The 54266-nt window shown below is 63.9% G+C and carries 60 protein-coding genes (2 of these 60 only partly in view); 26 read left to right on the forward strand and 34 right to left on the reverse strand.

Annotated features, from left to right (window positions below; genetic code table 11):
- From ABMC89_RS00540 to ABMC89_RS00555, 4 genes are all read left to right on the forward strand, one after another.
- A protein-coding gene (locus tag ABMC89_RS00540) for a lipoprotein-releasing ABC transporter permease subunit (protein ID WP_349564110.1) crosses the window boundary here: on the forward strand, positions 1–784 show its 3' portion. The gene continues 503 nt to the left of window position 1, outside the view; 784 of the gene's 1287 nt are visible here — the last part of the coding sequence; its start codon lies beyond the left edge, outside the window; the stop codon is at positions 782–784.
- The gene (locus ABMC89_RS00545; RefSeq protein WP_349564112.1) at positions 777–1460 is read left to right on the forward strand and encodes an ABC transporter ATP-binding protein; all 684 of its coding nucleotides are present in this window, start codon (positions 777–779) and stop codon (positions 1458–1460) included. Before ABMC89_RS00540 ends, ABMC89_RS00545 begins: the two co-directional genes overlap by 8 nt.
- A gap of 99 nt (positions 1461–1559) precedes the next feature.
- Positions 1560–2306, forward strand: a complete 747-nt coding sequence (locus tag ABMC89_RS00550; protein ID WP_349564114.1) for a calcium-binding protein — start codon at positions 1560–1562, stop codon at positions 2304–2306.
- 60 nt (positions 2307–2366) lie between these two features.
- The gene (locus ABMC89_RS00555; protein WP_349564116.1) at positions 2367–3347 is read left to right on the forward strand and encodes an Ldh family oxidoreductase; all 981 of its coding nucleotides are present in this window, start codon (positions 2367–2369) and stop codon (positions 3345–3347) included.
- 13 nt (positions 3348–3360) lie between these two features.
- Here ABMC89_RS00555 and ABMC89_RS00560 read toward each other — a convergent pair whose 3' ends face one another.
- The gene (locus tag ABMC89_RS00560) at positions 3361–4038 is read right to left on the reverse strand and encodes a hypothetical protein (RefSeq protein WP_349564118.1); all 678 of its coding nucleotides are present in this window, start codon (positions 4036–4038) and stop codon (positions 3361–3363) included.
- 41 nt (positions 4039–4079) lie between these two features.
- Entirely contained in the window at positions 4080–4481 is a 402-nt protein-coding gene (locus ABMC89_RS00565) for a PaaI family thioesterase (RefSeq protein ID WP_349564120.1), read from the reverse strand.
- 140 nt (positions 4482–4621) lie between these two features.
- Here ABMC89_RS00565 and ABMC89_RS00570 point away from each other — a divergent pair, with 140 nt between their 5' ends.
- Positions 4622–5020, forward strand: coding sequence for a c-type cytochrome (locus ABMC89_RS00570; protein WP_349564122.1), 399 nt, complete (start codon positions 4622–4624; stop codon positions 5018–5020).
- Between the two features lie 113 nt (positions 5021–5133).
- Here ABMC89_RS00570 and ABMC89_RS00575 read toward each other — a convergent pair whose 3' ends face one another.
- The 4 genes from ABMC89_RS00575 to ABMC89_RS00590 form a co-directional block, all read right to left on the reverse strand.
- Entirely contained in the window at positions 5134–6096 is a 963-nt protein-coding gene (locus ABMC89_RS00575; RefSeq protein WP_349564124.1) for an MrcB family domain-containing protein, read from the reverse strand.
- A 14-nt stretch (positions 6097–6110) separates the two neighbouring features.
- Positions 6111–8072 (reverse strand): DNA topoisomerase IV subunit B, encoded by a 1962-nt coding sequence (gene parE / locus ABMC89_RS00580; protein ID WP_349564126.1) that lies wholly within the window; start codon positions 8070–8072, stop codon positions 6111–6113.
- Between the two features lie 189 nt (positions 8073–8261).
- Positions 8262–8666, reverse strand: a complete 405-nt coding sequence (locus tag ABMC89_RS00585) for a response regulator (protein WP_349564128.1) — start codon at positions 8664–8666, stop codon at positions 8262–8264.
- Entirely contained in the window at positions 8659–9792 is a 1134-nt protein-coding gene (locus tag ABMC89_RS00590; RefSeq protein ID WP_349564130.1) for a sensor histidine kinase, read from the reverse strand. Before ABMC89_RS00590 ends, ABMC89_RS00585 begins: the two co-directional genes overlap by 8 nt.
- 240 nt (positions 9793–10032) lie before the next feature.
- On the opposite strand from ABMC89_RS00590, the gene ABMC89_RS00595 reads away from it, so the two are divergent.
- Positions 10033–10713 carry a dimethylsulfonioproprionate lyase family protein gene (locus tag ABMC89_RS00595; protein WP_349564132.1) on the forward strand — a complete coding sequence of 227 codons (681 nt, stop codon included), beginning with the start codon at positions 10033–10035 and terminating at the stop codon, positions 10711–10713.
- 3 nt (positions 10714–10716) lie between these two features.
- Here the strand turns inward: ABMC89_RS00595 and ABMC89_RS00600 are convergent, their stop codons facing one another.
- The 3 genes from ABMC89_RS00600 to ABMC89_RS00610 form a co-directional block, all read right to left on the reverse strand.
- Positions 10717–11622: a DMT family transporter gene (locus ABMC89_RS00600; RefSeq protein WP_349564134.1), complete on the reverse strand. Its 906-nt coding sequence runs from the start codon at positions 11620–11622 to the stop codon at positions 10717–10719.
- 78 nt (positions 11623–11700) lie between these two features.
- Complete coding sequence (locus ABMC89_RS00605) at positions 11701–12570, reverse strand: alpha/beta fold hydrolase (protein WP_349564136.1); 870 nt, start codon at positions 12568–12570, stop codon at positions 11701–11703.
- Between the two features lie 47 nt (positions 12571–12617).
- Positions 12618–13766 (reverse strand): alpha/beta hydrolase family protein, encoded by a 1149-nt coding sequence (locus ABMC89_RS00610; RefSeq protein WP_349564138.1) that lies wholly within the window; start codon positions 13764–13766, stop codon positions 12618–12620.
- A gap of 191 nt (positions 13767–13957) precedes the next feature.
- Between ABMC89_RS00610 and ABMC89_RS00615 the strand changes: the two genes are divergently transcribed.
- Positions 13958–15325, forward strand: coding sequence for an MATE family efflux transporter (locus tag ABMC89_RS00615; RefSeq protein ID WP_439655628.1), 1368 nt, complete (start codon positions 13958–13960; stop codon positions 15323–15325).
- 90 nt (positions 15326–15415) lie between these two features.
- Here the strand turns inward: ABMC89_RS00615 and ABMC89_RS00620 are convergent, their stop codons facing one another.
- A complete protein-coding gene (locus tag ABMC89_RS00620) occupies positions 15416–15817 on the reverse strand; it encodes a hypothetical protein (protein ID WP_349564142.1) in 402 nt (133 codons plus the stop codon).
- Positions 15818–15910: 93 nt separating this feature from the next.
- Entirely contained in the window at positions 15911–17113 is a 1203-nt protein-coding gene (locus tag ABMC89_RS00625; RefSeq protein WP_349564144.1) for a pyridoxal phosphate-dependent aminotransferase, read from the reverse strand.
- Positions 17114–17208: 95 nt separating this feature from the next.
- Between ABMC89_RS00625 and ABMC89_RS00630 the strand changes: the two genes are divergently transcribed.
- The 3 genes from ABMC89_RS00630 to ABMC89_RS00640 all read left to right on the forward strand — a co-directional run bounded on the left by ABMC89_RS00630 (position 17209) and on the right by ABMC89_RS00640 (position 18521).
- Positions 17209–17616, forward strand: a complete 408-nt coding sequence (locus ABMC89_RS00630) for a helix-turn-helix domain-containing protein (RefSeq protein ID WP_349564146.1) — start codon at positions 17209–17211, stop codon at positions 17614–17616.
- Complete coding sequence (locus ABMC89_RS00635; protein ID WP_349564148.1) at positions 17609–17905, forward strand: FAD assembly factor SdhE; 297 nt, start codon at positions 17609–17611, stop codon at positions 17903–17905. Before ABMC89_RS00630 ends, ABMC89_RS00635 begins: the two co-directional genes overlap by 8 nt.
- 94 nt (positions 17906–17999) lie before the next feature.
- Complete coding sequence (locus tag ABMC89_RS00640) at positions 18000–18521, forward strand: MarR family winged helix-turn-helix transcriptional regulator (protein ID WP_349564150.1); 522 nt, start codon at positions 18000–18002, stop codon at positions 18519–18521.
- Between the two features lie 24 nt (positions 18522–18545).
- Here ABMC89_RS00640 and ABMC89_RS00645 read toward each other — a convergent pair whose 3' ends face one another.
- The 6 genes from ABMC89_RS00645 to ABMC89_RS00670 all read right to left on the reverse strand — a co-directional run bounded on the left by ABMC89_RS00645 (position 18546) and on the right by ABMC89_RS00670 (position 23537).
- Positions 18546–19016, reverse strand: a complete 471-nt coding sequence (locus ABMC89_RS00645) for a YHS domain-containing (seleno)protein (protein ID WP_349564152.1) — start codon at positions 19014–19016, stop codon at positions 18546–18548.
- A gap of 83 nt (positions 19017–19099) precedes the next feature.
- Complete coding sequence (locus ABMC89_RS00650) at positions 19100–19816, reverse strand: DUF1194 domain-containing protein (protein WP_349564154.1); 717 nt, start codon at positions 19814–19816, stop codon at positions 19100–19102.
- Positions 19813–20556 (reverse strand): DUF1194 domain-containing protein, encoded by a 744-nt coding sequence (locus tag ABMC89_RS00655; protein ID WP_349564156.1) that lies wholly within the window; start codon positions 20554–20556, stop codon positions 19813–19815. The genes ABMC89_RS00650 and ABMC89_RS00655 overlap by 4 nt, the downstream gene beginning before the upstream one ends.
- Entirely contained in the window at positions 20523–20957 is a 435-nt protein-coding gene (locus ABMC89_RS00660) for a VOC family protein (protein WP_349564158.1), read from the reverse strand. The genes ABMC89_RS00655 and ABMC89_RS00660 overlap by 34 nt, the downstream gene beginning before the upstream one ends.
- Positions 20958–21042: 85 nt before the next feature.
- Positions 21043–22446: a surface lipoprotein assembly modifier gene (locus ABMC89_RS00665; protein ID WP_349564160.1), complete on the reverse strand. Its 1404-nt coding sequence runs from the start codon at positions 22444–22446 to the stop codon at positions 21043–21045.
- The gene (locus ABMC89_RS00670) at positions 22443–23537 is read right to left on the reverse strand and encodes a class I SAM-dependent methyltransferase (protein WP_349564162.1); all 1095 of its coding nucleotides are present in this window, start codon (positions 23535–23537) and stop codon (positions 22443–22445) included. The genes ABMC89_RS00665 and ABMC89_RS00670 overlap by 4 nt, the downstream gene beginning before the upstream one ends.
- Positions 23538–23739: 202 nt before the next feature.
- On the opposite strand from ABMC89_RS00670, the gene thyX reads away from it, so the two are divergent.
- The 6 genes from thyX (at position 23740) to ABMC89_RS00700 (ending at position 28762) form a co-directional block, all read left to right on the forward strand.
- Complete coding sequence (gene thyX / locus ABMC89_RS00675; protein WP_349564164.1) at positions 23740–24645, forward strand: FAD-dependent thymidylate synthase; 906 nt, start codon at positions 23740–23742, stop codon at positions 24643–24645.
- Positions 24642–25931, forward strand: coding sequence for a hypothetical protein (locus ABMC89_RS00680; protein ID WP_349564166.1), 1290 nt, complete (start codon positions 24642–24644; stop codon positions 25929–25931). Before thyX ends, ABMC89_RS00680 begins: the two co-directional genes overlap by 4 nt.
- Positions 25932–26321: 390 nt before the next feature.
- Entirely contained in the window at positions 26322–26651 is a 330-nt protein-coding gene (locus ABMC89_RS00685) for an arsenate reductase family protein (RefSeq protein ID WP_349564168.1), read from the forward strand.
- 62 nt (positions 26652–26713) lie between these two features.
- Entirely contained in the window at positions 26714–27076 is a 363-nt protein-coding gene (locus ABMC89_RS00690; protein ID WP_349564170.1) for a putative quinol monooxygenase, read from the forward strand.
- Positions 27077–27209: 133 nt separating this feature from the next.
- The gene (locus tag ABMC89_RS00695) at positions 27210–28394 is read left to right on the forward strand and encodes a cytochrome P450 (protein WP_349564172.1); all 1185 of its coding nucleotides are present in this window, start codon (positions 27210–27212) and stop codon (positions 28392–28394) included.
- A 65-nt stretch (positions 28395–28459) separates the two neighbouring features.
- A complete protein-coding gene (locus ABMC89_RS00700; protein WP_349564174.1) occupies positions 28460–28762 on the forward strand; it encodes a hypothetical protein in 303 nt (100 codons plus the stop codon).
- Positions 28763–28801: 39 nt separating this feature from the next.
- Here ABMC89_RS00700 and ABMC89_RS00705 read toward each other — a convergent pair whose 3' ends face one another.
- On the reverse strand, positions 28802–29008 hold the full coding sequence (locus ABMC89_RS00705; protein WP_349564176.1) for a cold-shock protein: 207 nt from the start codon (positions 29006–29008) through the stop codon (positions 28802–28804).
- 183 nt (positions 29009–29191) lie between these two features.
- On the opposite strand from ABMC89_RS00705, the gene ABMC89_RS00710 reads away from it, so the two are divergent.
- Positions 29192–29512 carry an ArsC/Spx/MgsR family protein gene (locus tag ABMC89_RS00710; RefSeq protein ID WP_349568484.1) on the forward strand — a complete coding sequence of 107 codons (321 nt, stop codon included), beginning with the start codon at positions 29192–29194 and terminating at the stop codon, positions 29510–29512.
- Here ABMC89_RS00710 and ABMC89_RS00715 read toward each other — a convergent pair.
- From ABMC89_RS00715 to ABMC89_RS00740, 6 genes are all read right to left on the reverse strand, one after another.
- On the reverse strand, positions 29509–30057 hold the full coding sequence (locus ABMC89_RS00715) for a DoxX family protein (protein WP_349564177.1): 549 nt from the start codon (positions 30055–30057) through the stop codon (positions 29509–29511). The two genes, ABMC89_RS00710 and ABMC89_RS00715, sit on opposite strands and share 4 nt — an antisense overlap.
- 9 nt (positions 30058–30066) lie before the next feature.
- Positions 30067–30804 (reverse strand): HvfC/BufC family peptide modification chaperone, encoded by a 738-nt coding sequence (locus ABMC89_RS00720; RefSeq protein ID WP_349564178.1) that lies wholly within the window; start codon positions 30802–30804, stop codon positions 30067–30069.
- 4 nt (positions 30805–30808) lie between these two features.
- Positions 30809–31666 (reverse strand): MNIO family bufferin maturase, encoded by an 858-nt coding sequence (gene bufB, locus ABMC89_RS00725; RefSeq protein ID WP_349564179.1) that lies wholly within the window; start codon positions 31664–31666, stop codon positions 30809–30811.
- Positions 31667–31733: 67 nt separating this feature from the next.
- Positions 31734–32036, reverse strand: a complete 303-nt coding sequence (locus tag ABMC89_RS00730) for a BufA1 family periplasmic bufferin-type metallophore (protein WP_349564180.1) — start codon at positions 32034–32036, stop codon at positions 31734–31736.
- Positions 32037–32210: 174 nt separating this feature from the next.
- A complete protein-coding gene (gene thrS / locus ABMC89_RS00735; RefSeq protein ID WP_349564181.1) occupies positions 32211–34157 on the reverse strand; it encodes a threonine--tRNA ligase in 1947 nt (648 codons plus the stop codon).
- 83 nt (positions 34158–34240) lie between these two features.
- Positions 34241–35389: an MFS transporter gene (locus ABMC89_RS00740; RefSeq protein ID WP_349564182.1), complete on the reverse strand. Its 1149-nt coding sequence runs from the start codon at positions 35387–35389 to the stop codon at positions 34241–34243.
- Positions 35390–35498: 109 nt separating this feature from the next.
- Here ABMC89_RS00740 and ABMC89_RS00745 point away from each other — a divergent pair, with 109 nt between their 5' ends.
- From ABMC89_RS00745 to ABMC89_RS00770, 6 genes are all read left to right on the forward strand, one after another.
- Positions 35499–36779 (forward strand): MFS transporter, encoded by a 1281-nt coding sequence (locus ABMC89_RS00745; RefSeq protein WP_349564183.1) that lies wholly within the window; start codon positions 35499–35501, stop codon positions 36777–36779.
- Between the two features lie 43 nt (positions 36780–36822).
- Positions 36823–37059: a hypothetical protein gene (locus ABMC89_RS00750; RefSeq protein WP_349564184.1), complete on the forward strand. Its 237-nt coding sequence runs from the start codon at positions 36823–36825 to the stop codon at positions 37057–37059.
- Positions 37060–37630: 571 nt separating this feature from the next.
- On the forward strand, positions 37631–38371 hold the full coding sequence (locus ABMC89_RS00755) for an alpha/beta fold hydrolase (RefSeq protein WP_349564185.1): 741 nt from the start codon (positions 37631–37633) through the stop codon (positions 38369–38371).
- Complete coding sequence (locus tag ABMC89_RS00760; protein WP_349564186.1) at positions 38368–39348, forward strand: alpha/beta hydrolase; 981 nt, start codon at positions 38368–38370, stop codon at positions 39346–39348. Before ABMC89_RS00755 ends, ABMC89_RS00760 begins: the two co-directional genes overlap by 4 nt.
- Positions 39349–39370: 22 nt before the next feature.
- Positions 39371–39982 carry a hypothetical protein gene (locus ABMC89_RS00765; protein ID WP_349568486.1) on the forward strand — a complete coding sequence of 204 codons (612 nt, stop codon included), beginning with the start codon at positions 39371–39373 and terminating at the stop codon, positions 39980–39982.
- A 77-nt stretch (positions 39983–40059) separates the two neighbouring features.
- Complete coding sequence (locus ABMC89_RS00770; protein WP_349564187.1) at positions 40060–40776, forward strand: alpha/beta fold hydrolase; 717 nt, start codon at positions 40060–40062, stop codon at positions 40774–40776.
- Between the two features lie 5 nt (positions 40777–40781).
- On the opposite strand, the gene ABMC89_RS00775 is transcribed toward ABMC89_RS00770, so the two are convergent.
- Entirely contained in the window at positions 40782–41351 is a 570-nt protein-coding gene (locus tag ABMC89_RS00775; protein ID WP_349564189.1) for a DUF6151 family protein, read from the reverse strand.
- A gap of 5 nt (positions 41352–41356) precedes the next feature.
- On the reverse strand, positions 41357–42643 hold the full coding sequence (gene phaZ, locus ABMC89_RS00780) for a polyhydroxyalkanoate depolymerase (protein WP_349564191.1): 1287 nt from the start codon (positions 42641–42643) through the stop codon (positions 41357–41359).
- A 116-nt stretch (positions 42644–42759) separates the two neighbouring features.
- Between phaZ and ABMC89_RS00785 the strand changes: the two genes are divergently transcribed.
- The 3 genes from ABMC89_RS00785 (at position 42760) to phaR (ending at position 45895) form a co-directional block, all read left to right on the forward strand.
- Complete coding sequence (locus tag ABMC89_RS00785) at positions 42760–44565, forward strand: PHA/PHB synthase family protein (RefSeq protein ID WP_349564193.1); 1806 nt, start codon at positions 42760–42762, stop codon at positions 44563–44565.
- A gap of 175 nt (positions 44566–44740) precedes the next feature.
- Positions 44741–45187: a phasin family protein gene (locus ABMC89_RS00790; RefSeq protein WP_349564195.1), complete on the forward strand. Its 447-nt coding sequence runs from the start codon at positions 44741–44743 to the stop codon at positions 45185–45187.
- A 135-nt stretch (positions 45188–45322) separates the two neighbouring features.
- Positions 45323–45895 carry a polyhydroxyalkanoate synthesis repressor PhaR gene (gene phaR / locus ABMC89_RS00795; protein ID WP_349564197.1) on the forward strand — a complete coding sequence of 191 codons (573 nt, stop codon included), beginning with the start codon at positions 45323–45325 and terminating at the stop codon, positions 45893–45895.
- A gap of 8 nt (positions 45896–45903) precedes the next feature.
- Here phaR and ABMC89_RS00800 read toward each other — a convergent pair whose 3' ends face one another.
- From ABMC89_RS00800 to ABMC89_RS00835, 8 genes are all read right to left on the reverse strand, one after another.
- Positions 45904–47079, reverse strand: a complete 1176-nt coding sequence (locus ABMC89_RS00800; protein ID WP_349564199.1) for a DegT/DnrJ/EryC1/StrS family aminotransferase — start codon at positions 47077–47079, stop codon at positions 45904–45906.
- A 96-nt stretch (positions 47080–47175) separates the two neighbouring features.
- On the reverse strand, positions 47176–48480 hold the full coding sequence (locus tag ABMC89_RS00805) for an NAD(P)/FAD-dependent oxidoreductase (RefSeq protein WP_349564201.1): 1305 nt from the start codon (positions 48478–48480) through the stop codon (positions 47176–47178).
- A gap of 36 nt (positions 48481–48516) precedes the next feature.
- Positions 48517–49875, reverse strand: a complete 1359-nt coding sequence (locus ABMC89_RS00810; RefSeq protein ID WP_349564203.1) for a glutamine synthetase family protein — start codon at positions 49873–49875, stop codon at positions 48517–48519.
- On the reverse strand, positions 49875–50558 hold the full coding sequence (locus tag ABMC89_RS00815; RefSeq protein WP_349564205.1) for a type 1 glutamine amidotransferase: 684 nt from the start codon (positions 50556–50558) through the stop codon (positions 49875–49877). Before ABMC89_RS00815 ends, ABMC89_RS00810 begins: the two co-directional genes overlap by 1 nt.
- 3 nt (positions 50559–50561) lie before the next feature.
- Complete coding sequence (locus ABMC89_RS00820) at positions 50562–51896, reverse strand: glutamine synthetase family protein (RefSeq protein WP_349564207.1); 1335 nt, start codon at positions 51894–51896, stop codon at positions 50562–50564.
- An 89-nt stretch (positions 51897–51985) separates the two neighbouring features.
- The gene (locus ABMC89_RS00825) at positions 51986–52792 is read right to left on the reverse strand and encodes an ABC transporter permease (protein ID WP_349564209.1); all 807 of its coding nucleotides are present in this window, start codon (positions 52790–52792) and stop codon (positions 51986–51988) included.
- Positions 52789–53670 (reverse strand): ABC transporter permease, encoded by an 882-nt coding sequence (locus ABMC89_RS00830; RefSeq protein WP_349568488.1) that lies wholly within the window; start codon positions 53668–53670, stop codon positions 52789–52791. The genes ABMC89_RS00825 and ABMC89_RS00830 overlap by 4 nt, the downstream gene beginning before the upstream one ends.
- 81 nt (positions 53671–53751) lie before the next feature.
- On the reverse strand, positions 53752–54266 hold the 3' portion of the coding sequence (locus ABMC89_RS00835) for a transporter substrate-binding domain-containing protein (RefSeq protein ID WP_349564211.1). Its footprint extends 217 nt past the window's final position; only the last 515 of its 732 coding nucleotides appear in the window; its start codon lies beyond the right edge, outside the window; its stop codon occupies positions 53752–53754.

Consider the following 54266-nt stretch of genomic DNA (forward strand, 5'->3'; position numbering starts at 1 on the left):
GCGCGAGCTTGGCGCGCAGGTGGGCGATCTGATCAAGATCATCTCGCCGGACGGGGTCAAGACGGCCTTCGGCACCAGCCCGCGCGTCAACGCCTATGAGGTCGTCTATATCTTCACCGCCGGGCGCTACGACATCGACCGCACCCGCGCCTATCTGCCCCTGACCGAGGCGCAGTCCTATTTCAACCGCGAAGGCGCCGCGAGCGAGCTGGAAGTCATGGTCGACGATCCCGACAATGTCGACGCGATCGGGATGCGCATCCTGTCGGTGGCGGGGGACACGGGACTGATCTGGACGTGGCGCGATGCGTCTTCGGGGTTCCTCAGCGCGCTGGATATCGAGGACAACGTGATGTTCGTGATCCTGTCGATCCTCGTTCTGATCGCGGCGATGAACATCGTCTCGGGGCTGATCATGCTGGTCAAGAACAAGGGCCGCGACATCGGGATCCTGCGCACCATGGGCCTGAGCGAAGGATCGGTGCTGCGCGTGTTCTTCATCTGCGGGGCCTTCACCGGTCTGATCGGCACGGCGCTGGGCGTGGTGCTGGGCTGTCTTTTCGCGCTCTATGTCGACCAGATTTTCGGCATCGTGAACTGGTTGTCGGGCGGCAACGCCTGGGATCCGTCGATCCGTGGCATCTATTTCCTGCCCGCGAAGCTGGAACTCGGCGATGTGCTGTCGGCGGTGGCGCTGTCGCTGGGGCTGTCGTTCATCGTCACCATCTTTCCCGCCCGCCGTGCGGCGCGCATGAACCCTGTCGAGGCGCTGCGCTATGAATGATCCCGTCCTGCGCCTGAAAGGCATCACCAAGGCATATAACCACGGCACCCCCGCCGAGGTGACGGTCCTGCGCGGCATCGACCTCGAGATCGCCGCGGGCGAAGTCGTGGCACTGGTCGCGCCCTCGGGGGCGGGCAAATCCACGTTGCTGCATATCGCGGGGCTTCTGGATACGCCCGATGCGGGCACGGTCGAGATCGCGGGCGCCGACCTGACAGGCGCGCGCGACGGCCAGCGCACGGGCGTGCGGCGGCGCGATGTGGGTTTCATCTACCAGTTCCACCACCTGCTGCCCGAATTCTCGGCGCTGGAGAATATCGTGCTGCCCCAGCTTGCCAATGGCGTGCCCAAGGCACAGGCCGAGGACCGCGCCCGCGCGCTTCTTGACGAGGTGGGCGTGGCCCCCCGGGCGTCGCACCGCCCCGCGGCGCTGTCGGGCGGCGAACAGCAGCGCGTCGCCTTCTGCCGCGCACTGGCGAACGGCCCGCGCCTTCTGCTCGCGGACGAGCCGACCGGCAACCTCGATCCCGCGACCTCCGATACCGTGTTCGGCGCCTTGATGGCGCTGGTGCGCGGCACCGGCCTGTCGGCGCTGATCGCCACCCACAATCTCGAGCTTGCCGCACGGATGGACCGCCAGATCCGGCTGGACCAGGGCCTGCTGGTGCAAGGCTGAAGAGGCGTCTTCTGCCGGAAATCAACGCCCTGTTTCCATCTTCACGCCACATTCCGGGCGCATCCTGTCCGCAGGCAGAATAAGTTAACAGGCAGAACCATGTCCCCCTTGATCGTCTTGCTTCTTGCGTCCCTCGGGCCGCTCATGGTCGGCTTTCTCGATGTCAGCAGCGACCCCGAAACCGACGATGAAGAAACCGATGACACCGCCCGCGAGGACACCAGCGATCCGGTCGAGATCGTCGATGTGGTCAGTTTCATCGAAAACGCCCGTACATTCTCGGTGGAAGACGGCGAAGCCATCGGCACCCGTGGCGGCGATGGGTCGGATCTGTTCGACACGCCGCTTGACCAGCGCGTGGCCCACGACGCATCGGGCGGAGAGGACACGCTCATCGGGTCTAACGGGGCCGACACGCTCGTCGGCGGTGAAGGCAGCGATACGATTTCGGGCGGTGACGGCGACGATGCCCTGTTTGGCGGCCACAACCGCCAGACCCGCCCCGACGATGACGACGCGGATACGATCTTTGGCGAAGAGGGCGACGACACGCTCTTCCTCGGCAACGGCGATATCGGCAGCGGCGGGGCCGGCAACGATGTCTTCGCCATGGTCGCCGACGCGGACGAAACCGTGACGATCACCGATTTCGACCCCGCCGAAGACGCGCTCGCCATCGAGGTCGAAGACCCCGAGGCAGAGACCGTCACGGACCAGCAAGTGGACGAGGAAGGGTTGTCCGTCCGCCTCTCGACGGGGCTGACCCTGCGCCTGACCGGCCTTGGCGAACCGCTCTCCGAAGACAGCTTCCAATTCGTGCGGGCCGATCCGATCGCCGACGCATGATTGCTTGACCGAACCGGTTTCCGGTGCTCCTTTACGTAGATTGACGTTTGGGAAGTGCCGATGCCGCGAATATCTCTCGACACGATCGAAAAAACCGTGCGCCGCGCTCTCAGGGCGCATGGCGCCGACGAGTTTCCCGCAGCCGAAGTCGCGCGTGCGGTGCGTCAGGCCGAGGGCCTCGGGAACAAGATCTGCGGGCTCTATTACGTCGAAAGCTACTGTCAGCAATTGCTCAGCGGGCGGGTGGATGGCACCGTATCGCCCGACGTGCGGACGGTGCGGCCGGCGGCGGTGCAGGTGGACGCGGGCTTCGGTTTTGCGCAGCCCGCCTTTGCCCACGGGCTGCCGGTGGCGCTCGATGCCGCGCGGCAATACGGGGTGTCGACACTTGCCGTCATGCACGCCCATACCTGTACCGCGCTGGGCTATTTCACCGAACAAATCGCCGCTTCGGGCATGATCGGGATCGGTTTTACCAACGCCACGCCCATCGTCGCACCGCCGGGCGGCAAGACGCGGATGATCGGCACCAATCCCATGGCCTTTGCGGTGCCCGACGGGCGCGGCGGGCTGGCCATGCAGTTCGACCAGTCCACCACCACCGTGGCTTTGGGCAAGATCACCATGGCCCAGGCCGCCGGAGAGGCGATCCCGGAAGGCTGGGCGCTGGACGCGCGGGGAAATCCCACCACCAACCCGGCCAGCGCGCTGAAGGGCTCGCTCGTCTCCGTGGGCGGGCACAAGGGCTGGGGGCTGGGCCTGATGGTCGAGGTGCTTGCCGCCGCGATGACGGGATCGCTGATGTCGCACGATGTGAAGCCCCTGAAGGCTCCCGAAGGCGCGCCGCATGATCTGGGCCAGTATTACCTGATCATCGATCCCGCCGTGCAGCCGGATTTCCGCGAGCGGATGGAGGCGCTGGCATCGCTTGTGGCACAGGACGCGGGCGCCCGCCTGCCGGGCCGCAACCGCACCCTTTGCGACCCTGTCGAGGTGGCCGAAGACGTCTGGCGCACCATTCTGGCACTGTCCGAGCGCTGAGGCGCGCAGCCGCTCAGGTGCAGATGTTTTCCAGATCCACACCGTCCCACGGCAGACCGACGTCATAGGCCGGGCTCTGCGGCAGGGGGGCCACCGGCATCGCCTGACGGACCAGCGCGTGCAGCCTTTGCGTGCGGGCGCCCTGCGGGTTCAGCGCGCGGCAACAGACCAGCTCCTCGACGATGGAGCCTTGCTGTTCATACCCGAAATCGAGGAACCGCCGGTCTTCCAGCTCGAAGAGGTAGGGATCGTCGCCGGGGTTATGCTCGGACGCGGCGCGCAGCGGGGTATAGCCGGTGACGGCCCGGTTCTGCCACTGCCAGATATGCGTCAGCTCGTGGCTCAGCAGCATCGCGGCCACCAGTCCGATCCGGTCGGGATAGTCGGGCAGGTAATCCTCCAGAAACCAGTCGCGGTCGAACAGCACGCGGTTCCACAGCGCCATCGCGGCGGGCTTCGAGGTCACGATCTTTTCCTCCTCCACCGGCGGAAAGATCAGCTCGCGGCAGGTGGTGCGTGGGCGCGGTTTGCGCCGGAATGTCACCGCGCGGGTCGGTGCGCCCTCGACCAGCCGCACCGCGTCGAGGTCCAGCGTATCGCCGTGGATACCGCGTGCGAAGGCCCGCTCGCTGTCGGTCAGCGGACGGCCACAGGCGGCGAGAAACAGCAGGATCAGAAGGGCAAATCGCATGGGGCCATTAGGGGGCGATGGCCCTCGCGGTGCAAGTCAAATCAACGTGCGAAAGTGGCCGTTGCCAGTGCCACGGGCTTGCCCGACGGATCGGCGATCAGCGTGCAGCGGGCAAAGACCATGCTGCGCCCCGCGCGCGTCACCTCCGCCACCGCACGGATGCTGTCGCCACTGGCCGGACGCAGGAACTGCGTGTCCAGCGTGACCGTCCCCACCGGCACCATTTCCCCCAGGTGACCGCCGCAGGCCAGCACCATGGCCGTGTCCGCCAGCGCGCTCAGAGCCTGCCCCGACACGATCCCACCCGTGCGGTTGATGGCATCGGTGATGGGTATGCGCAGCACCGTCCGATCCGCCCCGATCTCGGTCACCTGCGGACGCAGGGCCAGCACCCAGGGCGCGAAATTCTCGTCTAGGAAGGTTTGGGCGAGGGCAGGGGTCATCGGCAGGCTCCGGTCGGTGTCGTGCCAGCCTCTGGCAATTGCGGCAGCGACGCAAGGGGAAGGCCCGGTTTGATGCAGATCATGTCGCGCGGTCGCGAAGCGCTCTAGGCTGGGGGTCTGACAAGGAAAGGAAAACGCGGATGAGATACTTTGTGTTCAGTCTGATCGCGCTCGGGGCACTCGCCGGCGCGGCCCACGCGCAGGGCGCCGGACGGGGCGCCGAAATCTACGCGCAATTCTGTGCGACCTGCCACGGGGTCAGGCACGACGGAAACGGACCGATGGCGCCCGTGCTGCTGGTGCAGCCTTCGGAGCTCAGTACGCTCGCGGCGCGCAACGGCGGTGTGTTTCCGACCCTGCGGGTGGTGCAGCGCATCGACGGCCGCGATCCGCTGGTCAGCCACGGCTCCGAGATGCCGGTCTACGGTGACTTCTTCGAGGGCGAGAACACCCCGCTGAAAACCCCCGCCGGCCAGCCGATCCTGACCAGCCGCGCGATCGTGGATATGGTCGCGTATCTGGAAGCGGTGCAGGAGTAGGGCTAGGCATCAAGTAAGATCTTTTAAGGAAATTTAAGGAAGTGCTCCGTTTCGTCCTGCCGTACGGTGCTTCTCTGAAGTATGGTCATGTATATTTTTAAGAAATAAAAATTTTATTTTTCGACACGATAACTAAAAGATATCGAATTTTTAAGCCCTTCAAGTTCGTCAGATTTTGCGAGCTTATGTATCATTCTGTGACACGTAGGGCAGAGAACAAAAAAATCTTCGGGTATATGGTACCGGCGAGTCTCTCCCTCATCTAGCTGGAAAAGGGCGGTCCGATGGTGGACGTCCAAGGGGAATTCTTCGATCGGGCCTTCAAACCCAAAATGTATTTCTGGATCTAACCCGCAGGCTTCGCATTTACTCCCGCGCGCGCGCAATACTTCTTTTCTAACTTTATTATTTCTTTCGATTCTTCTGGAAACTATGTACTTGCGTGTCTCATCCACTGTCTTCGAAAAATTATCAACATCAAGCTCAGTTGCAGAGCTAATATGTCCTTTGTCGACTAAGGCCTGATATGCGTATAGAATCTTCTCGAGATCGTCATAAAATTGATGCTTATTGATTTGGCCTGGCAGGTATTTTCGACCGAATACATGTCCAGCTTCGTACCCAGCTGGAAGGGCTTCCTCGGAACCTAATTGAATGCTGTCGCTGCTGAAGATTTTCGCGAACTCGGGAATTTTATCCGCCATGTTTAGTGCATTGCGCTTCAAAACGGCTTTTCCCCTAGATTCTCCAAATTCTCTGTAAACTGCTGTCGTTCCCTGGTTGAGCGATAAATAGATTTCGTTTGTTTGGGCGTTTATTAAATATACGACGTAAAATCCCTTAGTTGCTGAAACTGTAACAAGAGGATCAAAGAATGCTAGCCAAGGCACCGCCGCCCAGTTTCCGGCGCCGGGACTTGCTTTGGTCTGAAGGTCAAATGGAAGGAATAGGAGCCTTTTTTTGGCTTCGAGATTCAAATCTTTCCGAATGAAATTTGCAAAGTCGTTCTCGGAAAACGACTTTCCCCGTTGGTATACATATTCGGTCGCAACGCGCTCTAGGTATTCAACTAGCACTACATTTCACTCTCTCAAACATCCAACTCCTCCACGAACCGCGCGTTTTCCTGGATGTATTCGAACCGCAGCTCCGGCTTCTTGCCCATCAGGCGCTCGACCAGATCGCCGGTCTCTCCGGGGAAGTCCTCGTCCACTGTCACGCGGATCAGCTTGCGGGTGGTGGGGTCCATCGTGGTTTCCTTCAGATCCTTCGCGTCCATCTCGCCGAGGCCCTTGAAACGCTGCACGTCGATCTTGCCCTTGCCGCCCAGACCCTTTTCCAGCAGATCGTTCTTGGCCGCGTCATCGGCGACGTAAACGCGCCGGGCGCCCTGCGTCAGACGGTAGAGCGGCGGGCAGGCCAGATAGAGATGCCCCGCGTCGATCAGCGGGCGCATCTGGGTGAAGAAGAACGTCATCAGCAGCGCCGCGATATGCGCGCCGTCCACATCCGCATCGGTCATGATGATGATCTTGTCATAGCGCAGGTCGTCGAGGTTGAATTTCGTGCCCATCCCCACGCCCAATGCCTCGCAAAGATCGTTGATCTCGGCGTTGGTATTCAGCTTGCCCGACGCGGCGCCCAGCACGTTGAGGATCTTGCCCTTCAGCGGCAGCAGCGCCTGGTTCACGCGGTTGCGCGCGCCCTTGCCGGAACCACCCGCCGAATCCCCCTCGACGATGAACAACTCGGTGCCCGCGCGGTCCTTGGACGTACAGTCGGTCAGCTTGCCGGGCAGGCGCAGCTTCTTGGTGGCCGTCTTGCGCGCGGTTTCCTTCTCCTGACGCCGCCGCAACCGTTCCTCGGCACGCAGGACGAGGAAATCGAGGATCGCACCGGCGGATTTCGTATCCGCCGCCAGCCAGTTGTCGAAGTGGTCGCGCACGGCGCCCTCGGTCATCTTCTGGGCGGCTTCCGTGCTCAGACGGTCCTTGGTCTGCCCGACAAAGGCCGGATCGGCGATAAAGCACGACACCAGCGCGCAACCGCCCGACATCAGGTCCTCGCGGGTAATCTGCGCGGCTTTCTTGTTGTTGCTGAGCTCGCCGTAGGCCTTGATGCCCTTGAGGATCGCGGCCCAGAAGCCCGCGACATGGGTGCCGCCTTCGGGGGTGGGGACCGTGTTGCAGTAGGACTGGATGAACCCGTCGCGCGACGGCGTCCAGTTGATCGCCCATTCCACCTTGCCGGGCTGGCCGAACTTTTCCTTGAAATCCACCGTCCCGGCAAAGGCCGCATCGGCGTATGTGGTGGCCTTGCCCAGTGTCTCGGTCAGATAGTCGGACAGGCCGCCGGGGAAGTGGAACGTCGCCTCGCGCGGCGTCTCGCCATCGTCAATGGCGGATTTCCAGCGGATCTCCACGCCCGAGAACAGATAGGCCTTCGACCGGATCGATTTGAACAGCCGCGCGGGTTTGAACCGGTGGGTGCCGAAAATCTGTTCATCCGCGTGGAACGTGACCGTGGTTCCACGCCGGTTGGGGGCCGCGCCCACCTTTTCCACCGGCCCCAGCGGCACCCCGCGCGAGAATCGCTGCTCGTAGAGCTCCTTGTTGCGCGCGACCTGAACGACCATCGAATCCGACAAAGCGTTGACCACGGAGGCGCCCACGCCGTGCAGGCCCCCCGATGTCTGGTAGGCCTTCCCCGAGAATTTGCCCCCCGCGTGCAGCGTACACAGGATCACCTCCAGCGCGCTCTTGTCGGGGAATTTGGGGTGCGGATCAATCGGGATACCGCGCCCGTTGTCGCGCACCGTCAGGCTGAAATCTTCGTGCAGTTCCACCTCGATACGGTTCGCGTGGCCTGCGACGGCCTCGTCCATCGAGTTGTCCAGAACCTCGGCGACGAGGTGGTGCAGCGCCCGCTCGTCGGTGCCGCCGATATACATGCCGGGGCGTTTGCGGACAGGTTCCAGCCCTTCCAGCACCTCGATGGAAGACGCGTCGTAGTCGGTCGGTTCGCTGTCGTGACCGGAGAGGAGATCGGACATGGGTTACGCCTGTTGTTGCTTTTGATTGGCGGCCATTTTTACAGGCGTGGGCCGCAGGGGCAATCGCCGCCTGCGGTTATCCACATCTAAAACGCCGATTGCCGGAGTAATCTTGGATGTTTGCCGGAAACAGGCGGTTTGCACTGCTCGGTTCGGCCCCGGTCGCAGCTCTCAGGGTCGAAGGGCGGGTCAGGCGGCGCCGAGCATGTCGTCTATCTTCCGCGTGCAATTGGCCACCATCTTCACGACCGAAAGCAGATCATTGGGCTTGCAGATATATTCATCCGCCCCCTCGGCGTAGGCCTGCGAAACATCGTCGGGATGCTCTGACGATGAATACATGAACACCAGCGGCGGCGGGCTGGGAAATTTCTCGCGGGCGGCGCGCAGGACGTGAAAGCCGTTGTAGCCCGGCATGTTGATGTCCAGAAACAAGGCGTCGAAAGGGACGTCGTCCAACGCCTCGACAGCGGCGAGGGCGTTGTCGACTTCGCTGAGGGATACGGTGCTGTCCGCAAGTTTGCCGAAGGCCCGTTTCAGGATCATGCGGTCGACCATGCTGTCGTCTATAATCAGGATGCGCTTTTCAGCCATGACGGGCCTCTGCTTTCTGTTGGAGGTGCGTTTGGGGAAGAACAATCCGTATCGTGGCACCGCTGCCTGCGCGGGCGTCCCCGGCGATGTCCACGGTGCCGCCGTGGGCCGCGACAATCCGCGCGACCAGTGCCAGGCCAAGACCCGAGCCGGCGATGTTGCTGCTGTTCGACTGCCGCACGAGCGGCTGAAACACATCCTCCCTACGGTCGGCGGGAAAGCCGGGGCCGGTATCGCTGACCTCAATCTCAATCGGACCGTCCTTGCGCAGCCGCGCGCGGACGGAAATCGCCGCACCCGCCGGACCGCTCCCGTATTTCAGCGCATTGTCGAAGAGGTTGAAAAAGACCGACACCATCTGTTCGCGATTGGCATGGAGCGAAAGCGCGGGCGGCGCCACACGCACGGCAAGGCTGCCAAGGTCCAGCATGGCCCGCGCTTCCGCGATCAGCTGGTGCAGGGGCACGGACACGCGATCCTCCTCGGGGGCGGTTTCGATCATGTGCAGGTTTTCCAGCCCGCCAAGCAGGGCCAGAAGGCTGTTGGCAGACTCGTGGATCTGGGTCGCAAAGCCAGAAGCCTCACTGCACGCCGAGATGTTTTCAACCGCCTCCACGATCATTTCCGACAGCAGGCAATGCTGGCGGATCGGTCCGCGCAGATCATGGGCGACAAAGCGGCCGAAGCGGCGCAGCGCCAGATTCTCGCTCTCCAGTTCCAGCTGGCTCTCGCGCAGGGCAACCTGGGCGGATATATCCTCCGAGGCGGCGATGATCATGCCGTCCAGCTCTCCGCCGCTGATCGGGCTGACCCGCACGGCCCAGTGTTTCGGTGTGCCCGACGCCGTGGGGCATTCGGCCTCGAACTCCACCGTCACGCCGCCGCTGGCGGCCCGGACGGCATTTTGCAACGTCTCCCGGTACTGTTCGGGCCAGAGCGACCACCACGGCGTGCCCTCCAGTGGCGCGAAATCGTCGATCTCCATGATCGCCTTGCCGTTCTCGCTCATGAATTGCAGCGCCCCGTCCGGGTCCAGCAGCTTGATGCACTGGGGCGACTGCCCCAGCATCGCCTTGGCAACATCACCGTCGATCCGTTCTTCGATCAGGTTTTGAACAGCGGCCATGCGCACTCCAGTCTTGGCATCCACCAGAACCGGAAATAGGCACCGCCCGGGATTAAGATACCGTGAAAATGCCGCATGAATTCTTGAAACCGGCAGAAGAGTATCGTCAACTTTCAACGACCGGATCCAGATTGCGCAGAGCCGGGCGAATTGGCGGCGCGCGCGCTTGCAACGCATCTGCACGGGCTTTCTTTCGTGCAAATTCGCGATTAGATGACAGCAGCGCAGATGGAGTGAGCCATGACCGAAACGCTTCCCGAAACGGCTGAACGTCTGACAGTGAACACAGCGCCCAACTGGCGCTACATGCTTCAGGAATACGACGAGCTGTACCGCTACCTCCCCGCAGGCGGCAGTGACAAGATCGCGGGCCACCAGCGTCGCGTCCGCGAAGCCATCGCGCGTCTGCTCAAACGCAACGCCGACGTGCGCCTGCAGCCGCGTGCGGTCAAACCGGTGACGGCCCATCTGCGCCGCGCGCTGGACGAGGGGCGCACGGCCAGCCTCGCCCCCGCCGTGCGCGCGCTTGACGCGGTGGCAGAAGATCTCAGCTGGCAATACGGCTACGAAAAGGTGCCAAAGGGGCTGTCGCAAAACTATGCCTACGCCGAACTCGCGGGAACGCGCGGCCCCGTCGTGGCCGAGGATATCATCCTTGGCGTGGTGCTCTTTGCGCCGGGATGTACCTATCCCGCCCATGCCCACAAGGGCATCACCGAAAGCTATGTGATCCTGTCCGGCGCGGTGTCGGAAAATCACGCGGGCGTCTATGTGCCCGGCTCGATGATCTACAACCCGCCGGAGCATCTGCACCGGATCACCGTGGGCAAGAGTGAACCCGCGCTGCTGGCCTATGCGTGGATGGGCGAGCGTGAGAACCTGCACGAGCAGAAGATGGTGTTCACCCGCACCCGCAAGTAGGCGTCAGACCGGCGTGGGCGGCGTCAGGGGTTTGCGCCGCCTGACGCTGATCAGCAGGCCCAGCGTCAGGATGCCCAGTGCCGCGATGCCGATGGGGCCGATCCCTTCGCCAAGGATCAGTGCGCCCAGCACCGCCCCCATTCCCGGCACGGCCGCAAGGATGGACGAGGTATTGGCATTCCCGATCCGCCGCGACGCATGCGCGATCAGCAACAGCCCCGCAAGGTTGGGCACGAACCCCTGATAGATGGCCTGCAACAGCAACGGCCCCGTCGGCGCATCGGCCAGCCCAGACGGCAGGAACAGCGCCCAGACCGGCAGATAGATCACCGCGTTGATGATCGTCCCGCAAAAGATGATCTGCATCGCGCCCAGTTGCCAGCGCTCCGACAGGATCACGTAGACGGAAAAGAACAGCGCCCCCACCATGAACAGCGCATCACCCACCCATACTGCATCGCCGCTGATCTGGGCCGCGTCCCACACCAGCACGACTGCGGAGGCGAGGATCATCACCGCGCCCACCGCCTGCCGCAGGCCGGGCCGGTTCCCGAAGACGGCAATCCCGATCGCGATGCCGAAGATCGGCAGCATTCCGTTCATGAAAATGCCTCCGTGCGCGGCAGGGGCAAAAAGGAACCCGCCGAAAACGCACAGGATATACAAGGGCCCGAGGATGAAGGACAAAACCGCCATCTGCCCGAGGCCCATCCCCCGCCACGGTTTGTAATAGAGGCACAAGGGCAGCGCCACGACCGCCGCCAGCCCGTAGCGCAGCGCGGCAAGGTCATAGATGGTCAGCCCCGAATTCTCCGCGATCCGGCTCACCACCAGCCAGAACGACCAGACGAAGACGATGATCCAGGCGGCGGCGTAGCCCGTGAACTGCGATGTGGGGGTGCTGGTCATCTGGACGGGTGCTCGCTTTTGCTTCGTGCTCAGCTTTAGGGGGCTGGCAGGCGAAGGACAAGCACCACCGCCCGCAGGCTAGAGCCAGTCGAGGATCGCGCGCGCCACCTCCCGTGGCTTCTGGTGGTGCAGCCAGTGGTCGGTGCCGGGGATCTCCACCCGCGTCAGATCGGGCGCGTAGTCTTCCAGCCCCTCGGTGGTCTGGGGCAGCAGCGCGGTGTCGTCGGAGCCCCAGACCAGCAGGTGCGGGCACCGGATCTGCAAGCGCTGCGGGTCGAAGTTCAGCCCCTCGATCGCCTCTCCCGGGCCACCGATCTTCAGCGGGGAGGCGCGGTACCAGTTGACCATCCCGCGCAGGCCCGCCGCATCGCGCCACGCGGCCTTGTAGCCCGCAAGCGTTTCACCCTTCAGCCAGGTCATGTCCATATGCGCCGAAAACAGGCCCATCAGCTTGGCAAAATCATCCGCCGCCAGAATATCCTCCGATCCCTCGCGGCGCAGGAAGTGGATATACTGCGATGCATCCGTCTGCGCGCCGCCCTTGGCCAGCTCGCGCTGGAAGGGGGCAGGGTGGACGCCGTTCAGGATGATCAGCTTTTCCACCAGATCGGGCCGCCCTATGGTCAGCGCATAGGCAACCGATGCGCCCCAGTCATGCCCCAACACGATAAGCGGCTCGTCCCCGATCAGCGCCACCAGATCCGAGACCAGCAGCGCGGTCTTGTACTGGTCCACTTCTGCGGGCCGCCAGCTTTGCCCGTATCCGCGCTGGTCCGGTGCAATGCAGTGGAACCGTTCGGCCAGCAGGGGCGCGAGATCGTTCCACGCGCCCGAATATTCGGGAAAGCCGTGCAGCATCAGCAGCCGTGGCGCGTCCTTGTTTCCCCAGTGGCGGACAAGGAACGCCTCTCCGTTCAGCTCGACCGTTTCTGTCCAATGTGCCGCCATCGCTTGCGTCCCTCCCGCTGTGTGTTGTCCGCCGTGCTGGCCCCTTGTCAGGGCCCAAGGGTCTCGAATGTCAGCCCCGCGGCGGTGCCCTCGGCAAAGCCCGCCATCGCGGGCGTCAGATACCGCTCCATGTCCGCGTCCTCCTGCAGGTGCCGCCCCATGAAGGCAGCGGCGAAATGCTGCGCGATATTGTTCATCACCACGCTGTCCCAGACCGGATCGGCGTAGTGCTGGAAGGGCGGCCATCCCAGCGTATCCGACATGTCCCAACTCTCCGCCGGTGCCGGATAGGGGGCAGCGGCGTTGTGGCCCGCGCGGTGAAAGCTCAGCAGATGCCGCGCGACGCCTGTGGCCCCTTCGTAGAGCCCGCGCATCGCGGCATAGCCCGACACGTCATCCTGCGTGCCCGCCATGACCAGCGTGGGCACGCGGATCCCCGCCAGCCCCTGCGCGTCCCACATATCATAGAGCCCGCCCCAGGGGCCGATGGCGATTACCGCGCGCAACCGGCTGTCGGCAAGGGCCGCGTGCGTGTCCGAGCCTGCCAGATGCCGCGCCAGCATCCCGCCCCGCGGCGCGCGTGGATAATCCAGCGCGGTGCGCGCCAGCCCCGCGCCCGCGGCGATCAACGCCCCGTAGCCGCCCATCGAATAGCCGATGATGCCGGCGCGGGTCTCGTCGATGCCCAACTTTCCGGCCTGGGCACAGAGCGCATCGATCAGCCCCATCTGGTCCAGAGGGCGGTGCAGCAGCGTGATGCCGAAATCATCCGGCGCGTCATAGGTGCTGCCCGCATGGTCGGCGGCAGCCACGACAAAGCCGCGCGCGGCAAGGCTCTCGGCCAGATGCACCATAAGGTAGCGGTTGCCGGGATAGCCGTGGCTGATCAGAACCAGCGGGAACCGCCCTCCGGCTGCGTCGGCATCGCGCACCGCGCGCCCGTGCAGCGTGGCGCGGCGCACACCGTCACGCAGCAGCGTGTCATATGTGCCGCCGGCCTGCGTACCCTCGGCAGCCGGGTACCAGCGCTCCACGGTCAGGGGGCGGTCCAGTCCCGCCTGCTGGCCGCTGCCCATATCGGGCTGATCGTGCAGCACGATCCGCTGCGTGCGCACGCCCACGGGGTAAGGGCCGCGCCGCGCGGCGAGCGCGGGCGCGTAGGGCGTGACCAGATCTATGCGATTTTCACGGCTCACGGTGCGGTCCGCGCGGTCAGAGGGGGGCTCATCTTCATGCCGCCAGCCTAGGCGCATCGCGGCGCGCGCATCAACTGGACAATCCGCTTGACGTAACGGCACACACGCGCCGGGGCGCCGGCCCCCGGCCGCGATTGTTCCGGTACAATTCCTGTCTGGTGACGGCGCACGATTGCGACTAAGGGAAGGGCATGCATCCCACCATGACCCTTCCTGCCCACGCGCGCGCGATCGCGGTGCTGGGCCTTCCGCTGATCGGCGGCCACCTCGCGCAGATGGCAATCGGCGTGACCGATACGGTCATGCTCGGCTGGTACGGCGTCGAGGCGCTGGCCGCCGTCACCCTCGCCGCCACCTATTTCTTCGTGCTCTTCATCTTCGGGTCCGGCTTTGCCTGGGCGGTGATGCCCATGGTCGCCACCTTCCAGGCCGAGCGGGACGAAGTCTCGATCCGCCGTGCCACCCGCATGGGGCTGTGGATCAGCCTCGGCTTCGGGCTCTGCGTGCTGCCCCTGCTGATCTTCTCGGCGCCGATCCTGCGCCTGATGGGGCAGGAGGAAGAGGTCGCAGCGGATGCCGCGCTGTATCTGACGGTCGCGGGCTGGGGGATCATCCCTGCGTTGTTCGTGATGGTGCTCAAAAGCTACCTCGCCGCGCTGGAGCGCACGCAGGTCGTGCTGTGGATCACCGTGCTGGCCGCGGTGGTGAACGCACTGGTCAACTACGCGCTCATCTTCGGCAACTGGGGCGCGCCGGAACTGGGGCTGCGCGGCGCGGCCCTTGCCTCGCTGTCCACCCAGATCGTGTCACTGGTGGGCGTTGTCGTCTACGCGGTGGTGGCCTTGCCGCAGCACGATCTCTTCCGCCGCCTCTGGCGCCCCGATTGGGAGATGTTCGCCCGCGTCTTCCGCCTCGGCTGGCCGATCTCGATCACCTCGCTCAGCGAGGTCGGCCTCTTCGCGGCCTCGGCGGTAATGATGGGCTGGCTCGGCACCGTGCCGCTCGCGGCCCACGGCATCGCGGTGCAGCTCGCGTCGATCACCTTCATGGTGCACCTCGGCCTCAGCAACGCGGCCACCGTGCGCGCGGGCAACGCCCTCGGGCGGCGCGACAGCGCCCATCTGGCGCGCGGGGCAGGGGTGGTCACGGCGATGTCGCTGGTCTTCTCGGTCGTCACGGTGACCTTCTTCTTTCTCTACCCCGAATTCTTCATCGGCATCTTCATTCTCGATACCGATCCGGCGCGCGCGCAGATCCTCGGCATCGGCGTCGGCATCCTGTTCATGGCAGGCCTGTTCCAGCTGGTGGACGGGGCGCAGGCCATCGGCCTAGGCGTGCTGCGCGGGGTTCAGGACACCACCGTGCCCATGGTATATGCCGCCGTCAGCTACTGGGTGATCGGCGTGCCGTGCTCCTACGTGCTCGGCTTCGTCTTGGGGTATGAGGGGATCGGAGTCTGGGCGGGGCTGGGCATCGGTCTGGGCGTCGCCGCGGTCCTGCTCAACGCGCGGTTCTGGCGCACGGTCCTGCCCGGTCTGCACCACGCGCAAGCCGCCTGAAAGGGGCGTCCCCGCGCGTCTCCATTTTGCCCTTAAACTCATTCCCGCAGCCTGCAACGACCGCCCCGGGACGCGGTTGCACGCCAGCGCTCACTCCCGCGTCAGCCGGTCCGCCTTCTTGCGCACCAGCACGCTGCGCAGATCGTGCATGGCCAGCAGCAACCGGTCGGTCACCGCTTCCAGCTGTTCGTCCGTCGCGCGCGATTGCGCCCATTGCGCGGTCAGGTTCAGATGGTCGATGGCGCGGTGGATGTCGTCGATGTCGCGCCGCGCAAGCGTCGCGGCACGGTCTTCCATCCACAGCTTGATCTCCGCCACATCCGCTTCCGACAGCACACGGTCGCCGTGCGGCTTGATCTCGCCGTTGCGCATGTTGACCACGGCGATCTGGTCCATCTCGATCCGCCGCTGACGGTTCTCGGTATCGATCCGGAACACGAAAGCGCCATTTTCACGCACGCGGAAGAAATATTCTGGAAGCGTGCCTGCCATGATCGGTCGAAGTGCCCCTGTCTCGCCTGCCCACCGGTGTAGGCCAGAGGCCCTTCGCGGAAAAGGAAAAAATTCCCCTCCCGCGCCCGGCGCCTACTTCAGATCGGTGCAGAACGCCGTAATCCGCGCGCAGGCCTCGGTCAGCGCCGCATCCGACGTGGCATAGCTGATGCGGAAGTTCGGGCTCAGCCCGAAGGCCGCGCCGAACACCACCGCGACGCCGGTTTCCTCCAGCAGCGCGGTCGCGAATGCCTCGTCGCTGTCGATGCGGGTGCCGCTCTTGGAGGTCTTGCCAATCAGCCCCGCAATCGACGGATAGACATAGAACGCCCCCTCGGGCACCGGGCAGGTCACGCCGTCGATGGCGTTCAGCGCCTCGACCACCAGATTGCGGCGCCGCACGAACATCTCGTTGTTGGGCGCGATGAACTCCTGCGTGCCGTTCAGCGCCTCCACCGCCGCCCATTGGCTGATCGTGCAGGGGTTCGAGGTGGACTGCGACTGCACCTTGCGCATCGCCCCGATCAGCTCCTTCGGGCCCGCGGCATAGCCGATGCGCCAGCCGGTCATCGCATAGGCCTTGCTGACGCCGTTGACCGTCAGCGTGCGGTCATAGAGCCGCGGCTCGACTTCGGCCGGTGTGCAGAATTCGAAATCGTCATAGGCCAGATGCTCGTACATGTCGTCGGTCATCACCCAGACATGCGGGTGGCGCAGCAGCACGTCGGTCAGCGCGCGCAGCTCCTCGCGCGAATAGCCTGCGCCGGTGGGATTCGATGGCGAGTTGAAGATCAGCCACTTTGTTTTCGGTGTGATCGCCGCTTCAAGCTGCGCGGCGGTCATCTTGAAATTCTGCTCGATCTGGCATTCCACGACCACCGGCGTGCCGCCGCCCAGCAGCACCATGTCGGGGTAGCTGACCCAATAGGGCGCGGGGATGATGACCTCGTCGCCCGGGTTCAGCGTGGCGACCAGCGCATTGTAGAGCACCTGCTTGCCACCCGAAGACACGCTGACCTGCGCCGGTTCATAGTCCAACCCGTTGTCGCGCTTGAATTTCGCGCAGATCGCCTGCTTCAGCTCGGCGATGCCGTCGACGGCGGTGTATTTGGTCTTGCCCGCCGCGATGGCGGCAATGGCGGCGTCCTTGATGTTCTGCGGCGTGTCGAAATCCGGCTCTCCGGCGCCCAGCCCGATCACGTCGCGCCCGGCGGCCTTCAGCTCCTGCGCTTTGGTGGTCACCGCGATGGTCGGGGACGGCTTCACGCGGGCGAGTGTTTCGGAAAGGAGTTTCATTTCGACCTCTATGATCTATATCTGTTCGTACGCCCTCAATACGGGGACAATCCCCACCCATACAAGCGCGATTCCGCGACCGGAGGAGACGACCCATGACCCAGACCGAACAGCAGACAGACTGGTACAGCCCCGAAGTAGCCACTTTCGGCGACCGTGTGGCCGCCGCGCGCGAGGCTGCTCAGATGGACCAAAGCGCACTGGCGCGCCGGTTGGGTGTGCGCACGGCGACCCTGCAGGGCTGGGAAAACGACACCTCCGAGCCGCGCGCCAATCGTCTTGCAACCCTCGCGGGGGTGCTGAATGTCTCGATGATGTGGCTGATCAACGGCGAGGGCGAGGGCCTCGATGCGCCTGCGGACCAGACGGTTCTGCCCGATGGCGCCGAAGACCTGCTTGCCGAACTGAACAAGATCCGCCTCGAAATGACAGCCTCCTCCAAACGCCTCGGCCAGTTGGAAAAACGGCTGCGCCAGATGATGAAAGCCCCCTTCGATGCTTGAGATGCCACAGCCGAAGCCCCCCGCAAACGAGCCGCGCGAGACCCGCGAGAAACGGCTGCGGATGCGCTCCATGCGCCGCGGGATCAAGGAGATGGACCTGATCCTGCAGGCCTACGCCGAAGACCGCGTGTCCGCCATGTCCGAGGCCGATCTCGACCTCTACGACGATCTGCTGAACGAGAACGATCACGATCTCTACCAGTGGGTCACCGGCCAGACCGCACCGGACGACCGCTACGGGGCGATGATCGGCGATATCCGCGCCCATATCGCTGCCGCGCGCACCTGACAGGCACCTCTCTCAAACCCCTTGGCATTTAACCAAATGTTCTGATTTTACAGGCAATCTCCGGCTCGCAAACAAATAAGAGTCGGAGAGTAGTATGAGCATACAGAACAGCATTGATGTGCTGGGGTCCGTGGAGCCGGGCCTGACCAGCGATCGCGGCTTCATGGTTGGCTATCTTGAGGCGCTGTCGCTGGTAGAGCGGTTGCACAGGCTGCTTCTGGACGTGATCAAGGACGAATTCGAACGCGTCGGCGTGCTGGAAATCAACGCGGTGCAGGCCCTGCTTCTGTTCAACATTGGCGATAACGAAGTCACCGCCGGTGAATTGAAAACCCGCGGCTACTATCAGGGCAGCAACGTCAGCTACAACCTCAAGAAGCTGGTCGAAATGGGCTACATGCACCACCAGCGCTGCGAGATCGATCGCCGGTCCGTGCGGGTGCGCCTGACCGAAAAGGGCCGCCAGATCCGCACCGTGGTCCAGCAGCTTTTCTCCCGTCACGCCGAAGGATTGCAGGACCGCGGCGTTCTGGGCGTGGACGGTATGGTGGACATCACCGCATCGCTCAAACGGGTCGAACGGTACTGGACCGACCAGATCCGCTATATCTACTGATCGCGGATCAGCCGCAGCGCGCGGTCAGACGCGGCCCAGCGTCTCCCATTCCGCACGCGCCAGCGCGATCATCGGCTCGGGGTCTTTGTCGAACACCCGCCCGCCCTTCGGTGCCGCGAACAGGTACAGCGCGCCGTCGTGGATGCGCCAGACCTGCGGGTCGCCGTCTGTCAAGCGGCCCATGGACATTGCGCGGGTGCAGAACCCGCCGAACCGTGGCGCGAAGCGGTCGGGTGTGGCGGCGAATGCCGCCGCGTCCTCGGGCGTCGCAAACCGCCAGATCGCGCCATTCCAATCCACCTGATGCGCGTCCGTCCCGTCGCGCGCGGCCTCCACGGTCCAGTAGGCGCGGGTGTCGTACCCGTCGATCGCCTGACCGGCGCGGTTGACGGAGACGCGGGTGGCCTCGTCCGCACGCGCGCTCAAGCCCGAGGCGCAGACACCGGCGGCAGCGGTGGCAAGGATCACGAACTGGCGGCGGGGCAGGCGGGTCATCTCAAGGCTCCGGTAGAAAGGGTGTACTGCGCCATCTCCTATCACCCTGCGCGCCCGGGCGACAGACACGCCTGAGTGACCGCTCAGCGGGCGGACAGAACCAGCACGTCCAGCTCGCGCAGAAGCTTCGCTTCCATCGCCTCCGCATAGCCGTCGTACCCCAGCGCCGTCTTGACGAAGGCCTCCGGCCCCAGAATCACCTCGGCGCTGAAATATTGCACCAGCTCGGCGATCTCCGCCTGCCGTGCGTCACCGATGGCGGCGTCGTCCGCGCCGATCACCAGCGCGTTCACGGTGATGCCCTGCGGCTCCAGCAGGGGTTTGACATGGCGCGGACGGGGGCCAAGGTTGCTCTTGCCGTCACCGGAAATATCGAGCGTGCGTTTCACGCATTGCGCGCGTTGCGCCAGATGCTGCGCACCGACGCTCATCGCCACGCCAAGGCCCGTTCCGGGCGTCGCGTCGGCCCGCCGTTCCACGGTGCCGAGTGTCTCGATCACCCGCTCCAGCGCGGCGGCGCTGTCGATGCGTGTCCACGGGACCAGCGTCAGCTGGTCCTGCGGGCCGCTCCATTCAAAGACCAGCAACTCAACCGGCGCCTCGGGCTGCTCCAGCAGGCGCGCACGGACTGCCACGCTGCCCAGAGCGCGCGCCACCCCGTCCAGCTGCAGCCGGTATTCCCGCGCATCCACGGACCCCGAGACATCCAGCGCCAGCGCCAGCGCCTGCCGGCAGTCCTGTGCCGTGGCCGCCACCGGCGCCAGCAGCAGGCAGGCCGCCATGGCCGCTGCGCGGATCACCCGGCAGTCTCCGCGTCGGTTCCCAGTGATCCGATGGCGGGTGGGGCCAGTTCGCGCTCTAGCTTGCGGCGCATCGCGCGCTCGTAATCCTCGAACCCGTCCGCCACGATCACGAAAGCGCCCGGACCAAACATCACCTCGCGGCGGTAGAACGCGATCAGGCCGACTTCGCCCTCGAAATCCGCCGCATTCACCACCAGCCCGTTCACCGTCACCCCGTCGAAGGGAAACTCGCGATAGGCATTGGCGGGCGGGAAGCCCTCGTTGCTCTGGCCGTCACCGGCCATGTCGAGCGTCTTGCGCAGGCAATCGGGCGCGCGCTCCAGCAGCTTGGCGCCGAACCCCAGCGCATAGCCCATCGCGGTGGGAAAATCGTTGTGGCTGCGCTTCGACTGCGCCACGGTTTCGGCGGCTGACAACAGCGCCGCGCGGCTGTCGATGATCCGCCAGTCGAGGATGATTTCCTGATTGTAGCGCCCCGACCACTCGTAAACAGCCAGCGCCACCGGCAGGTCCGAGGCAAAGAAGGCCTCGGTCACCTCGGGCGAGGTCAGGGCCGCCACCGTGCCCGAACGTTGCAGCGCATCCTCGCGCGCGTCGACCGAACTCGACACATCTATGGCCAGCGCCAGCGCCAGCCGGCACTCCTGTGCCGCAGCGGGCAGGGCTGCCAGTGACAGCCCCGCCCAAAGGATCGCAGAGCGGATCACCAGTGCCCCGTGTTCTCCATCGACGCCCATGGCTCCTGCGGCTCGAGGCTGTCACCGGCCTGCAACAGCTCGACCGAGACATTGTCGGGCGAGCGCACGAAGGCCATATGCCCGTCGCGCGGTGGACGGTTGATGGTCACGCCCGCATCCTGCAGCTTCTGGCACATCTCGTAGATGTTATCGACGCGGTAGGCGAGGTGCCCGAAATGGCGGCTGTCGTCGGGCAGGGCATCGTCGCCGTCCCAGTTATAGGTCAGCTCCACGTCCGCGCGCCCATCGTCCTGTCCGGGGGGGCACATGAACACCAGCGTGAACCGCCCGCCCTCGTTCTCCAGCCGGCGACGTTCCACCAGTCCCAGCATTTCGTAGAACGCTTTCGACTTTTCCAGGTCTTTGACGCGCACCATCGTGTGCAGATATTCGATTGGCATCTTGGGCTCCTTTGATCGTAATTGAACTGATCGCTACCCTAGCGCGCCGCGCGCCCCTGTCGAGCCGCCGCCGGGCCTCGCGACTTCAAAAAGCCGAGACAATCCCGATGTTCAGGCCCAGACGGTTGCTGTCGTAGACGCCGATGTTCGAATTGGTCTTGGCTCCCGTCAGGCTGACCTGCGGGGTGAAGCCGTAGTAGTCGATATCGCGGAAAGTCGCGGTCACATCGAAAGAGATCTCCACGTCGCGGCGCCCGTCCACGCTCAGCAGATGCACATCGTAATCGCGCAGGGCCGCCCCGAGGCCGATCTGCACCTGTGCGCCCATCACCTCGCGGCCCAGAAGATACCCGCCGCGCAGGCGCACAAGACTGTATTCATGCAGCGCGTTGGGCGATTTCTGGTCCGCCACGGTCAGACCCAGATGCACCCCGCTGCCGCCGCTCAGGGCCCTGTCGACGCCGAAGCTCACGCTCACGCTCTCGCTGTCCGACACCCGCTGGCCGTTCTCGACCTCTGCCACCAGACCGAAGCGCAGCTTGGTGCGCTGATCGACGAAATAGCTTTGATCCGCATGCCCGCGCAGGAAGCTGGCATAGCGCGCGCCGCCGTAGAATGTCTGCCCCAGATCGACCCCCAGCGACAGCTCGCCGCGCCGGTCCGCGCGCAGATGCTTGAACCCGTAGCCGATGCTGGCGCTGCCAAAGGCATAGTCGCGCCCGCGGGCGTCGGGCACCTGATCCTTGCTGTCCTGCGACAGCGCGTAGGTGCGATAGCTCAGGCCAAGGCGCAGGTCATGCGCGCGCCGCTCGCTTTGGGCGAACCGGTAGCGCGACTGGACCTGACCGCCGATCTCGATGCCCGACAGCGCCTGCGCTTCCGGGTTGATCTCGCGCACCGTGGGGCCGCCCCCCACCAGCCTGTCCAGCACGGAATCCGACAGAAAGCTATCGCGCGACGAGCCGTTGTTGATGTTGGAATTGGGGGCCAGCGTGAAGGACAGATGCGTCTGCCACGGGTTGCGCTGGCGGACGTATTTGAAATCGCGCGTGGCGCGGCGCGCGTGCCCGGGGGAGGGTGCGTGCTCGACCGCGCGGCGCAGCCAGAACTGCGCCCGCGTGCGCTTGCCGTCCGACGACAGCGCCTGCGCCATCACCAGTGCCGCGTTGTATTTCTGTTCTGCGCTCCCGGCCAGCCGCCACGCACTGCGCGCCGCCTCCTGTGCGGGGGCATAGCGGCCCTGCGCGCGCAGCGCGTAGGCGCGGATCAGATGGGCGTTCACATCCTGCGGGTCGCGCGTCAGCAGCGCGTCGGCAAAGGCGACGGCCCGCGCCATATCCCCGCTCTGGGCGGCCAGCTTGGCCGCCTCCTGCATCTGCGCGGGGCTCAGTTGAAGAGGGCCGGCATCTTGCGCATAGGCAAAGGGCGCCGCGACCCATGCCGCAACGCCCAAAGCAAACCCGACACGCCGGATCGTGTGATGGATCATGGCCGTACAGCAGGGTCCCGGTACACGATAAAGCCGCCGGTGTCGCGTGTCCGCTGTGTCCCTTGTGTCTCCAGCACGAAAACGCCCACGATCTCGTCCGGTGCGTCGCCCGACACGATGGCGTAGAACTTGCCTTCCTCGTAGACGTCACCGCCCGACTGGCTCTGGATATCGACGATCAGATCGCCGTTGTTGTCCAGCGCATCAGGCCCGACCTCGAAAATCGCGTCCGGGATCGAGGTTTCGTCCTCGCTGATCGTCGAGGCAATCGCGGCGGTGATGTCATTGCCGTTCAGGTCGATGACACGGCGGTTGAACACGCGCCCTTTCACACCGTCCCCACGGATGGACTCGCCATCGTTGAAATCCTCGAAATCGACATCGACCGTGACATCGGCGGTCGAATACTCCAGACCCGCGCGTCCGGCGTAATCCCGCAGACCCGCCGATTTGCCGCTGAAACGCGCCTGAAGGCTGTTGGGCAGCGACACATCGGTGTCACGCTGGTAGATGAAACCGCCAAACCCGTAGTCGATGTACGAACCGGTCCGGACGATCGCGAATTGCGTGGTCGGCACGTCGGTGACCGTGCCGTCGGCGGCGCGCACACGGTTGCGGCTGACGCCATAGATCGCGCGGTAAACGAACTGGTCCACTTCTTCGCCGGTCACCGGATCGGTCGCGGTACGGGGGCCTTCGTAGACCGCGAACTCGCCGCGGTTCAGGCTGCTGACGCGCGTGCCACGATCGTAAGGCCGGTCGCCGTCGAAGGCGATGTTGTCGACGGTAAAGGTATCGTTACGGCTGTTGTAGGTGATGCCGGTGGCATAGCCGTTACCGGCATCGATGCCGGTTTCGCTCTCCGAACGGGCCTCGGCGCGAAACAGCGACGAATCCGGCGAGGGCGAAACGGTTCCGGGGGGGATGCCGTCGCGGTTGATCCCGGTGCCTTCACCGTCACCGATGGTCTCTCCGTCCGTGGGTGTCCCCGGTGTTTCCTCTTCGGCCGTCGTGCCTTCGTCAAACGGGTTGCCGCCGCTGCACGCGGCCAATCCCGCCACCAGCACGAGGCTGAGTATCTTTGTTTTCATGGGGTCTGCCCTCGATGCCTGTCATTCGTTTTGCACGACAATCACTGCCACCGCGTCGCTTTGTCAACGCAGCAAACCCGGCCGCGCCAGAAAACGCACGCACCATGGCGAAAAAACAATACCCTATATCGCGGTTCATCTGGCACCATCCGCCAGATATAGTCAGAACCGAATCCTCGCCCCCGCTCAAAGGACACCCGCCATGCCCATCTCGCCCGAGCAACAAGCCGAAATCGACGCCCTGCGCAGCCAGACCCGCCCGACCCTGCGGGCCGTATCCGACGGGATGGAGGCGCATCTCTACACCGCGCACGAAGTGCTCAACCACGGGTTCATCCGCGTCATCGACTACATGGGCGACGACGCCGCGATCTGTCAGGCGGCGCGCGTCTCCTACGGCAAGGGCACGAAATCGGTGCAGAACGACGAGGGGCTGATCCGCTACCTGATGCGCCACTGGCACTCGACCCCCTTCGAGATGTGCGAGATCAAGCTGCACGTCAAACTGCCCGTCTTCGTGGCGCGCCAGTGGATCCGCCACCGCACCGCCAACGTCAACGAATACTCCGCCCGCTATTCGATCCTCGACCGCGAATTCTATATCCCCGCGCCCGAACACGTGAACGCGCAATCGGTCGTCAACAATCAGGGCCGTGGCGGCGTGCTGGAGGGGGAGGAGGCCGCCCGCGTCCTCGAAATCCTCAAATCCGACAGCACCCGCGCCTATGACCACTACGAGCAGATGATCTCCCAGGACGGGCAGGACGGTCTGGCGCGCGAGCTTGCCCGCATGAACCTGCCCGCCAACATCTACACGCAATGGTACTGGAAGGTGGACCTGCACAACCTCTTCCACTTCCTGCGCCTGCGCGCGGACGAACACGCCCAATACGAGATCCGCGTCTACGCCGACGCCATCTGCAAGGTCGTCGCCGACTGGGTCCCCGCCGCCTACCGCGCCTTCGAGGACTACCGTCTGGGCGGCGCGACCCTCTCGGGCAAGGCGCTGGAATGCATCCGCCGGATGCTGGCGGGCGAAGAGGTCACGCAGGAGAATAGCGGGATGAGCAAGGGGGAATGGCGGGAATTTGAGGGGGTTTTGGGGTGAGTATATATCGTAATTGGGGTTTCAAAGACAATTTGTTTGAAACCAAGGCGCTTCCAGCAAATCGGCAGGGTGCAGCCCTGATGGTAGGGAGGGATAAAGCGACGCAAAAAATAATTAAAGGTCTTAGCAGTAGTTCAAAATATGTCACTGTTGAGGGTTTGAACGGCGTCGGTAAGACGAGTGTGATTAACGTAGCGGTCTACAAATCAGCCGAAAAGCAAATCAAAGAAAATGATGGCCCCCTGTTTATTCCTTGTAGGAAGATTTTTCAGCTTGAAGCACACTCATCCGCAGATGAATTTAAGACGCGTGTATTGCTAGAGGTTGCTCAGACCTTAATTCAGGCACGAGATATTCTCCCAATTCCAAAGGGTTATACAAGGGCACCTAACAATAGAAGGCTTAATCGTTGGTTGAATTCGATTAGGGATGACGCCGGCGGTTTTTCAACTCCCATTGGCGGTTTGAGCTATCAGGGCATTCCGAATAACACCGAGGGTTTTGCGAAAAGCGGGCTTGAGAAAGCAATAGTCGATTGGGTCCAGCTGATTTTTCCAAGCGAAGCTGAGGGTGGTGTAGTATGTATAATTGATAATTTGGAGTTACTGCAAACCTCAAAGGCAGTGCGTGAAGCTCTTGAGTCAATGAGGGATGATGTTCTCGCGATACCCGGTCTCAAATGGGTTCTCTGCGGAGCCATGGGGATTGTCGAAGGAGTTGCATCGTCACCAAGAATGGCAGGATATCTTCAAAGCTCTATAAAAATTGATGATTTGGATCGAAAAGCAGCTGCTGAAATATTCAATAAAAGGGTTTCTTTTTATAAGGAAAAAAAGGAAACACGGATACCAATAACTGCTGATAATTTCGAAGAGTTATTCGCTATGCTCAGAGGGAACCTTCGTGCGGTACTTAGCGAAGCCGATAACTTCTGCATGCACGCATCCGACGTTGAAGATGATGGGCAAGAATGGAGCCCGGAGTTATTCAATGATTGGTTGAAGTCCAAGATGGAAGATGTTTACGAAGCGAGTAAAGACTTCCTTGGAAAGCGCGCCATCGAAGTTTTCCATGTTGCTTGCAGTAAAGAGTCATTTTCCCCAAGCGACTTTGAGGACTTTGGTTTTACAAGCAAAGAGGCTTTGCGATCCCATGTTAAGGAACTGGAAACAGCCGGACTTTTAGTAAGTACTCAAGACGATGGCGATAAACGAAGACGAACAGTGGAAGTGTTGCCAAAGGGTTGGCTGGTTAAGGGGTGGATCGACAGAATTCCAGCGGAATGAACTAGGTGAAGTTGGCATAGCGTAGGAGAATTCCACGCGCAGGATGGGTTTTACCCATCCTCCTGAAAACCCATCCGACCCATGCCCAATCTCCGATTGGGCAGCGCCCGAACCGCCCCCACGGGGCGGGCGCTTGACGCCCACCCCTCGGTTCGGGCGCGGTGCTCTAATATGATGTCACACTTTCTATGCCCGGCGAAGTTCTTTCGAAATCCGCGTTCGGCATTTCAAAAGGTCCGCCGGACCTTTTGATCCGGCTTTGCCGGACCATACCTCACCCCCACACGGGGCGGGCGCGGCGATCCAGATCAGGGCATCTCCCATTTCCTCGCCGGGGGGGAGGCGCTACACCGGACGCACCCCGAAGCCCACAACCCGAAAGCCCCCGCCATGATCCTCTACGGACTGCCCACCTGTTCCGCCTGCAAGACCGCCCTCAAGGCGCTCACCGACGCGGGCCACACCGTCACCTTCCGCGACGTGCGCGCCGACCGGCTGAGCGAGGCCGAATGGGCCACGCTGCTCGCCGAATTCGGCGACACCCTCGTCGACCGCTCCTCTCAGACCTACCGCAACCTCAACGCGTGGATGCGCGAATCCGAGGCCGAGGCGCAGCTGCTGGACCAGCCCGCCCTCATGGCGCGGCCCGTCCTCACCGACGGCACCACCTACACGCTGGGCTGGGACGATGCCGCGCAGGAGGTCTGGCTGGCGCGCTAACCGCCATTGCCACGCGGCATCCGCATCGACTACGCTCGGCCTCTTACAGGGGAGGGACCGCGATGAGCGACGTGATCGAATGGGTGCTGGAGCTTGAGGTTTCCGCAGGGCAGGCCGACGGCATGGCCGATCTGCTGGAGGAAATGGTCGCGGCCACCAAGGCGAACGAGCCCGGCGCGCTGCACTACGAATATTACATCAGCGACGATGGCACCCGCGTCACCTCTCTGGAACGCTACGCCGACAACGCCGCCGCGATGACCCACCTCGCCAATTTCGGCGCGCAGTTCGCCGAGCGTTTCCTTGCCACCTTCGCCCCCTTGCGGTTCAGCGTCTTCGGCCCGGCCGGGGCGGACCTGCGCGCGGGGGTGGCCGCCTTCGGGGCCGAGCATATGGCGTTCCACAAAGGCTTCGCGCGGGGCTGAGCGGCGCCATTGCCCGCGACCGTGCGGGGCGTTCAGCAAAAATAAGTGAATATTAACAAATAGTTGCGGTTACCCACGGGTAACCGCGCAGCCCGCGATTGACACGCGCCGCAAAGCGCCCAAACTCGGCCACATGTTTGATCTCGCACATCCCCCCGCAGGCTTCATCGAAAACCCCTTTCCCCATTACGACCGGCTGCTGCGCGAGGCCCCCGTCTGCCCGCAGCCCGACGGATCCTTCGTGATCTCGCGCCATGCGGACCTCAACGCGATATACCGCGACACCGATACCTTCATCTCGGACAAGCGTCAGGCCTTCGCGCCGAAATTCGGCCCCGGCAGCCCGCTTTACGAACATCACACCACCAGCCTCGTGTTCAACGACCCGCCGCTGCACACGCGCGTGCGCCGGATCATGACCTCGGCACTGACCCCCAAGGCCCTCGCGCGGATGGAGCCGGGCCTGATCGCGACCGTGGACAAGCTGCTCGACGACATGCCGGAGCGGCCCGACCTGATCGATGATTTCGCCTCGACCATCCCGATCCAGATCATCGGCAACTTGCTGGATGTGCCGATGTCCGAGCGTGCGCCGCTGCGCGACTGGTCGCTCGCCATCCTCGGCGCGCTCGAACCCACGCTGAGCGATGCGCAGCTGCAAACCGGCCACGCCGCCGTGCGCGACTTTTCGGCCTATCTGACCGATCTGATCGCGCGGCGCCGCGCCTCCCCGGGCGATCCCGAAACCGATGTCCTGACCCGTCTGATCCAGGGGGACGACAGCGGCCAGCTTACGGAGATCGAGCTGATCCAGAACTGCATCTTCATCCTGAACGCGGGCCATGAGACGACGACGAACCTGATCGGCAACGGCCTCGCTCTCCTGCACGACAACCCGTCCCAGCGCGCCCGCCTGCTGGCGAATCCCGATCTGGTCGCCCCCGCGGTCGAAGAGGTGCTGCGCGTGGCCTCGCCCAACCAGTTCGGCAACCGCGAGACCGCAAAAGCCGTGACGATCGGCGGGCACGAGATCCCGAAAGGGACAAATCTGCATCTGTGCATCGGTGCCGCCAACCGCGATCCGGAGGTGTTTGAGACGCCCGAGGCATTCGACATCACCCGCCGCCCCAACCGGCACCTCGCCTTTGCCGGCGGCCCGCATGTTTGCGTCGGCCTGACCCTCGCGCGGATGGAAGGGCGCGTCGCGCTCTCACGGTTTCTGGCGCGCTATCCGGCATACACGCTGTCCGATGACCGCGCGCAGGGCGGGCGCATCCGCTTTCGCGGGTACGCACGGCTCCCCGCAACGCTGGGGTGAAAAAGCTGGACAGGAAAATACCGCTCGGCAAAACTGAACAGGCTACAGCCACGAGGACATTCAAAATGTTTGCACGAAACGGAATTTTCGCATTGGCCTCTGCGGCCGCACTGTTGCTGCCTGTCGCGGCATCGGCCGAGGCCAAGGTATTCGCCTACGGTCACGCGGCGAATTATTGCCCCGCCGGTCTTCAGCCGGTGACAATCGACGGAACGATCTGCTGCGGCACGCCGAACCAGAGCATGACCTACCAGCAGGCAATGGCCCATCCCGCCCCGCGCAAAAGCCACGCGCAGACCATACACCGCAGGGCGCATGTCTCACAGTCGCATTGTCCTGTCGGGACGAAAGGATGTGGGTTCGACTGAGGCAGAGCCCCGGCGCGGGTCCGGGGCACGCCGCTCGGCTTACAGCAGGCTCAGATCGCTAGCCATCTGGCGCCCGTCGCGCCCCTCGGTCAGTTCATAGCTGACCTTCTGATCGTCAGCCAGGCCGGTCAGCCCCGACCTTTCGACCGCAGAGATGTGCACAAACACATCGTTTCCCCCGCCGTCGGGCGCAATAAATCCGTAGCCCTTGGTGGTATTAAACCATTTAACGGTTCCCGTTGGCATCGTTTCCGAGCCTCCTTTTCCAGTCTAGTTCCCGCCGCGAGGCAGGGTGATTGTGCGGCCGGAATGCGGACACACCGTCACGTATAAAAGCATTGTCCGGTTGGCCGAAAAATCAAGAATATCATTGAAAATTTCCGCTCAATTCCCAGAATGTGATCGATTTTTGAGGGATTTGCACAAATGATCGAAGTTTTCGGGCTGAAGAATTGCGATACCTGCCGCAAGGCGATGAAGGCGTTGCCGGAGGCGACGCTGGTCGACGTGCGCAAGGATGGCGTGCCGCAGGCGCTGCTGAAAGACGCGCTTGAGCAGTTCGGCGATCAGCTGATCAACACGCGCTCGACCACATGGCGCGGGCTCGACAGCGCGGAGCGCGAGGCACCGCCGCTGGAGTTGCTCGCGGCCCATCCCGCGTTGATGAAGCGCCCGTTGATCCGGGCAGGGGGCCGGCTGTCGCTGGGCTGGTCGCCCGAGATCGAGGCGCAGGTCAGATTTGCGGTCTAAAGTCCGCGCGCCACGGCACGGTCCAGTGACAGAGGGCCCGCGCCCTTGAACACCAGCACCAGCAGCAGAAAGATCCAGAGCGCGCGCTGGTCCAGAATCACTCCGTCGGGCAGGCGGTCGAACCACGCGCCTGTGACGGCGGGATCGGTCCAGCCACCGTGCCCGTAGAGGTCGGTCAGCGATTGCACGATGACAAAGCCGATCATGCCCAGTGCCGCGAGCCGCGTGAAAAGACCGGCAACGATCAGAGCGGGCAGGATGAATTCGGCCCAGGTTCCCGCGAGGACGACGAGCGTCTGCCACCACGCAAATTGCGAGGTGTCGTAGCTCGCGGCCTCCATCAAGCGGGGGAAAATCTGGACGTAGGCACCCGCCGATGGAGAGAAGAGGCCGGCAAACCCGTCGCCGATTTTCGTCAGCCCTGAGACCCAGAAGTAAAGCAGAAGGATCGCGGCGAACAGAAACCGCGCCAATGTGGGCAAAAGCCAATCCGCCCGATCAAGAGAGGCAGAAAGGCTGCGGTATCTGGAGAGAAGGCCGGTCATATGGATTGCCTATTCTGATGTAAAAGCATGGCTTTGCAGGGCGAGGCTAAGCGACTGCGTGAAGTCGAAATCGGGGTGCTGTTTTTCTGCACGCTCGACCGCTTCGCCAAGCGGAAGATCGTGCAGCGAGCTAAGCCAGACCGCTGATGATTCTTGCAGCAGGTGGACTTCGGGATCGTATTCGGGCCGTGTCACGAGCACGCTCTGACCTTGCGGCCGGGGCTTGGGGGCGTCGGTCGATCGGGCGCGGCGCCACAGATCAAAGAGCGGCCAGCGCGACCGGATGATCCGCGTTGCGGGCGCGAGCGTCAGCCGCACGTGGGCCAGCTGTTCCGGCGGGCGCTGGAGCACGGAGGCATCGAAGGGCCGTGCATCCGCCGCATGATACGCCTCGCGCAACGCCAGATCGAGACGGGCCACATCGCCCAGATAGCCCAGATGCCGCAGCTGCGCGACCCCGTCGAGGAACTCCGGAAACTCGGCGCCGTAGTGCATCATGAGCGGCGAGCGGGGCGGGTGCGCCCGCACATAGAGGGGCACCAGCGTATCGAAATTCTGCGCCCCCAGAAGGCCACGGACGAGGGGGAATGCCGTCTTCATCGCCTCGATCAGAGAGACGGTGACGTTGTTGCGATAGACGTCGTAGCGCCGCCCCGCCTGCGCCCCGTCGGGGCCGGACAGGCCCCGTGGTGCCGGGCGGCCGGCGTCCAGCAGCGCTGCGCGGAATTCGGATTGGGACACTGTCATGGCATCAGCGGTCCACGCCTGCCAGAGCCGCCTGCGCGCGCTCGGCCTCGGCGCGCAGAACGGGCCAGTCGGGCACATCGGTGTCCCATTCCACGAGGATTGGGCGCGGCCCGGTAAGCGCAAGCGTCTGTTCGAGCAGAGACCAGACCGGATCGACCACTGGCGCGCCGTGGCTGTCGATCAGAAGCGGCGCGCCGTGCTCGTCCGTGTCCTCGTCGTGGCCGCCCACGTGGATCTCGCCGACAGCCTCCAGCGGGAAGGCGGCGATATAGTCCTGCGGGCTGAGCCCGAGGTTTGTGGATGAAATGAAAACATTGTTCACATCCAGCAGCATACCGCAGGATGTTCTGTGGATAACCGCGGCAAGAAAGTCGGTTTCCGACAGGGTGCTTTCGTCGAAGGCGAGATAGCTGGACGGATTTTCGAGCAGCATCTGCCGACCCAGCGTATCCTGCACCTCGTTGATATGGTCGCAGACGGTCGCCAGCGTTGCATCCGTGTAGGGCAGCGGAAGCAGGTCGTTGAGGAATTCCGCACCGTGGGTAGACCACGCGAGATGTTCCGAAAAGCTCGCCGGTTTGGCCCAGTCGACCAGTTTTTTCAACCGCTTGAGGTGGTCGCGGTCCAGCGGAGCGTCGCCTCCGATGCTGAGGCCGACACCGTGAACGGAGATCGCGAATTCTGAGGAAAGCGCGCGCAGTTGAGCATGCGGTCGCCCGCCATCACCCATGTAGTTTTCCGCGTGCACCTCGATCCACGCCACCGGGCCGGGGGCCGCCAGCAGATCGGCGAAATGCCGCGGCTTGTAGCCGATACCCACAGCCTGTGGAAGATTTGACCGTTCGGACGTTTCGTCAAACATATCAATCACATTCCCGCGTAAGTTGAGGTGTGCCGGACCCGGTTATCCACAGGGTCCGGCACGAAGATCACGCGGGCAGGTCGCGGTCCAGCGCTTCCAGCGAACCGCTGCGTTCGGAACCGTCGGCCATCTGGGGCAGTTCGATCTCCTCGCAGGTGCCTGCATCAACGAGTGTCCATGCGTTGCCCTGATAATCGACGGTCGACGTGCCCGCGCAGGTCGTGCCGGGGCCGGCGGCGCAGTCGTTTTCGCCCGCCAGCGACACGCCGTAGCATTTTTCCTTGGCGGCGGCCTCTGCGTTGGTGGCGATACCGCCGAAGGATGCGGCGACAGCGCCTGCGATCGCGAGGGTTTTCATGGTTGTAGACATCGTCTCTCTCTCCCTTTGGTGTGACAATTGGTCTGTTTGTACACGCAGTTGAGCAATTGGGTCGCGCAATTTCGACTCACGGATGCGTGTTTCACGCCACTGTCAGCGCAAACGGCAACTTTCTGCGGGTTTGAAACAAAAAAGGGGGCCGAAGCCCCCTTTTCGCCGGTAATGTTACAGAAGATCGGGCGGCGTCGCCTCGACCCGCAGTGCGGCGATCACATCGTCGAGCGCCTGAACGGAGGTCTGTTTCTCGCCCAGCCTGCGGACGGAGACAGTGCGTTCCTCGACCTCGCGGTTGCCCACGGCAAGGATGACCGGCACCTTGCCGACGGAGTGTTCGCGGACCTTGTAGTTGATCTTCTCGTTGCGGGTGTCGGCCTCGGCGCGCACGCCGGCGGCGCGCAGTGCCGCGACCACATCGCGCACGTAATCGTCGGCGTCGGAGGTGATCGAGGCGACGACAACCTGACGCGGCGCGATCCAGAAGGGCAGGCGGCCTGCGTGTTCCTCGATCAGGATGCCGATGAACCGCTCGAAGCTGCCCAGCGTCGCGCGGTGCAGCATGACGGGACGGTGTTTCGCCCCATCAGCGCCGATGTAGGTACTGTCGAGCCGTTCGGGCAGCACGAAGTCGACCTGATGGGTCCCGCACTGCCAGTCCCGTCCGATGGCATCGGTCAGCACGAACTCCAGCTTGGGGCCGTAGAACGCCCCTTCGCCGGGGTTGAGCGTGGGTTCGATCCCCGCCGCGCGGGTGGCCGACAGGAGGGCGGCTTCGGCCTTGTCCCAGACCTCGTCCGATCCGGCGCGGGTTTCGGGGCGGTCGGAGAACTTCACGCTGAATTTCTCGAACCCCAGATCGCGGTATACGGCAGAGAGGAAGGCGATGAACTCGGCGGTTTCCGCCTCGATCTGGTCCTCTCGGCAGAAGATGTGGCCATCGTCCTGGGTAAATCCGCGCACGCGCATGATCCCGTGCAGCGCGCCCGAAGGCTCGTACCGGTTGCACGAGCCGAATTCGGCCATGCGCAGGGGCAGGTCGCGGTAGGATTTCAGCCCCTGGTTGAAGATCTGCACGTGACAGGGGCAGTTCATCGGCTTGAGCGCATTGACCGCCTTTTCGCGGGCGTGCTCCTCGTCGACTTCGACGATGAACATGTGCTCCTGATATTTTTCCCAGTGGCCGGAGGCTTCCCAGAGCTTGCGATCCACGACTTGCGGTGTGTTCACCTCGACGTAGCCGCCCGCGCGCTGCTTGCGGCGCATGTAGTCCTGCAGCTGGGTGTAGATCATCCAGCCGTTGGGATGCCAGAAGACCTGACCGGGGGCTTCTTCCTGCATGTGGAACAGGTCCATCTCGCGGCCGAGCTTGCGGTGGTCACGCTTGGCCGCTTCCTCCAGCATATTGAGATGCGCGCGCAGCTTTTCCTTGCCGGTGAAAGCCACGCCATAGATGCGTTGCAGCATCGCGCGGCTGCTGTCGCCGCGCCAGTAGGCACCGGCGATGGACATCAGCTTGAACGCGTCGCCGGGGACCTGACCGGTGTGTTGCAGGTGCGGGCCGCGACACAGGTCCTGCCAGTCGCCGTGCCAGTACATCCGCAGCGGCTCGTCGCCCGGGATCGCTTCGATCAGCTCGACCTTGTAGGGCTCGCCCAGATCCTCGTAGTGCTTGATGGCGCGGGAGCGGTCCCAGACCTCGGTGCGCACCGGGTCGCGTTTGTTGATGATGTCCTTCATCCGCTTTTCGATCAGCCCGAGGTCTTCGGGCGTGAAGGGTTCGGCGCGGTCGAAATCGTAGTACCAGCCGTCCTTGATGACCGGCCCGATCGTTACCTTGGTGTCGGGCCAGATTTCCTGCACGGCGCGGGCCATGATATGCGCCAGATCGTGGCGCACCAGCTCGTTGGCCTGCTCTTCGTCGGCCATGGTGTGGATCGCGATGTCGGCGTCGGCCTCGATCGGCCATGCCAGATCGTAATGCGCGCCGTCTACGGTGGCGGAAATGGCCTTCTTGGCCAGCGATTTGGAAATGTCGGCAGCGACCTCGCCCGCAGTGATGCCTGCGTCGTAGCTGCGTGAATTGCCATCGGGAAGGGTAAGGGTGATCTGGGCCATGGGGCCTCCTCGTCGGTTTGGCGCCTACGAGACGCCCGGTTGCGGGTTATGTGGCGCGTGTCTGACCGCAGCGGCGGCCTGCGTCAAGAGGGCTGGGGCCGCAAAGGTGTCAGCCGGGCCGAAATCAGGATGTGCAGAAGGGCGGCAAAGGCGCAGATCCCGCCCCCGATGCCGGTGGCGGCAAGGCCGAAGCCGCTGACGATCAGCCCGCCGAGCGCGGAGCCGAGGGCCGCGCCGACGTAGATGGCCGCAGCGTTGAGCGCCAGCACCACCGGTGCCAGCGGCCCGGCCAAGCCGATCAGGCGCAACTGCTGGCCCGCCATGAAGGACCACCCGCAGACCGCCCAGACGAAGGACAAAAGGAACAACAGGGGGGCCGCCACCGGCAGCAGCGTGAACATCGGCATCAGGATCACCTGTGACACGCACAGCGCGGTCAGGGTCTTGTACCACCCCAGCCTGTCGGCCAGCACACCGCCCAGGATGTTGCCCGCCACCGCGCCAAGTCCGAAAACCACCAGCGTCAGCGTGATGCCATCGCGGCCAAAGCCCATGGTCTCGCTCAGCAGGGGGGCGATGAAAGTGTAGAGCACGTACATCGCACCCAGAAAGGTGCCGGTAAACAGGATCGCCAGCATCATGCGCCCCTCGCGCAGCACCTCGCCCAGATCGCGCATGCTGACGGGGTCGAACCGCAGGCCCGCGGGCACCCGCGTCCAGATCAGCACGATGCAGGGCAGCGACAGTGCGACCACGCCCCAGAGCGCCCACCGCCAGCCGAAGGTGTAGGCGATCCAGCTCCCGGCGGGCACACCCAGAACCTGCGCCAGCGTCAGACCGAAGAAGACCGCCGCCAGAACCCGCGCACGCTGCGCTTGCGGAAAGAGGCCCGCCGCCACCGCCGCGGCGACGGGTGTGAAAATGCCCGCGCCCGCCGCGGCGAGCACCCGCGCCAGCGCTAGCGTCGCGTATCCCGGTGCCAGCGCCGACACCGCCGCGGCAACGGCAAAGATTGCCATGCCACCCGCCATCACGCGGCGCCGGCCCACAGATCCGGTGAGCGACACCAGCACCGGCGACAGCAGCGCGTAGGCCACGGCATAGACGGTAATCAGCTGGCCCGCCTGCGCCGTCGAGCGGCCCAGATCTTCGCCCAGGGGCTCCAGAAGTCCGATGATGACAAAGGCCCCGATCCCGATCACAAAGTTGCAGGCGGAAAGAACGGGGATCAAAAGGCGGTCTTGTGCGTTGGCATCCATGGTTTTCAATAGCATGAAACATTAACAGCACAAGATAACGCGACTGCGGGCCCGGCATTGTCCGGCGCGGACCGGGGGACATATGGCGCAGACAAACACGACACGAAAAGCATTCCGCAAGATTTCGGGCGCGGAGGCGCCGGCCGAGGATCTTCCCGAAGGCGCGCAGGAGGCCGAGGCCGCCAACGGTCTGCGCCACGCCGCGTCGCTGAGCATGACCAAGATCGCGGACGGGCTGATCGACCCCAAGCTGGTGCTGAGCTGGCTTCTGACGACGCTGGGCGCGCCTGCGGTCTATGCCGGTGCGCTGGTGCCCATCCGCGAGGCAGGGGCGCTGCTGCCGCAGATCCTCTATGCGGGGTGGGTGCAGTCGCTGGCGCAGCGGCGCTGGGCGTGGGTCATCGGCTCGGCCGGGCAGGGCGTTGCGGCGGCGGCCATCGTGCTGGCGGCGCTGACGCTTGAGGGGGCGGCGGCAGGCATCGCGGTCTGCGCCGCGCTGGCGGTGCTGGCGCTGTTCCGGGCGCTGTGTTCGGTGTCCTACAAGGACATTCTGGGCAAGACGGTGGGCGAGGCGCGGCGCGGGTCGATCACCGGTCTGGCGGGCTCTGCCTCTTCGGTGGGGGTGTTGGTCTTTGCGCTGCTGCTGATGTCGGGTGTCTTGCAGACCAAGGGGGCGGTGATCGCGGCCATCGGTCTGGCGGCGGCCCTGTGGATGCTGGCGGCGCTGCTGTTCTCGACGCTCAGCGAGGTGGACAGCGAGGGCGAGAGCGATCTGCGCGCGTCCTTCGGTGTGCTCAAGGACAACCCGGTGCTCTGGCGGTTCATCATCGTGCGCGGATTGCTGGTCTCCACCGCGCTTGCACCCCCCTATTTCGTGATCCTCGGGGGCGGCGAGGGCGAAGGCGCGCTGGGCCAGCTCGGCGCGCTGGTGCTGGCCTCGGCGGCGGCGTCCTTTCTCAGCTCCTATGTCTGGGGACGGTTTTCCGACCAGTCGAGCCGACGGGTGCTGATGATCACGGGCGTGATCGGCGCGGCGGCGATGCTGCTGGCCGTGGGGCTGGCGCAGATCGGGCTGGCACAGGCGGTCTGGGCGATGCCTTCGGCGCTGTTCGTGCTGATGATCGCCTACCACGGCGTGCGTCAGGGCCGGTCGACCTATCTGGTCGACATCTCGCCCGAGGACAAGCGGTCGGCCTATGCGGCGGTGTGCAACACGGTGATCGGCGGATTGCTCCTGCTGGCGGGTCTGGCGGGTGGCGGTGCCGCGCTGATCGGGCCGCAGGCGGTGCTGATCCTTTATGCGGCGCTGGCGGTGGCGGCGGCAGCAGTGGCCAAAGGTCTGCCCGAAGCGCAGGACGCTTGAATGACGGCGCGTCCCATGTAACGTGGGAGGGCATAGGAAAGGTATGGCCATGCCCAAGTACAACCGGAATTTTGACCTGACCCTCGGTGATATCGACTTGATCGAGGCCGCTTTGCAGGTGGTAAAACGCGACCTGTCGCTGGGCCGGGAGGGATCGCGCGCCCTGCTGCCGAAGGTAGAGGGCTCCGACCACATGCGCGAGATCGACGATCTGCTGGGGCGGCTCCACAATCAGAAGATCTTCTACCGCCCCAGCGATGCGCCCTATATCGGCGGCTAGCTGCCACAGACGGGCGGCGAAGATCGCGTAGCCCGTCAGCAGGCGGCACAACCGGCCCCGCGGAATGATGACCGGACCCGCAGCCAGAAGAAGGCGATCGCGGTCCAAAAGGTCAGCGCCGTGAAGGCGTCGCGGCGGCCCCCAGCAGCACGAGGATCGCAAAGCGCACCCCGCGTTCGAGCAGCTTCGGCCAGGCGCGTCACGGGCGCTGGAGCCAAGAGCGACTGACTGCCTGATCCGCGATTCGCTCGAAGCAGTCCGGCGCATCCGGCGGAAGAGACCCCGCAGGGGCCCTATTGACCCCGACCACATGGGGGATCCACAGGCAGGCGGCGAGGGTCTTCAGGCTGGTCAGGACGACCAGTTCGGTTGGATAGCCCATCCCGTCAGCCTGCCGCGGTCATCCTGAGGGGGCTTGCGGTCGCGAGCCACGATCTGAACGACGCGGCGGGCCGCGCCCGGCCTTCGCGGACCCCATCCGGCCCGGCGGGTATCTCGTAATTATTTTGTCTCTCCTCCGTTGAATGACGCCCCGTGCCCGCGCATGATCGCGGCAACACAGGAGGGCAGCATGGCCGATACGATTGACACGCCACAGGGTCGCAGGCTGGCCTATCACCGGACCGAGGGGCAGGGGCCCTGCGTGGTCTTTCTGGGCGGGCTGAAATCCGACATGGAAGGCACCAAGGCCGTGCATCTCGAGGCATGGGCCCGCGCGACGGGGCGGGCCTTTTTGCGGTTCGACTATTCGGGCCACGGCGAATCGTCGGGGCGGTTCGAAGATGGCTGTATCGGCGACTGGCACGAGGACACGCTGGCGGCCATCGACAGCCTGACCGACGGGCAGATCGTGCCGGTGGGATCCTCCATGGGCGGCTGGCAGGCGCTGCTTCTGGCGCGCGCGCGCCCCGAGCGGATCGCGGGCATGGTCACCATCGCAGCTGCCCCCGATTTTACCGAAAACGGGTGGTGGGCAGGCTTTGACGCGGACCAACGCGCGCGGCTGGAAAGGGAAGGCCGGGTCGAGCTGCCCTCGGACTATATGGAGCCCTACATCGTGACCAAGCGGATGATCGAGGACGGGCGCGAGCGGCTGGTGCTGCGCGCGCCGCTGGAGTTGCCGTTTCCGGTGCGCTGCCTGCAAGGCACGGCCGACACCGCCGTCAGCGTCGATGTGGCGACCGCGCTGCTGGCTCACGCACAGAGCCCCGACATGCAGCTGCTTCTGGTCAAGGACGCGGACCACCGGTTTTCGGATGGCCCCTGTCTGTCGCTGATCGAGCGGGCGGTCGAAGAGGTTCTGGACGCGTGAGCCGTGCGCGCAGATGGCCGGTGCGGATCATCCTCGCGCTGGTGCTGCTCGCAGGGGGGCTCTGGGCGTTTGGCCCCTACGAGCCTGCAGACCTGCGCACCGATTTCGACGACAGCGTGCTGGACGGCGGCGTGTCCGCCTACCTCAGCTGGCGCGAGGCGCGGGTGCCGGATATCACGCCGGGCGTCGAAAAGCGGGTGGTCTGGGCCGACGGGCCCGAAACGGCGACCGAATGGGCGGTGGTCTACCTGCACGGCTTTTCGGCCAGCTCCGAAGAAATCCGCCCTGTCCCCGACCGCGTGGCCGAGGCGCTGGGCGCGAACCTGATCTATACGCGCCTGCGCGGCCACGGGCGCGGCGGCGATGCCATGGCCGAGGGCAGCGTTGCGGCGTGGATGGACGACACCGCCGAAGCGCTGGCCATCGCGCGCCATATCTCGAACCGCACGCTGGTGATCTCGACCTCGACGGGCGGCACGCTGGCGGCGGCTGCGGCGCTTGACGGGGCGCTGGCGGAGGACGTGGCGGGCATCGTGATGGTGTCGCCCAATTTCGCGATCAACAACCCGCTGGCCCCGCTGCTGACCTGGCCCGCGGCGCGGTACTGGTTGCCCGCGCTTGCCGGAGACCGGCGCAACTTCGAGCCGCTGAACGAGGCGCAGGCGCAGTACTGGACCACCGAATACCCCGCCGCTGCGGTATTTCCGTTGGCCGCGCTGGTCCGCGCGGTGCGCCGGCTGGACCTGTCGCGCACGGATGTGCCGGTACTGTTCGTCTTTTCGGACGCGGACCGCGTGGTGGATGCGCGCGCCACGCGGGCGGTCATGGATGACTGGGGCGGCGCGGTGGCGCGCTGGACGCCGCAGTTGACCGATGCGGACGATCCGTCGCGCCATGTGATCGCGGGCAACATCGTCTCGCCCGGGCAGACGGCGGCAACGGTGACCCGCATTCTGGACTGGGCGGGGGGCCTCTGAGCTGATGCGCAGCCCCCGCAGCATGTGGAGCCTCGAGACCTTCGGCCGCGTGCGCCTGTCGCGCCATTTCTACATGCGCGACTTCTTGATGAGCGAGATCAGCGCCTTCCACGCGGTGCCCAATGTGCCCGACCGACCCGCGCTGGCCATCGAACGGGGCCGCGCGTTCTGCGAGGCGCTGCTGGATCCGCTGGAAGAAACCTTTGGCCGCGTGGCCGTGCGGTCGGGATACCGCTCGGAAGCGCTGAACAGCTATGGCAACCGGAACGGGCTGAACTGCGCGCGCAGCGACAACCCGATCGAGTGTCACATCTGGGACATCCCGCAAAAGCCTGTCGCCGGTGCCTCGGTCGTGATCCCATGGTTCGCCGACCGCTACGCCGAAGGGCGCGACTGGCGCGATCTGGCGTGGTGGATCCATGACCACCTGCCATATTCCGAGATGTGGTTTTTCCCCAGGCTCGCGGCGTTCAATCTGGTCTGGCGGCCGGACCCGCTGCGCACGATCTCGAGCTATATCGCGCCGCGCGGGATGTTGCTGCGCGCCGGCGATGATCCGGGGGAGAGTGCGCAGGCACGGGCGGCGCGCTACAGCGATTTTCCACCGTTTCGGGGCATCGCGTACCCCTCCTGAGGCTGGCCCCTTGCGCCGCCGGGAGCGAGCGGGCATTGCTAGGCCAGTTTGGTGACAGTGCAAGAAGGGGCGACGCAATGCGCGAGGCGTTGGTTATGCTTCCGGGAATGATGTGCGACGCGCGCCTCTTTGGTCCGCAGATCGCCGAGTTGTCGGCGGATACTGCCGTGATGGTCGCCCCCGTGACGCAGGGCGAGCGGATCGAGGAGATCGCCTCGTCGCTTCTGGACGTGCTGCCGAAGCGGTTTGCGCTGGCCGGTCTGTCGCTGGGCGGGATCGTCGCGATGGAGATCCTGCGCCGCGCGCCCGACCGCGTCAGCCGCATCGCGCTGATCAACACCGGACCGCTGCCCGAGACACCGGCCATTGCCGCCGACCGCGAACCGCGGATCGTCCGGGCGCGGGCGGGGCGGATGGACGAGGTGATGCAGGCGGAGTTTCCCGCGCAGTCGCTGGCCCCCGGTCCTTACCGGGGCGAGGTGCAGGAGCTGATGATGGACATGGGCCGGACGCTGGGCGCAGAGGTTTTCATCCGCCAGTCGCGCGCCATGCAACGCCGCAAGGACCAGCAGGCGACCCTGCGCAAATGCAAGGTGCCCGCATTGGTGCTATGCGGTGCCTATGACACGATCTATCCGGTAAAGCGGCACGAGTTCATGGCCGAACTGATCCCCTACGCGCGGCTGGAGGTTCTGCAGGGCTCGGGCCATTTGCCGACGCTCGAGCAGCCCGGCGAGGTGACCGATGCGCTGCGCGCGTGGATGCGCCAGCCGATGATGCTGCAACAGGTCTGAGCTGTTCAGAGCGGCAGCGCTTCGCGTTCTTTGTAGGTCGGGACATAGACGTCCGAGACGGGCTTGCCGGTCTTGACGTCGAAGAAAGGCGTTTGTTTCCAGCGCCCTGATGCAAGCGCTTTGAGCGCGCGCCAGGATGTGCCGCCGTAGAGGCGCAGGCGCGAGGAGTGCTGCGAGCGCCCGTCGGGCAAACGGGTAAAGGCCTCCATCGCGACGGGGCCGATCGCATCGGTATTTTCCAGAATGTTCGTCATCACGCCGACGAGCGGAAACCTTGGTGTCGGCAGCATGGTGAACATCTGCACGCCGCAACACGATGCGCGCCAGCGCAACAGCGATGTCGGATTGAACGAGAAGGCCCGCAGCTTGTCCTGGCCCTGAAGGAAGCTGAGCTTGTCCGGTGTGGTCTGGTAGAGCTCGACCCCGGCATCGCCGGGATCGGTTCCAGTGGTATAAAGGACGGCAGACTGGCAGTAGCGGCAGTAGCACCGCACATGGTTGCCCGAGCGCGGCGTCGCACCGTGCAGCGTGCCCCTGATCTCTCCGCAGGCGCAGGAGAAAGGGACGTCCGCCACCGTAATCAGGCCGCCGTGTTTTTGTTCGCCGGCTTTTTCTGGCGATAGCCGGGAGGTGTGGCGCTTTCGTTGTCGTCGATGAAATCGAGCACCAGAGGCCGGATATTGTTGCGCCAGCTCTTGCCGGCGAAGATGCCGTAATGTCCGGCGCCTTCCTCGACGTGGCTCGCCTTCTTGCTGTCGGGCAGGCCGGTGCACAGATCCAGTGCCGCGATGCACTGGCCGGGGGCGGTGATGTCGTCCTTGGTGCCCTCGACCGTCTTGACGGCGACTGTGGTGATCTTGCCGATATCGACCTTCTTGCCCGCGACGACGAATTCGTTGGCGGCGATTTCCGCCTTCTTGAAAATCCGGTCCACGGTGGTGAGGTAGAATTCGGCGGGCATGTCCATCACGGCGAGGTATTCGTCGTAGAACTTGTTGTGCTTGTCGTGCTCGTGCGCCTCGCCGGACATCACGCGCTGGATCTGGCCCATGAACGCGTCCCGGTGGGTGTCGATGTTCATCGAGATGAACGAGGACAGCTGCAGCAGGCCCGGATAGACCTTGCGGCCGACGCCGTTGTATTTGAAGCCGACACGCTGGATCATCATCCGCTCAAGCTGGCCCATGGTGACGCGGTGGCCAAAATCGGTCACTTCGGTCGCGGCGGCGTTCGGGTCGATCGGCCCGCCGATCAGGGTCAGCGAACTTGGCTGCGCTTCGGGGTCTTCCTCGGCCAGGTATGCGGTAGCGGCCAGCGCCAGCGGTGCGGGCTGGCAAACGGCGATCACATGGGTGTTCGGCCCCAGATGGCGCATGTAGTCGACGAGGTAGAGGGTATAATCCTCGACGTCGAATTTACCCGCGCTGACGGGGATGTCGCGCGCATTGTGCCAGTCGGTGATATAGAGATCGCAATCGGGCAAGAGGCTGATGACGGTCGAGCGCAGAAGCGTCGCGTAGTGGCCCGACATGGGCGCCACCAGCAGCACCTTGCGCTTGGGCGTCTCGCGGCCCTGCACGGTGAAATGGAGCAGGTCGCCGAAGGGACCGGCAAGTTCGACTTCTTCAACGACCGTGTGATCCAGACCGTCCTTGCCCGGCAGGGCGGGGATGTTCCACGCGGGCTTGACCACCATCCGGCTGAACGTGCGTTCGGTTACTTCGCCCCAAGCGCCCATCCACTGAAGCGCGGGGTTTGGAAACATGGAAAAAGCAGGGTAGGATGCCATGGCGAGCGCGGAAGCGCCGAGCCACTGATTAGTGTTTCGGACCGTTTCCATCATATCGTAGGATGCCATGTAACGCATAGGGGAACTCCTGTAACCAAATTGCCCAGAATAGCCGGGGCTTTCCGTCGCTGAACCCGAAAAAAGGCGACGAACAACAAATGCTGCAACTGCAAACATAGGACGGAAGACTTGAGATGACAACTGAAACCACGTCGAGCGATCAACCATCCGCAGAGTCCATGGCGAAATTGACGCAGAATTTGCAGAAGGTGGATGAGCTGCGTGAACGGTTGACCAAGGTGCTGACCAACCGCACGACGCACCAGCCGACACTGGACGCGCCGGGGCATGAATTGTTCACCCGCGCGGCGCAGGCCTACATGCACGAGGCCGTGCAGAACCCGGCCAAGTTGATCGAACATCAGTTGGAATACTGGACGAAATCCGTCACCCACTTTGTCGAGGCGCAGCAAGCGCTTGCGCGCGGCCCGCTGGCCGCCCCCGAGGACCGGACGCCGACGGACCGGCGGTTTTCCAACCCGATGTGGGAACAGCACCCCTATTTCAACTTTGTAAAACAGCAGTATCTGATCAACGCCGAGGCGCTGCATCAGGCGGTCGAGGACGTCGAGGATATGGAGCCGCGCGAGAAGCAGCGGCTCAAGTACTTCTCGCGCCAGATCATCGACATGATGAGCCCGACAAATTTCCTGCCCACCAACCCCGACGCCTTGCAGCGGGCGATCGAGACGGACGGCGAAAGCCTTGTGAAGGGGCTGGAGAACCTGATTCGAGATCTCGAAGCCAACGACGGCGAGATGGTCGTGCGGCTGGCCGACGAGGACGCCTTCGAGCTCGGGGGCAATATCGCCACCACACCCGGAAAGGTTGTGTTCCGCAACCGGATGCTGGAGCTGATCCAGTACAGCCCGACCACCGAAGAGGTGCACAAGACGCCGCTGCTGATCTTCCCGCCGTGGATCAACAAGTTCTACATTCTCGACCTGAAGGAGCAGAACTCGCTGGTGAAATGGATCACCGATCAGGGCTACACCCTGTTCATGGTGTCCTGGGTCAATCCCGACAGCACCTACCGCGACGTGGGCATGGGCGACTATGTCGAGGACGGGTATCTGGCCGCGATCCGCGAGGTCAAGGAAATCACCGGGGAGAAACAGATCAACGCGGTCGGTTACTGCATTGCGGGCACCACGCTGGCGATGACCCTGTCCTTGCTGAAAAAGCGCGGCGACAAGTCGGTCAAATCGGCGACCTTCTTTACCGCGCTGACCGATTTTTCGGATCAGGGCGAATTCCAGCCCTTCCTGACCGATGATTTCATCGACGGGATCGAGGCGGAGACGAAGGACAAGGGGATCTTGCCCTCGGTCATCATGGCGCGCACCTTCTCGTTCCTGCGCTCGAACGATCTGGTCTACGGGCCGGCGGTGAAATCCTACATGCTGGGCGAAACGCCGCCCGCGTTCGATCTGCTTTACTGGAACGGTGACGGATCGAACCTGCCGGCGAAGATGGCGATGGAGTACCTGCGCGGCCTGTGTCAGGGCAACAAGCTGGCCGATGGCGGTTACGACATTCTCGACCACCACGCGACGCTGGACGATGTCGACATCCCGCTCTGTGCCATCGCCTGCGAGACCGACCATATCGCGCCGTGGAAGGACAGCTATCGCGGCATCCAGCAGATGGGCAGCAAGGACAAGACCTTCATCATGACCGAATCCGGCCATATCGCGGGCATCGTGAACCCGCCCAGCAAGGGCAAATATGGCCATTACACCAACGACGATCTGGACCTCGACCATGAGGCATGGCTTAAAGACGCCGAATTCACCAAGGGATCGTGGTGGCCGCGCTGGGAAACATGGCTGAAGAAGCGGTCGGGCAAGATGGTTCCCGCCCGGACCCCCGGCGATGACGGTCGCGAAATCCTGTGCGATTCACCGGGAACCTACGTGTCGGTGAAGGCAAGGGGCTGATTCAGCGGCGCTTTCCGCTAGGTCACTTTTTCTGTGCTGCAGTGCAGAAAATACTTGAAATGCCGCGACGCAGCATCTATGTTGTTTGCAGACGCAGAAATGTGGATGAGCCACAGGGATGCGAACGAAATTCAACCGCTGTCAGAAGACGGCGGGCAATCGAAAGGATGTTACAATGGCTACCAACACACCAGATATCACCGCGATGATGAAAGACATGATGGGTGCATTCCCAGTCGACACATCCGCGATGCAGGCGTCGTTCAAGACAACCGCGACCCTGAACGAGAAACTGTCCGGCGTTGCACTGAACGCAGTCGAGAAATCCACCGAGATCTCCTCGACATGGACAAAAGACACTGTCGCGAAGCTGCAGGAAATGTCGAAAGCCAAAGCCGAGCCAGCAGATTACGCCAAGGCGATGACCGATTTCGCAACCGCCTATAGCGAATCCGCAGCCGAGCACATGGCCCAGTTCGCCGAAGTCGCGAAGAAGGTCCAGACCGACACCATCGAACTGATGATGGCAGCGGGCAAGGACATGACCGACGAAGCGACCGCCGCCATGAGCAAAGCGGGCGAAGACGTCAAAGCCGCCACCAAGAAAGCGGCTGCGAAGTAAGAGGATCGGCGAGACCATCGTGCCTTCCGTAAAGTAACGATTTTTCGAGGGCGGGCTGGAAACAGCTCGCCCTTTCTTTTTGGGAAAGGGGGGTCTAGGCTGCAATGCAGCACAAAGCTCCGGGGAGGACGACAGTTGGCTGAAACAGGCAAACCTCTGCTCATCAAACGGTATGCGAGCCGCAGGCTTTATAACACCGAGACCAGCGATTACGTGACGCTGGAGGATATCGCGGGTTTCATCCGCGATGGCCGCGAGGTGAAGATCGTCGATCTGAAATCAGGCGACGACCTGACGCGTCAGTATCTGCTTCAGATCATTGCCGAACACGAAAGCCGTGGCGAAAGCGTGCTGCCGGTCGATGTGCTGAACGATCTGGTGCGCAGCTACATGACCGGAGGCGTCAGCGTTGTGCCCGAGTTCCTGCAACAAAGCTTTGCGATGCTGCGCGACGGACAGGTGAAAATGGTCGAGAACATGAACTCGATGAACCCGCTGGCCAAGATGCCGGGGTTCGACGCGATGCAGGCGCAGCAACGGGCGTTCATGGACGCGATGACCGGCAAATGGGCCGCCGGTGCTGCCGCGGGCAAGCGCAGCGCCGCCGCGTCCTCAGATCCCGAACCGGAGGCCGACAGCGGCGAGGATCTGGATGCCATCAAGAAACAGCTCGCCGAACTTCAGGACAAGCTGTCGAAGCTGAAGTAATCCCCCGGTCAGGCGGCGGCGCGTTGCGTCGCCTCCATCGCGGACAGGATCGCGTCCGCGACGCGGGTGCAGTCCTCGGGGGTCAGGTGCACCGGCAGGCGCACGTCGCAGGCGCGTGTCAGCATCCGGCGGGTCTGCGGCAGATCCGGCAGGTCTTCGATGAATTGCCAGTTCCAGAATGCCCGCGCGTTATCCGCGCTCTGGCCGAATACCTGCACCTTGATGCCGCGCTGTGCGGACTGCGCCACGAAGGCGTCCACATCGGCGTCCGACAGACCCACCAGATTGAACTGGATGGAATCCGGCGCGCGCACTTCCGGCGGCAGGGGGGAGGGCACGTCGATCTGCGGTGAAGCGCTAATGATCCCCGCGACCAGATCGTGGTTGCGCAGCCCGTCGCGCACGCGGCGGGGCAGCTCGGGCAACTGCGCGCGCACCAGCGCCGCAGACAGGTTGCCGAGCCGCAGGTTATAGAGCGGCAGCTTGTTCTGATGGCGCGCGAAAGCGTCGTGCAGGACGGGGTGTTTTTTCCAGTTATGCTCATACGCGCCCGACATGATGATCGCGCGGGCCACCAGATCGGCGTCGTCGGTGATCAGGATCCCCCCTTCGCCGGCATTGACCATCTTGTAGCTCTGGAAGGAAAAGCAGCCGATGCGGCCCAGCGTGCCGATCTTGCGCCCGTGCCATGTGGTCCCGAGGCTGTGCGCCGCGTCCTCGATCACCGGCACAGCCGCCGCATCGCAAAGCTCCATGATCCGGTCCATATCGGAGGTATGGCCGCGCATGTGGCTGATGATCACCGCGCGGACCGAGCCGAGCTTGGCCTCGAAATCCTCAAGGTCGATCCGGTAGTTCGCGCCGACTTCGCACAGCACCGGCTGACAGCCCGCATGGACGACCGCCGAGGGGACGGCGGCAAAGGTGAAACCGGGGATCAGCACGGGTGCGCCGTCGGGCAGATCCAGCGCCTTCAGCGACAGGAAAAGCGCGGCGGAACATGACGACACGGCCAGCGCATAGGCGCTTCCCATCATCGCCGCGAATTCCTGCTCGAGCAGCGAAACGGGTGCACCTTCGTCAGCGGTGTAGCGAAACAGGTCCCCGGTGGCGAGAAGGCGCTCGACCTCGTCGCGCAGGCTGTCGGGAAGCGGTTCGGCGGCGTGCATGTCCGGCATGGTCATATTTTGAAATCCCAAATAGAGGTTTTCAAAATGGTAAATCGAATGGCCGCAGAAACCAAGAGCGATTGCATTACGGTTTTGTGACGGGCGCAGCGTTCAGAAGCCCAGACGGTCGCGCAGGCTGTACCATGTCATCGCCAGCACCAGAAGCGGGCTGCGCATGGCGGGGCCACCGGGGAAGGGGGTGGAGGGCAGCGCGGCCAGCGTATCGAACCCGTCGCTGTCGCCCGCGATGGCCTGTGCCATCAACTGGCCCGCGTGGGTTGCAGTGCCCACCCCGTGGCCGGAATAGCCCGAGGCCGACAGCACGTTCGGCGCCACCCGCGCCAGATAGGGCAGGCGTTTCATGGTGATGCCCAGGGTGCCGCCCCAGGCATAGTCGATCTTCACGTCGCGCAACTGCGGAAAGATGACCGACATCGGCCCACGCACCTTGGCCGCGATGTCGCTCGGGAACCGGTAGCCATAGCTTTCGCCGCCGCCGAACAGAAGCCGCCCGTCGTGGCTGCGGCGGAAGTAGTTGACGACAAAGCGGCTGTCGGCCACCGCAACGTCGCGCGGCAGCACATCGGCCATCCGCTCGCCGAGCGGTTCGGTTGCCGCGATGAAATTGTTGATCGGCATGACCCGTCCCGCCACGCGCCGGTCGAGCCCGCCGAGATAGCCGTTACAGGCCAGCACCACATGATCCGCCACGATGTGCCCGCCATCGGTGCGCACCGTAGCGCGCGCGCCGTGGTCGATCCCGTGGACTTCGCTGCGCTCGTGGATCCGCACGCCCGCCGCTGCCGCCGCGCGTGCCAGCCCCAACGCGTAGCGCAGCGGATGCAGGTGCGCCGCACCGTGGTCCAGCACACCGCCACGGTAGTCGGGCGAGGGGCAGACCGATTGCAGGGCGGCATGATCGAGCACTTCAAGCTGGTCGTAGCCATAGCGCGTGGACAGGTGATCGGCGTAGGCGTGCAGGTCGCGCACCTCTTTCTGCGTCGATCCGGTCCAGGCGATGCCGGGTTTGAGATAGCAGTCGATCCCGTGGCGCGCGATCAGCCCCTTGACCAGCGCCTTGGCGTCTTCGGCCAGCGCCCAGAGCTTGGCGGCCTCGGGCTCTCCCACCAGATTTTCGAGTGCGTCCTGATCCATGCGCTGGCCCGATCCCAGCTGTCCGCCGTTGCGCCCCGATGCGCCGAACCCCACGCGCTGCGCGTCCAGCAGCACCACGTCGCGCCCGGCCTCGGCCAGATGCAGGGCCGCCGACAGGCCGGTATAGCCCGCTCCGATGACACAGACATCCGCCCGCTGCGCCCCCTTCAGCGGCGCGAAGGGGGGCAGTGCGTCGGCGGTGGCGGCGTACCAGCTGTCGGGGTAGGCCCCGCGACGGTCGTTCGCGTGAAGCAGGTTCATAGGGGCTTCCTTTCTGCTGCGCGGCGGCGGCGGCGATCAGACGTTGAGAAGCAGATGCTCGCGCTCCCACGGGCTGATGACCTGCAGGAACTCGTCGTATTCCGCATCCTTGACGATGCCGTAGACCCGCGCGAATTCGGTGCCCAGCACCTTGTGCAGCGCATCGGCCTGGGAAAACAGGTTCAGCGCCTCGCCCATGGTGCGCGGGATATCCCCGTCGCCGTCGTAGGCGTCGCCCTTGAATTCGGGTTGGGGTTTGCGCTGTTCCATCAGGCCCAGATACCCGCAGGCGAGCGATGCGGCGATCCCCAGATAGGGATTGCAGTCCATCCCGGCGAGCCGGTTTTCCACCCGGCGCGAGGCGGGACCGGACAGCGGCACGCGAATGCCCGTGGTGCGGTTGTCGCGCCCCCAGGCAAGGTTGATCGGGGCCGCGTGGTCCTTCACATAGCGCCGGTAGCTGTTCACATAGGGCGCGATCACCGCGAGTGCGGCTGGCATGTGGTTCTGAAGACCGGCGATAAAATGCATGAAGGCATCCGTTTCGCCCCCCTGCGGACCCGAGAAGATGTTCTTGCCCGTTTCCATATCGAGAACCGAGTGATGGATGTGCATGGCCGAACCGGGTTCGTCCGCGATCGGTTTGGCCATGAAGGTGGCGTAACAGTCGTGGCGCATCGCCGCTTCGCGGATCAGGCGCTTGAAATAGAACACCTCGTCGGCGAGGCGCACGGGATCGCCGTGCAGCAGGTTGATCTCGAGCTGGCCCGCGCCGCCCTCCTGCGTGATGCCGTCGATCTCGAAGCCCTGCGCTTCGGCGAAATCGTAGATGTCGTCGATCACCGGGCCGAATTCGTCGACCGCGGTCATCGAATAGGCCTGCCGCGCGGCGGCGGGGCGGCCCGAGCGGCCCATCATCGGCTCGATCTCCTTGGCGGGATCGAGATTGCGCGCGACGATGAAAAATTCCATTTCCGGTGCGACGACCGGTTCCCACCCCTGATCGCGGTAGAGTTCGACCACGCGTTTCAGCACGTTGCGCGGGCTGAACGGCACCGGGTTGCCGTTGCGGTCATAGGCATCGTGGATGACCTGCAGCGTCCAGTCGCCGGTCCAGGGCGCTGCGGTCGCCGTGGACATATCGGGCCGCAGGATCATGTCCTTCTCGATGAAGCCTTCATCCCCCGCCGCTTCGCCCCATTCGCCGGTGATGGTCTGGTAGAAGATGCTGTCGGGCAGGTGGAAATATTCCTGCCGGGCGAATTTTGTCGCCGGCACGGCCTTGCCGCGCGCAATGCCGGGCAGATCGGGAATGATGCACTCGACCTCGTCCAGACGCCTGTCCGTCAGGTACTCCTGTGCGGCAGGGGGCAGGTTTTCCGTCCAGTCGGCCATCAGGTCCTCGCTTTGGTTTTGAAGAAATCCGCCATGAAGTCGGCGATCTTGTCATTGTCGGTTGCCAGCGGCAGTGCCTTTGTCGCGGCATCAAGCTGGTCGTCGGGCACGACGCCCTTGCCACGTGTGCGGATCAGCCCGTCGATGAAATCGGCACCGAATTCGGGATGCGGCTGGATCGTCCAGATGGTGTCGCCAACGGTCATCATCGCGTTGGCGCAAAAATCCGAACTGCCGATCACGGTGGCCCCTTCGGGCAGTTCCACGACCTGATCCTGATGCCATGCGTTCAGCGCCAGACGTTCGTCCCCGAGCGTGTACTCGGTACGGCCCACGGACCATCCGCCGGGGAATTTCACGACCTTGCCGCCAAGCGCCTGCGCGATGATCTGGTGGCCGAAACACACCCCGACAAGCGGCTTGCCGCTGTCGCGAATGTCGCGGATCAGCGCTTCGAGGGGCGCGATCCAGTCGTGATCCTCGTAGGCGCCGTGTTTGGAGCCGGTGATCAGCCAGCCGTCTGCGGCCTCGGGGCCGCTGGGGAATTCGCCGTCGACGACCGAGAATGTCTCGTATTCGAAGTCATGCCCGTCGAGCAGACGTTTGAACATGTCGTCGTAGTTGCCGAGTGTGTCGATCATGCCTTCGGGGGAATGGCCCGTGCGAAGAAGTCCGATTTTCATGGGTTATACCGTGTCCAGATAGATTTCGACCTGTTCGGCCGGTGTCAGTTCTTCCATGTAGTGCAGTTCCTGCCGCTTGGTCAGCACCATGTTGCGGATCAGCTCGTCAGGGAAGATCCGGGCGATGGCAGGGTCCTTTTCGAACACGTCGATGGCGGTTTTCCAGTCGGTGGGGATCTGCGGCAGGTCTGCCTCGTAGGCGTTGCCGGTGATCGGGGGCGGGGGGGCCTTGCCGTCCTCGATCCCGTTGATCGCGGCCCCCAGCACGGCGGCCAGCATCAGGTAGGGATTGACGTCGCCTCCCGACACGCGGTGTTCGATCCGCCGTGCCTTGGGGCTGCCCGAGGGGATGCGGATCGCGGAGGTGCGGTTTTCGTAGGCCCAGGACACGCCGGTGGGGGCATGGCTGCCCGGTACGATCCTGTCGAAACTATTGGCATGCGGGGCAAACAGAAGCGCCGATCCCGGCATCGCCTCAAGACATCCGGCGATGGCGTGCAGCATCGTGTCCGTGCCTTCGGGGCCGCCGTTGTCGAAAACATTGCGCCCTTCGGCATCCAGCACCGAGAAATGCGTATGCAGGCCCGATCCGGGATAATCGGCATAGGGTTTGGCCATGAAGCTGGCGGCAAAGCCGTGCCGCCGCGCCAGCCCGCGCACCAGCATCTTGAACAGCCACGCATCGTCCGCCGCGCGCAGAAGGTCGTCGCCGTGCATCAGGTTGATCTCGAACTGGCCCAGACCCGCCTCGGAAATCGCGGTATCGGCGGGAATGTCCATTTCCTCGCAGGCATCATAGAGATCGGTGAAGAATTCGTCGAACTGGTCCAGCGCACGGATCGACAGCGTTTCGGCGCCCTTGCGGCGCTTGCCCGAACGCGGCGACAGAGGCATCTGCAGCTTGCGCCCCGAATCGTCGATCAGGAAGAATTCCAACTCGACCGCGCAGACCGGCGTCAGGCCACGGGCCTTGAACCGTTGCAGCACCCCGTTGAGCGCGTGACGCGGATCGCCCGCGAAGGGGCGGCCATCGTCGTGGAACATCCAGATCGGCAGCAGCGCCGAGGGCGCTTCGAGCCAGGGCATCGGCAGGAAGCCGCGTTCGGTGGGTTTGAGGACACCGTCGCGGTCGCCCATCTCGAAGACCAGCGGGCTATCGTCGATATCCTCGCCCCAGATGTCGAGGTTCAGCACTGAGAAGGGAAATCGCGTGCCCTCCTCGAAGGCCTTGTCCGCGAAGCGTGTCGGGATGCGCTTGCCGCGCGGCACGCCATTGAGGTCGGCCGCCGCGACCCTGATGGTGCGGACGGATGGATTTTTTCTAAGCCAGTTGTGCATAATTCACCGTTTGGGCGATGCATCCGGCACAGGATGCCGGACATGTCAGAGCCCTTGTGGGCCCACACCGCGAAATTTGATCAAATTTACTACCTGATCAGATTGGGACGCAAGCGCATTTTTTGCCGTCTTTCGGCGGGCAGGTGGCGGTTGAGACGTTTGTTGATGGCCCCGAAGATCGCGATCACCGCCAAAGTCAGCAGAATGAAATAGCCGGCGAGGATCGGGTAGGGGATGAAGGGGTTGAAGGTCTTGTCCGCGAAATAGCTGGCGTAGTACAGCGCGTCCCCGCGTTGCTGCCACGCCGGAAAGCTGGAAACGAAGACCAGCGTTGTCGAGTGGAAGAGAAAGATCGCCTCGTTCGTGTAGGCGGGCCAGCCGAGGCGCAGCATCGTGGGCCAGACGATCCGCCGGAAGCGCGGTGTGCCCGAGAGGCCGTAGGCATCCGCCGCCTCGGTGTCACCCTTGGGGATGGATTGCAACGCGCCGAAGAAGATCTCGGCCGAGTAGGCGGAGGTGTTGAAAAACAGCACCACCAGCGCGCCCAGCCAGGCGGCGCTGAACGGGTCGAAGACCGGCGAGACGGACTTGAGGCTGAGAAACAGGAAGTAGCCGAAGAAGAACTGGATGAAGAGCGGCGAGCCGCGGAAGACGAAGATGAACCATTCGCTGGGCTTGCGCAGCCAGCGCCGTGGCGAGGCCTTGCCCAGTGCAAGCACCGTGGCAAGGACAAACCCCAGCGCCAGCGCGAAGACCCCGAAATAGATGTTCCAGATCATGCCCGAGCCGATCAGGGTGAACTGCTCGCAGAGGGTGAAATCCTCCCGCGGGAGCAGGCGTTCGCCGATGCCGATGGCGCGCAGCCCGTAGTCCTGGATGGTTTGCAGGCAGCTCATGCCGCTTTCCTCTGCGCTTCGCCGCCCGAGGTGGCCTGACCGAGGGTTAGACGCTGCATCAGCCGGTCGAGCACGATTTCCGACACGCGGGTAAAGGCGAGGTAGAAGACCAGCAGCGCGAGGAAATACCACATCCGCCAGTCGGGGTGCGGATAGTCGGTAAAGCGCGGTGTCTTGTTCGCGCCGAGTTCGCGTGCCCAATAGACGATATCCTCGACACCGAGCAGGAACAGCAGCGGCGTGGCCTTGATCAGCACCATCCACAGGTTGCCGAGACCAGGCAGCGCGTAGACCCACATCTGCGGCACCAGTACCCGCCAGAAGGTCTGGCGCGGGGACATGCCGTAGGCTTCGGCGGTTTCGAGCTGGGCGCGCGGCACGGCGCGCATGGCCCCGAAAAGCACGTTCGCCGCGAAGGCACCGAAGACGATGGCGAAGGTCAGCACCGCAAGGAAGAAGCCGTAGGTTTCGTGGACCCATTGCGGCGAGGAGCCCAGCGGCATCTTCGCGGCCTGACAGACGATGAAATCATTGCCCTGCCGGATCGCCTGATCCCAGTCCGGGCAGAGCGCCTTGTGGCGCAGGTATTCGATGCCCTGATCCAGCGCGATGACGAAGAACAGGAAGAACGCGATGTCGGGCACGCCGCGCACCAGCGCGATGTAGGTCTTGCCGAACCAGCGCAGCGGCGCAAGGCGCGAGCGCGCGGCGGAGGCCCCGCCAAAGCCGAAGGCCAGCGCCGTCGGTGCCGTGATCGCAAGCAGCACCAGCACGGTCAGCACGGACCAGTAGAGGTTCATGTGCTTGCCCGTGGTCAGATAGCACGACAGCCACCTGAGGCCGTCGAGTTGGCCGGGATCTGTGCAAAATTCGAAAATGACGGCGCTCGCGGATGGGGCGGGATTGAGTTTATGGGCAAAATGGAGGGAGGGCGCAGCGCACCCTCCCTGACGTCAGGCTTATTCGAAGACTGTCGCTTCGTCGCCGAACCACTTCTTGATCGCGGTGTTCAGCGAGCCGTCTTCCTTCATGGAGGTGATGGCTGCGTTGAACTTGTCCTTGAGCTCGGTGTCGGATTCACGCAGGCCCATGCCGACGCCGCCGCCGAGGGCCACGGGTTCACCGACGAACATCAGTTCGGGATCGTTCGCCACGATCGGCTCGAGGAAGGAGCCCTGGAAGAAGACGGCGTCCGCCTCGCCGTTCTTGACGGCGGCGATGAGTTCATCGGCGGTGGCGAATTCGAGCAGCGTCGCGTCGCTCTCGGCGATGTACCCGGCCTGGATCGTGCTGGTCTGGGACGCGATCACGCCACCCAGATCCGCGTCTTCGGACAGCGCGACATAGCGCGATTCCTCTGGCGGGATGTAGTTTTGCGTGAAGTCGATGACTTCGTCGCGTTCGTCGGTGATCGACATGCCCGCGATGATCGTGTCGTAGTTGCCCGATGTCAGGTTGGGGATGATGCTGTCCC

It is taken from the genome of Sulfitobacter sp. HNIBRBA3233, assembly GCF_040149665.1.
GTDB lineage: Bacteria > Pseudomonadota > Alphaproteobacteria > Rhodobacterales > Rhodobacteraceae > Sulfitobacter > Sulfitobacter marinivivus.

Bases quoted from the DNA above. Each gene is read 5' to 3' on its own strand.
- ABMC89_RS00545 (WP_349564112.1), top strand. From the start codon at position 777: ATGAATGATCCCGTCCTGCGCCTGAAAGGCATCACCAAGGCATATAAC.
- ABMC89_RS00550 (WP_349564114.1), top strand. From the start codon at position 1,560: ATGTCCCCCTTGATCGTCTTGCTTCTTGCGTCCCTCGGGCCGCTCATG.
- ABMC89_RS00555 (WP_349564116.1), top strand. From the start codon at position 2,367: ATGCCGCGAATATCTCTCGACACGATCGAAAAAACCGTGCGCCGCGCT.
- ABMC89_RS00560 (WP_349564118.1), bottom strand. From the start codon at position 4,038: ATGCGATTTGCCCTTCTGATCCTGCTGTTTCTCGCCGCCTGTGGCCGT.
- ABMC89_RS00565 (WP_349564120.1), bottom strand. From the start codon at position 4,481: ATGACCCCTGCCCTCGCCCAAACCTTCCTAGACGAGAATTTCGCGCCC.
- ABMC89_RS00570 (WP_349564122.1), top strand. From the start codon at position 4,622: ATGAGATACTTTGTGTTCAGTCTGATCGCGCTCGGGGCACTCGCCGGC.
- parE (WP_349564126.1), bottom strand. From the start codon at position 8,072: ATGTCCGATCTCCTCTCCGGTCACGACAGCGAACCGACCGACTACGAC.
- ABMC89_RS00585 (WP_349564128.1), bottom strand. From the start codon at position 8,666: ATGGCTGAAAAGCGCATCCTGATTATAGACGACAGCATGGTCGACCGC.
- ABMC89_RS00590 (WP_349564130.1), bottom strand. From the start codon at position 9,792: ATGGCCGCTGTTCAAAACCTGATCGAAGAACGGATCGACGGTGATGTT.
- ABMC89_RS00595 (WP_349564132.1), top strand. From the start codon at position 10,033: ATGACCGAAACGCTTCCCGAAACGGCTGAACGTCTGACAGTGAACACA.
- ABMC89_RS00600 (WP_349564134.1), bottom strand. From the start codon at position 11,622: ATGACCAGCACCCCCACATCGCAGTTCACGGGCTACGCCGCCGCCTGG.
- ABMC89_RS00605 (WP_349564136.1), bottom strand. From the start codon at position 12,570: ATGGCGGCACATTGGACAGAAACGGTCGAGCTGAACGGAGAGGCGTTC.
- ABMC89_RS00615 (WP_439655628.1), top strand. From the start codon at position 13,958: ATGCATCCCACCATGACCCTTCCTGCCCACGCGCGCGCGATCGCGGTG.
- ABMC89_RS00620 (WP_349564142.1), bottom strand. From the start codon at position 15,817: ATGGCAGGCACGCTTCCAGAATATTTCTTCCGCGTGCGTGAAAATGGC.
- ABMC89_RS00625 (WP_349564144.1), bottom strand. From the start codon at position 17,113: ATGAAACTCCTTTCCGAAACACTCGCCCGCGTGAAGCCGTCCCCGACC.
- ABMC89_RS00630 (WP_349564146.1), top strand. From the start codon at position 17,209: ATGACCCAGACCGAACAGCAGACAGACTGGTACAGCCCCGAAGTAGCC.
- ABMC89_RS00635 (WP_349564148.1), top strand. From the start codon at position 17,609: ATGCTTGAGATGCCACAGCCGAAGCCCCCCGCAAACGAGCCGCGCGAG.
- ABMC89_RS00640 (WP_349564150.1), top strand. From the start codon at position 18,000: ATGAGCATACAGAACAGCATTGATGTGCTGGGGTCCGTGGAGCCGGGC.
- ABMC89_RS00645 (WP_349564152.1), bottom strand. From the start codon at position 19,016: ATGACCCGCCTGCCCCGCCGCCAGTTCGTGATCCTTGCCACCGCTGCC.
- ABMC89_RS00655 (WP_349564156.1), bottom strand. From the start codon at position 20,556: ATGGGCGTCGATGGAGAACACGGGGCACTGGTGATCCGCTCTGCGATC.
- ABMC89_RS00660 (WP_349564158.1), bottom strand. From the start codon at position 20,957: ATGCCAATCGAATATCTGCACACGATGGTGCGCGTCAAAGACCTGGAA.
- ABMC89_RS00665 (WP_349564160.1), bottom strand. From the start codon at position 22,446: ATGATCCATCACACGATCCGGCGTGTCGGGTTTGCTTTGGGCGTTGCG.
- ABMC89_RS00670 (WP_349564162.1), bottom strand. From the start codon at position 23,537: ATGAAAACAAAGATACTCAGCCTCGTGCTGGTGGCGGGATTGGCCGCG.
- thyX (WP_349564164.1), top strand. From the start codon at position 23,740: ATGCCCATCTCGCCCGAGCAACAAGCCGAAATCGACGCCCTGCGCAGC.
- ABMC89_RS00685 (WP_349564168.1), top strand. From the start codon at position 26,322: ATGATCCTCTACGGACTGCCCACCTGTTCCGCCTGCAAGACCGCCCTC.
- ABMC89_RS00690 (WP_349564170.1), top strand. From the start codon at position 26,714: ATGAGCGACGTGATCGAATGGGTGCTGGAGCTTGAGGTTTCCGCAGGG.
- ABMC89_RS00695 (WP_349564172.1), top strand. From the start codon at position 27,210: ATGTTTGATCTCGCACATCCCCCCGCAGGCTTCATCGAAAACCCCTTT.
- ABMC89_RS00700 (WP_349564174.1), top strand. From the start codon at position 28,460: ATGTTTGCACGAAACGGAATTTTCGCATTGGCCTCTGCGGCCGCACTG.
- ABMC89_RS00705 (WP_349564176.1), bottom strand. From the start codon at position 29,008: ATGCCAACGGGAACCGTTAAATGGTTTAATACCACCAAGGGCTACGGA.
- ABMC89_RS00715 (WP_349564177.1), bottom strand. From the start codon at position 30,057: ATGACCGGCCTTCTCTCCAGATACCGCAGCCTTTCTGCCTCTCTTGAT.
- ABMC89_RS00720 (WP_349564178.1), bottom strand. From the start codon at position 30,804: ATGACAGTGTCCCAATCCGAATTCCGCGCAGCGCTGCTGGACGCCGGC.
- bufB (WP_349564179.1), bottom strand. From the start codon at position 31,666: ATGTTTGACGAAACGTCCGAACGGTCAAATCTTCCACAGGCTGTGGGT.
- ABMC89_RS00730 (WP_349564180.1), bottom strand. From the start codon at position 32,036: ATGTCTACAACCATGAAAACCCTCGCGATCGCAGGCGCTGTCGCCGCA.
- thrS (WP_349564181.1), bottom strand. From the start codon at position 34,157: ATGGCCCAGATCACCCTTACCCTTCCCGATGGCAATTCACGCAGCTAC.
- ABMC89_RS00745 (WP_349564183.1), top strand. From the start codon at position 35,499: ATGGCGCAGACAAACACGACACGAAAAGCATTCCGCAAGATTTCGGGC.
- ABMC89_RS00750 (WP_349564184.1), top strand. From the start codon at position 36,823: ATGGCCATGCCCAAGTACAACCGGAATTTTGACCTGACCCTCGGTGAT.
- ABMC89_RS00755 (WP_349564185.1), top strand. From the start codon at position 37,631: ATGGCCGATACGATTGACACGCCACAGGGTCGCAGGCTGGCCTATCAC.
- ABMC89_RS00765 (WP_349568486.1), top strand. From the start codon at position 39,371: ATGTGGAGCCTCGAGACCTTCGGCCGCGTGCGCCTGTCGCGCCATTTC.
- ABMC89_RS00770 (WP_349564187.1), top strand. From the start codon at position 40,060: ATGCGCGAGGCGTTGGTTATGCTTCCGGGAATGATGTGCGACGCGCGC.
- phaZ (WP_349564191.1), bottom strand. From the start codon at position 42,643: ATGCGTTACATGGCATCCTACGATATGATGGAAACGGTCCGAAACACT.
- ABMC89_RS00785 (WP_349564193.1), top strand. From the start codon at position 42,760: ATGACAACTGAAACCACGTCGAGCGATCAACCATCCGCAGAGTCCATG.
- ABMC89_RS00790 (WP_349564195.1), top strand. From the start codon at position 44,741: ATGGCTACCAACACACCAGATATCACCGCGATGATGAAAGACATGATG.
- ABMC89_RS00800 (WP_349564199.1), bottom strand. From the start codon at position 47,079: ATGACCATGCCGGACATGCACGCCGCCGAACCGCTTCCCGACAGCCTG.
- ABMC89_RS00805 (WP_349564201.1), bottom strand. From the start codon at position 48,480: ATGAACCTGCTTCACGCGAACGACCGTCGCGGGGCCTACCCCGACAGC.
- ABMC89_RS00810 (WP_349564203.1), bottom strand. From the start codon at position 49,875: ATGGCCGACTGGACGGAAAACCTGCCCCCTGCCGCACAGGAGTACCTG.
- ABMC89_RS00815 (WP_349564205.1), bottom strand. From the start codon at position 50,558: ATGAAAATCGGACTTCTTCGCACGGGCCATTCCCCCGAAGGCATGATC.
- ABMC89_RS00820 (WP_349564207.1), bottom strand. From the start codon at position 51,896: ATGCACAACTGGCTTAGAAAAAATCCATCCGTCCGCACCATCAGGGTC.
- ABMC89_RS00825 (WP_349564209.1), bottom strand. From the start codon at position 52,792: ATGAGCTGCCTGCAAACCATCCAGGACTACGGGCTGCGCGCCATCGGC.